The sequence below is a fragment of the Empedobacter sp. UBA5987 genome (assembly GCF_002429865.1).
GTDB lineage: Bacteria > Bacteroidota > Bacteroidia > Flavobacteriales > Weeksellaceae > Empedobacter > Empedobacter falsenii_B.
The window spans coordinates 1-57,671 of the sequence record NZ_DJBB01000022.1 but is presented as its reverse complement, the minus strand read 5'-3'; the positions used below and the strand labels follow the sequence as shown (position 1 = coordinate 57,671).

The window sequence follows — 57,671 nt, the reverse complement described above, 5'->3', positions numbered from 1 at the left end:
TGAGGTCAATCAAATTAATTTCGGGTAATTTTATACTCCCAAAACGTTCAGTTAATTCGACATAACCATATTTTTTATTTTTCGCATTATAATAACTTTCAGCCGAAGGTGTCGCTGAACCTAACAAAACCTTCGCATTCATCATTCCTCCAAGCAACATCGCCATATCGCGCGCATGAAAAAATGGTTTTACATCCATTTGTTTATAAGAAGATTCGTGCTCTTCATCCACGATAATCATTCCCAAATTATCAAAAGGCAAATACAACGCTGTTCGTGGACCAATGATAATATCAAAATCGCCATTCAAGGTTTTCTGCCACAATTCTACACGTTCATTTTGATTGAATTTCGAATGATAAACTCCTACTCTTTCTCCAAAATGTTTTTTGATTCGATGAACAATTTGCGTTGTCACAGAAATTTCTGGTAATAAGTACAACACTTTATTTCCTTTCGCAATTACTTGCTCCATCAATTTTAGATAAATTTCTGTCTTTCCGCTTGACGTTACGCCATGTAACAAAACAGTCGATTTATCTTTAAAATCTTCTTTAATTAGATTCAAAGCTTCAGTTTGTTTCAAGGTCAATTCAGCAATTTCAGCAACTTCTTTCTCATCTTCATCTACACGAGAAGTTTGATGTTGATAAATTTCAACTGCTCCTTTTTCTGCTAAAGATTTAAGTACAGCATTTGTCGCACCTTGTTTTATAAAATCTGCAACTTTTAGCGGTTTTTCTTGTGATTGCGTTTCTAACGTAATCAATTGCAACAAGGTTTCGCGCTGTTTTGGTGCTTTATTTAATTGATTTAAAATCTCGATAAAGGCAGTTTCATTTCCTTTTAAATCTGGATGTAATCGGACATAATTATCAATTTTTGGCGTATATTTTTCGTTCAGTTTTTCATCTAACCGAATAATTCCTTTATCAATTAATAATTTAAGTGTTGGAATTGCTGATTTCTCGTCTACAATTAAAGCTGCTTCTTCAACTGAAATGATTTCACGCAATTTCAACGCTTCAAAAACTAAGAATTCATAATCATTTAGCTCTTCAATTGTTTCATAATTTGGATTAATTAATCGAACAAAAGTTTGAGATTCTAATTTTAATGCAGAAGGAAAAGCATTTCGAAAAACATCGCCCAGTGAACACATATAATAATTCGCCATCCATTCCCAAAAATTAATTTGCGTTTGCGTCACCAAAGGTTCATCATCCAAAAAAGCATGAATCGCCTTTGTTTTGTATAATTCTGGCGCATTTTGATGAATAGAATGTACAATTCCTGTATATAATTTTTGCGTTCCGAAAGGCACGGAAACACGCTGACCAACTTTAATTTGCTGTAAATCAATTTCAGAAAGATGGTATGTAAATGTTCCATTTAATGAAAGTGGTAAAATAATTTCGGCAAAATAATTCGTTGTCATTTTATATGATTAAAAACGCAAGTTAAACATTTTTTTGTGTTAAGAATGAAGATTACAATTGCTTAAAATTTCACAAATTATTAATATTTCATTTTCAGATAGTTTGAAGAATTAATACTAATTTTAAGAGAATTCAAAAACTATCATTATGTTACATGCCATTTTAGATCAGATTTCGGAATCGGAAAAACCAATTATAAAAATCATTTTCAGAAATGATGATACGCGTGTTGTTGCTTTTGGACTAAAAAAAAGTTTGAAATTAATCGATCATCAATTACCTGTAAATGCAAAAATTTTAATGCTGAAAGGTGAAATAGAAATTGATTCAAAAATTGAGATTGTCAATTTAAAAGAATTTGACGAATATATTCTTCCTCCAAAAGTTATTCATCAAGTGACTTCCTTACAAGATTCGATGATGTTGGTTATTCTAAATTTTAATAAAAAAAGTTTTTAAAATATAGTTAAACTCTATTTATTTACACTATAAAAAACTTTATATTTATGATTATTAATTTATCAAAATATGAAACTACTTTTCTCATTAACTACTCTCCTTACCTTAGCCCTATCTTCTTGCAGTACAAGTATTAAACACGATCGATTATTTACTGGAACGATTGTGAGAGATTGTACAGGAACTTACATTCGTGTTGATGACAAAGAGGATTATTTGGTTTGTAACAATGAAATATTTTCAGACAAAAAAGAAGGTGAAACCGTGAGTGTTATTTATGATTTTGAAAAAACATGCAAAGAGTTAGAAAATAAAGCAACTTGTATGATGTATCATGAACATAAAGGCAAGATTAGAATCAAGAAAAATAATAATTAATCAAAAAATCCACTCAAATTGAGTGGATTTTTGCTTTATATAAAATACGATTATTTCGATTTTTTACGACGCTCTAATTCTTTTTCAATCAGCATCAATTCGCGTCCTGTTTGTCCTGCAACAGAAGTGTTTTCTTGTGCTCGACGAACCAAGTAAGGCATTACTTCTTTGATTGGCCCGTAAGGTAAATATTTTGCAATATTGTATCCTAAATGCGCCAAGTTGAATGAAATATTATCACTCATTCCAAATAATTGTCCAAACCAGAAATTTGGATTATTTTTCTCAATTCCGTTTTCGTTCATCAATTTGATTAACAATTCGCAACTTTCTTCGTTGTGCGAACCTGCGAATAAACCAAAACGCTCGTGATGAGAAGCAATAAATTCTAACGCTAGATTATAATCTCTATCCGAAGCTTCTTTGTTTGGTTGAATTGGAGATGGATAACCTTCGGCTTGCGCACGTGCACGCTCTTTCTCCATATATGCTCCACGCACAATTTTGAATCCTAAGAAATATCCTTCGCGCTCTGCTTTTGCATGCATTTCTTTCAAATAAGCCAAACGATCATGACGATACATTTGCAACGTATTCCAAACTAATGCACGTTTTGTGTTATATTTCACCATCATTTCGTCAGTCAAATCATCTGCAGAACCTTGCATCCAAGTTTCTTCTGCATCTACCATGATATTAACATCCAAATCATATCCTTTTTGACATACTGCCTCGAAACGTTGACGAATATTAGCCCAAGATTTTTCTTCTTCTGCAGTTAACGTTTGTTTCTTCCCTACTTTTTCAAATAATTCGATTCGACCAAATGCAGTTGGTTTAAATACTACAAATGGAATTGATTGATTAGATTTTGCTAAATCAACCAAGTGTAACATAACGTCACGAACTTCGTCAAATTGTTTTTCTTCTGTTAATCCTTCGATAGAATAATCTAAAATAGAACTTACGTGATATTTAAATAATTCATTTGCGACAACCACACCTTGTTCTGCCGTTTCTCCTCCTACAAATTGTTTGTAGATTGTTTCACGAATTACAGGTTTTACGAATGGGATATCTACCGCAAATGGTAAATTAAAAAACTTAGTTCCAAAACTTGTCAATGCGGGGCTTCCGATTAACTTGTATAAGTAATACGCTTTCTTTAAATCTTTATCTGATTTCGATTCGAAAGCAAACTGTGTATTGTCGAATAAAGACATGTGAGTTAACTATTTTTTGTGTTAATATAACGTTACAAATTTATAATTAAAACCTGATTAAACTAAAAAAAACCTACAAGAAATTCTTGTAGGTTTTTGATATATTTTAAAGATTGCAAATAGTTGCCTATTCTTATCCTTTTTTAGCGTATTTGCTTCTGAATTTGTCGATACGTCCTGCAGTATCAACCAATTTAGTTTTACCTGTGTAAAATGGGTGAGATGTAGAAGAAATCTCCATTTTGATTAATGGGTACTCTACTCCGTCAACAACTAATGTATCTTTAGTATCAGCACAAGATTTTGTGATGAACACATCTTCGTTAGACATATCTTTGAATGCTACCAAACGGTAATTTGTTGGGTGGATATCTTTTTTCATTTTTTTAATCTTCTTTGTTAACTTTATTGGAGTGCAAAGATAATATTATTTACAGAATGTTACAATCAATTTTATTGAAAAAACATTTAAAACAATACATTAAGCAAATTTAATTTCGAGTGTAATGGGCTTCTTAAAATTAAACCTGCACTTCTTGTACACATTTTTCGTGGTGCAAATATAAACATTTTAGTAATTCGTACAAATATTTTTGGTGAATCTATTCATAAAAATCTATTTTTTATCTTTGTCCATCTACAATAAAACCTATTATTTGCTGTTTAAACTTATATAATGAATCATAATTTTATGAACGTAAAAACATTAATCGCCGGACTTGGTATTGCTTCTTTGATTGGTTTTCAATCTTGTCGCGATGATTTTGACTATGATCCAATTAGTTCTGAATTGCGCTTTAGCAAAGATACCGTTTCCGTAGATACCGTATATAATTTCTCTAAATCTGAAACCTATCTGCTTAAAATTTATAATCCTGAGAATGATGATCGCGTGATTCCAAAAATATATTTGACACGTGGAAATAATTCATTTTTCAATATAAATGTAGACGGAAAAGCAGGAACAAGTTTCGAAAATGTGCCGATTCGCAAAAAGGATAGTTTATTTATTTTTGTTGAAGTAAATGCTCAAGAAGCGCCTCTTAATCCGCTTTACGATGACGAAATTAACTTTAAAACAACCAATTCTTCTAAAAAAATCAAGTTACTTTCTTGGATAGAAAAAGCTAAAATTCATACAAAAGATGCTACAATTTCTTCTGCAAATTGGAATATGGACGAAGCCCAAGTAATTGACGGAAATTTAACTATTACAAGTGATTTAACAATTGATAAAGGTGCAAAAGTTTATTTCAAAAAAGGAGCAAGTTTAACAGTTGGAAACAATGCAAAACTTACTGTAAATGGAGCTTTGAATGAAGAAGTGAAATTTCGTTCAGCTCGTCATGATAATAAATACGATTCGATTCCTGATCAATGGAACAAAATCGAACTAGCTCCAAATAGTACATCAAAAATCAATTATGCAAAAATTATTGGTGCAGATACTGGTTTACACGTAAATAATTCGAAATTAGATATTAGTAATGCTAAAATTGTTAATAATCAATCGTATGGAATTTTAGCAACAAACGCTACAATTACAGGTTACAACTTGGTGATGAATAATAGTAATTTGGCAACTTTAGCAATAGAATATGGTGGTTCGTACGAATTTTATCATTCTACTTTTGCCAATTATTACAATTTTGCGACAAGTGCTGGTCCAGCTTATTCGCTTTTCTTGAGTAACGAAAACAATGATAAAAATGTTTCGGCTTTGACAAAAGCAACGTTCGGAAATTGTATTATATATAATGAACGCACGCCAAATGCTATTTTATTGGATAAAAAAGATGGTGCGGCTTTCAATTATTTATTTGACACCAATGTTATTCACAATGCGGATACTTCAGTATTAAATGTGACAACTGCGCCAAATTTCTTGGCAAGTATTACGTTAGATCCGATGTTTGAGAATACAAATTATTTCGCAAATAAATTAGCTGTGAAAAATGAATCACCTGCTAAAGGGAAAGGAAAAATATCTTTTGCGCAACAATATCCGTTAGATTATAACGGACAACCTCGAGGAACAACTCCTACAATTGGAGCATTTCAATAAAATAAATAAGGTCGAGTAAAACTCGACCTTATTTATTTATTATTTAACTGAACAGATACTTTTCCTTTAAAATCATCTCCTTTAAAATTGATTCTATAACTTTTATAAGATTCTAAATGAATAGATTCTTTTTTATTCATTTTTCCTTTCGAAGCACTACCTATTTGAGTTAATTCTTTTCCTGTATAATCTACAATCGAAAAATCCATTAAACCATTTTTTTGTTTCACTTCATAATCTAATTCAAGTTCTATATCTTGATTTGTTTTCAAGAAATAATAAACTTCTCCTTGCATTTGTGTAAAGTCCAAAACGATTTGATTATTATTTCGTCTAATCACTTTTGTTGCTGAATATGTTGTTCCTTCTGTTTTATAAATTCCATCAATACTCAAATATCTTGACGCATTCGTTGACACATTCGAAACAGTTGAAATTGTCACGCAAGATTGCACCAACATCACTGCAAAACACAATAAAATAAATTTTCTCATAACATCATATCTTTACTATTAAGATGCATGTTTTATAAAAAAGTTACAACAAAGATTTAAATTCTATTCGTTATTTCTCGTACCAAAACACCAACAACTCCTAAAATAACCACCTCATCATTTTCGTGTATTTGAACACAATCTTTGTAATTTAGATTTATCGCAATCAGTTTATTGTTTATTTTATCAAAGCGTTTCAACGTATAATCTTCATTATTAACAGAAACAATAATATCATCGTGATGCAACGGAATAAGATCTGTCCGAATCACCAAAATATCATTTTTTTGATAAACAGGATACATCGAATCTCCACCAACGACAATCAAAAAAGTAGATTCGGGATGCGTTAAATAACGTTCGTCCAAACTTATTCTATCGTCCACAAAATCTTCTGCAGGTGAAGGAAATCCAGCATTTACATGACCAAAATTCGGAATATATTTTTTCTCACCATCTGTATTTATAACAAAAAGGTTGAGTTCTTTGTCTAACATTTTTATCTCTCCATTCATTTTTTCTATCGTTTAATACACCACCAACAAATCTTTCCACTTGGTTGTATAACAAGGTGATAAATTATTTTGACGCATTTTCCACGTTTTATTCAAATCTTGCGAAGCTAATTTTATTTTTGCCGCACCAAATTTTTTGTTCAACAAATCGATGACTTTCATCAAATCTGGGTGATTTGGATTTTCTTCTTCAAAAAGCGATAATTGTTTTTGATCTGACGAAACAATTCCAGACACCACTACTCCAGCCTTTTTGTACTCATAACCATCTTTATAAATTTGCTCAAACGCTTTAATTGCAAATTTGGACAACGTTATACTTGAATTCGATTCGTAAGGTAAATGGACCGAAATTGTACGGTAATATTGTGGTTTATTTCTATCAAAATTATTGGTCTGAATAAAAACTGTAACCAAATTGCAAGAAGAATTCTGTTTCCGAAGTTTCTCTGCACACGAAACCGCAAAAGTAGCAACACGCTCTTTTACATATTCAAAATCGTTGGTATATTCTTCAAAACTACGCGTCGTTGCAATACTTTTCTTTGCCGAAATCGCTTCTAAATCTAACACCGCTTCACCTAACAAATCTTTTTTCAAACGCAAACCTACTATCGAAAATTCTTTCCGAAGAAAATCATCTTTTAATTGTACAAAATCCAACGCTTTATTGACACCGATCATTCTCAAACGTCGCGACATTCGTCGACCAATTCCCCAAACATCTTCAATATTTAACCATTTTAACGCTTTATGGATTTGTTCTTGAGTCTGAATAATATAAACCCCTTGATGAACTTCTGGAAATTTTTTCGCAATATGATTCGCTAATTTCGCCAAGGATTTTGTTGGAGCAATTCCTACACAAACTGGCAATTTTGTAAATTGATATATTTTAGATTTGATTTCTAATCCGTAATTTTTCAAATCAAAACGATCAAATCCATTCAATTTTAAGAAACATTCGTCTATCGAATAAATTTCCTGATCAGGCGAATACAACGATAAAATCGACATTACACGATTGCTCATATCCGCATATAATTGATAATTTGACGAAAAAACTTTGATTTTTTTCTGTTCAAAAATACGTTGAAATTGATGCGCAGGCGCACCCATTGGAATTCCAGCTAACTTTGCTTCGGCAGAACGCGAAATTACACAACCATCATTATTAGACAATACTACAATTGGCTGATGAAGAAGCTTCGGTTGAAAAACACGATGGCAACTGGCGTAAAAATTATTACAATCTATCAATGCGAACATAGTACAAAGTTGAGAAGTTAAAACGCCACATTGTGTCATCGAAAATGTTAAATTATTCAAAAATAAAAAACCACTCAAATGAGTGGTTTGTATCCTTATTTAATTTTATATTTTTTATGCAAATCTTTTATTACAACAGCTGGTTCATAAACCGTTTGAAATTTTATTGGTTTACTGTTTTTGAAATATTGTACTTTCAGCCACGTATCATTACTATCTAATTTTGTATAGCTGTTACTTTTTTCCAAGACTTTATCGTTCACCGTACTTAAAATTGCAAAATAATCAAAATTATTACGCTGACCAATTTCTGCTGCTCTCAACAAAGCATAGTCAAACGTTTTGTCTTTTTTATTGTATTCGTTTCCATCAAAACTAACAATATAGGTATCATTGTTCACCTTTTCTTCGGTATAACCGCCTGTACCATTATCTTTTTGGTATGCAACAGCCTTGCTGTTATGACAACTTGCTAAAGCAAAAATGAAAGCTCCAGCACATAAAATTTGAGTTAATTTTTTCATATCATTATAATTGGTTATTGAGCTTTAACAAAAATTGTTCCTTTTAAGATATGTTTTTGATATTTCTAAATATTTTCTTAACAAATTATTTTTGAAGAAAATACTTTTTTATAAACATTTCTGATTAACAGTGTGTTTTTTAAACATTTAAAATCAATTTCGTTACAACATATTTAACATTCTATTAACTCATTGATTCTAATAAAAATCATTTAAGTTTTAATGCTTTATCTGATAAACTCACCTATTTTTGTAAATCAATTATAAGTAATGAGTAAATTAGAAAAATATCTATTTTCTACCAGAACCATGACGGTCTTGCTATTCATCTACGCAATCGCCATGGGTTATGCCACTTTCATTGAAAATGACTACGATACGGCTACTGCAAAAGCTGTTATTTACGAGGCAAAGTGGTTTGAGGTATTAATGATTTGGTTGATCGTTTTGTTCTTAATGAATATCAAACGATACAGATTATGGTCAAAGGAAAAATTGCCTTTATTGGTTTTCCACTTAGCATTTTTGTTTATTTTTATTGGAGGAGGAATTACTCGTTACATCAGTTTCGAGGGTGAAATGCCTATTCCAGAAGGAGGAACAAGTAACGAAATTACATCGTACAAATCTTATTTCAAAATGATGGTTGATGATGGTACACAACGTTTAGCGTACGACAATCATCAATACAACATGACGTATTTTGACAGAAAAGATAGTACAAGTTCTCTGTTCCGTAGACACTTTGAAGGTGAATATCAGTTCAAAGATAAAGTCATTAAATTAAAAACTTTTGATTACGTACCTCACGCTTTAGATACAGTTGTAAGAAAAAAAGAAGGAATTAATGTTTTAGAAATTGTGACAGTTGGACAAACTGGACGTAATTCTGTTTTCATCAGAAATGGTGAAATCAAAAGTGTTAATGGAACTTTAGTTTCGTACAATAGACCGCAAGATGGTGCGGTACAAATTACTGGAGAAGGAGAAAATTTGGTTATCAAATCACCTTTCGAAGGAGAATATGTACAAATGGCTGGACAACAAGTTGGACAAATTACAGACATGCAGAAATTGCAAGAAGGTGCTGGAAAAGTTGAATTTAATGTTCCTGCTCCATTAAAATTACGCTCGTTGTATACAATAAACGGAGCGCAATTTGTAGTTCCAAATCCGGCTTTCAAAGGTGAAGTTTTATATCGACAAGGTTCTAAATTTAAAGCAGAAGAAAAAAATCTACCTGGTGCAATTAGAGCCGAAGTTATTGTTGGTGATAAACGCGATACAGTGACGATTGTTGGTGGAAAAGGTGTCACAAATTATTCTGCTGACGTACAAATTGACGGAATGAATATTTCGTTAGGTTACGGTTCTAAATTAGTAAAAGTTCCATTTAGCATTCGTTTAGATGACTTTATTTTAGATCGTTATCCTGGTTCTACAAATCCTTCTTCTTTCGAATCTAACATTACAGTTATCGACGAGGGAAAAGAAACAAAACATCACATTTATATGAACAATGTAATGGATTATAAAGGTTACCGTTTCTTCCAATCGAGTTATTTCCCAACAGAAGACGGAACTATTTTACAAGTTAACCAAGACTGGTGGGGAACTAACATTACCTATTTAGGATACTTCTTATTATTTGGGGGAATGTTTGTTTCATTATTCTGGAAAGGAACTCGTTTTACACAATTAAACTCTTTATTAAAAAGTTTACATACCAAAAAAGTAAATATTTTACTTCCATTATTTTTACTTTCTGGATTAGCATTTGCTCAAAATCCAAGTACTACTGATGGAGAAAAAAATGGACATCAAAAAATTCAGACTGATTCGGAAAAAGGTAATGTTCATTCATCAGAACATATTGGTAGTTTTTCTACAAAAATGGCTGATGGTGATGAATTAGCGAAGAACGTAAAAATTCCGGACGAGCACGCTGATAAATTTGGTCATTTACTTACACAAGATATCGAAGGACGTATAAAACCTGTTAATACGCAAGCTTTAGAAATCCTTAGAAAAGTTTACAAAAAAGATAAATTCCACGGATTATCTGCCAATAAATGGTTTATTTCTTTGCAATTAGATCCTGCTTATTGGGTAAATGCTCCGATGATTGAAGTTGGAGATAAAGGAGGAGATCGTTTAAAGAAAATTACAAGCGCAAACGAAGATGGTTACACATCTTTAATGAATTTGATCGATCCAAAAACGACTCGTTTTAAATTAGATAAAGCCTATAACGAGGCATTCTCAAGAAAACCTTCAGAGCGTTCTAAATTTGATGAGGAAGTAATTAAGGTTACAGAGCGTTTCAATATTTTAGATCAAACTGCAAAAGGATATCAATTAAAAATAATTCCAGTTCAGAATGATCCTTCAGAGCGTTGGACTTCTTGGATTTATCAAACACAAGAAAATCCTGTAGAAATCGATACAATGGCACTTGGAATGATTAGTGTTTATTTTAACATGGTTTCGAAAGGATTAGAAAATGGTAATTGGACGCCTGCAGATAATGCGGTAGATTATATCGATAAATACCAACAAAAATGGGGTAAAAATGTTGTGCCTTCTCCAACAAAAGTTGAGATAGAAGTGTTATACAACAAATACAACGTTTTCTTTTGGGTGATGATTGCTTATTGTATGGTTGGTGGAGTTTTAATGATTTTATCATTCATTCAGTTATTTTCAGAAAGCAAAGCACTGCATCGAATTATCAATGTTTGTTTGGGATTAATATTTATTGTCTTTATCATACAAGCCGCAGGACTTGGTGTTCGTTGGTATTTAACGGGACACGCACCTTGGTCTAACGGTTACGAAGCCATTGTATTTATTTCATGGATTAGTGTTTTAGCTGGATTGTTATTATACAAAAACCGAAACGCATTTATTCCTACAACAGGAGCTATGGTTGCTGTAATTATGATGGGATTTGCGCATGGAGGTTCTATGTTAGATCCACAAATTACACCATTAGTACCAGTTCTAAAATCATATTGGTTAATTGTACACGTTGCGATTATCGTTTCATCTTATGGTTTCTTTGGATTAAGTGCTATTTTAGGGGTTTTCTCATTAATTATCATGATGATTAAACCAAATAAAAAGATTGAAATTTCTCTAAAAGAAATGACTTACGTTTCAGAAATGTCGTTAACAATCGGTATTTATTTGCTTACTGTCGGTACATTCTTAGGCGGTATGTGGGCAAACGAATCTTGGGGACGTTACTGGTCTTGGGATCCAAAAGAAACTTGGGCATTCGTTTCAGTAATTGTTTATGCAGTTGTTTTACACATGCGTTTAGTTCCAGGTTTAAGAGGAAAATTTGCATTCAACGTTGCTGCAATGTGGGCAGTTTGGACAGTAATTATGACGTATTTTGGCGTTAACTATTACTTATCTGGATTACACTCTTACGCAGCCGGAGATCCAATTCCAATCCCATTCTGGGTTCCTGCAACAGCAGTAGCAATGTTAGCCTTAACATTAGCGGCTTGGTATTTACAAAACAAAGTTTACCATGTAAAATCAAAAGATTAATTTCTTTGAATATTATAAATGTTAAAAGCTCATCGAAAGGTGAGCTTTTTTTATTTTGGTTTTAATAATCATTAAATATAATTTTTAAAACCTAGACGTTAGAGAAATCTATATTATTAATGATACAAAATAGATTCTTAGAAGAAGCTTATATTTTATAAAACTAAAAAAAGGTAATCCAAAAACTCGGATTACCTTTTTAATTTGAAAAATATTTAAAAGAATTGTTTTATTTAAAATCAGCTTCAGTTACATTTTTGTTAATCTCTCCTGAATCGATAACAATTTTGATCACTTGCGGACCTGTTTCTGTAATTGATTCTGAAGGAAACAATATTCCATCAAAAGCTTTGTAATTTTTTATTTTTGTATTAACAATTACATCTCCTTGAGGTGTTTTCTGAACTTCATCTGTCTTTTTTAATAGACCTGTTTTCACATCATAATAATCTGTACGAGAGATTTCCGGTGCAGAAACTTTATAATACTCTACTCCATCTTCGCTAACAACCCCTTCAACTTTTGCCGTTTTATACCCTTCTGATAAAGGAAAGAATAATGGATTTGTTTTCTTTAAAGGCGTTATCATTTCAGTTGGTAAATCCATTTTTTGACCTGCTTGAGACATATAACCATTTTGCCCATCAAAAACTTGTTTAAACGTCATTCCCATAATCGTAAATGAAGTTGCAATTTTATTTGAAGTTGCTTTTACAATATAATCTCCACTCTGTCCCATTGTCTCTATTTTTCCTTTCTGAACAATAGATTTTACAGCTTTTACTTTATCCGCACCACCAATTGCTTTTAAATAATTATCTGTAATTTGAGCAACTGAAACAGTTGTAGTTTTTGCACCAGAAGTTGGTTTATCAGTTTTATTTCCGAAAGAATCGTAGTAATTAACTGAGTAACCTAGCTTTTCTAAAGCTGGAGCAATTTGCTCTAATTTCCCTGTTACATTGATTTTTGCTTGATCTGGACGGAAATATTTTTTCGAAACGCGTAATACATCATCAATTGTTACAGCATTAATATTTTTGATGTAATCTGCATAAAAACTATCTGATAATTGATTTGTCTTTTTCATTAAAGCTTGGTTAGCAACCGTAGAAGGACTTTCTAAAGTCAAGATAAAGTTTCCTAAGAATTTTGCTTTTACATCATTCAACGTTTGTTGATCAATTTTGTTTAACGTCATTCCTTTAATTTCTTTCATCGTCTCAACGATAGCAGAATCCGTCACTTCGTTACGAACAGTTGCATTAGTATTGAAACGTCCAATGTAACGAGAATCAGAAACTCCACCACGTGCACCATATGTCCAACCATGCGCTTCACGAAGATTCATATTCAATTTCGAATTAAAATCGCCTCCCAAAATAGACGACGCAATTAACGCTGCATAATAATCTGGATCTTTCTTTGTCAACTGAACTGGATACGAAACTGAGACCACAGATTGCACTGCGTTAGGCATATTAATCGCATTTAATTCCGTTTTTGTAACTTCTTCTACTTTTGGAAATGCTGGAATATTTAATTTTCCTGTTTGCCAAGAATCAAAGTTTTTCTCCGCCAATGCTTTTACATCTTTTGTCGAAATATCTCCAACAACAATCAAATAAGCATTGTTTGGTTTGTAGTAGGTATTGTAGTAATCCTTCACATCTTGCAATGTAATTTTCTCAATTTGGGCTGGTGTATCAAATTCTGAGAAAGGATTATTTTTTCCATAAACTAATATATTCGAAACGCGAGATGCTGCTGCTTCTACAGATTTTTCATTCGACTTTAAACCTTCGATGTAACGTTTTTTAACATCAGCAAATTCACTTTCAGTAAAGTTTGGATTCATAGCTCCATCTGCCATATAACCAAAAATCTCGTTGAAATACTTAGTTAAAGAACTTGCAGAAGCTCCTTCTTCCCAAAAATTAACGCGAGCTCCTAAAAACTCAATACGTTTATTGAAATCATCTTTAGATTTTGTTTTTGTTCCTGTTCCCAACATTTCGCCCAACAAAGACTCTGCTCCTTTTTTTGCACCTAATGCAAATGGAGGATTATCGATTGTTAATGTAGCAGAAACTCGTGGTAATTTATGATTTTCAACAACGATAACTGTTAAACCATTTTTTAATTTGAATTCGTTCGATTTTCCTAAATTAACCGTCGGTGCTGGACCTGGTTTTGGCATTGGAATCGCCACTTGCGCATTTAAGCTAACTGCCATAAAAGCGATTGCAAGAGATAATATTTTTGTTTTCATAATTCGGTTGTTTTTTATTTTGCAGCTTTTTTAGATTCTGGTAAATAATGAATAATTACACGTTGGTTTTTGTTTAGATACTTTTTAGCAACATTGCGAATATCTTCTCTTGTTACAGATTGATAAACCTTCAATTCTTCGTTGATTTTATTTGTATCTCCGCCCAACATATAAGCATCCGCTAAAGCATGTGCAATGTTTTGAACACCCGATTTTGAAGCCACAAAACTATTTTCAATTCCATTTAAGATTTTTTGGTAATCTTCTTCAGAAATCAAATTTGTTTGAACTTTTTCTATATCTTGTTGTAAATCTCCTTCTAATTTATCCAAAGAAACTTCTCCTTGAGGTAAAATTCCGATTGAATAAATTCCGTAATCTTCCATTTGACGATTGAAAGCAAATATTTGTAATGCTTCTTTTTTCTCGTCAACATATTTTTTATATAAAACTGATGATTTTCCACCTGTTAAATAGCTTGATAACATTTCTAATGCATAAGCATCTTTTGATTTGTTATCTGGCGTACGATAATTAATCGCCAATAAAGGAATCTGAATATTTGCATCATATTCTGTTGCACGAATTTCTGATGTAATTGGATCTTCCTTCACAACAGTTTTCACAACATCTTTTCCTCTTGGAATTACACCAAAATATTTCTCAATTAATTTCTTTGCTTCGTCTTTATTAAAATCACCCGCAACAACTAATACAGCATTATTTGGCACATAAAAAGTTTGACTAAAGTGTTTGAAATCGTCTAATTTTGCATTACTCAAATCCTCAAAAGAACCAATTACACTCCAACGGTAAGGATGTTTTTTGAAAACATGAGGATTAACCGCTTCTCCGTACGAAAATTTACCATAAGGTTGATTGTCTAAACGAGAACGTTTTTCTTCTTTTACAACTTCTTTTTGTGTATCGACGCCAATTTGATTGATGATTGGTTGACGCAAACGATCAGATTCCATCCATAATCCTAATTCTAAATTATTTGATGGAAAAGTTTCGTAATAATATGTTCTGTCCGTTGTTGTATTCGCATTGTTAGAACCTCCATGAGAAGAAACAATTTTGAACCATTCACCTCTCTTAATATTCTCTGTTCCTTCAAATAATAAATGCTCAAAAAAGTGTGCAAAACCTGTTTTACCAACTTGCTCATCTTTCGAACCTACGTGATACATAACACCTGTTGTAATAACTGGAGCAGAATTATCTTGATGAAGGATAACATGCAATCCGTTTGCTAGAGTATACTCATCAAATTTTATTTGCTGACCAAATAATGCTGATCCTGCAAATAAGATAGACATAAAAATTTTCTTCATTTAGTATTTTTTAAGTTTTTATCTATTATGCTTATGTAACATTAGTAGCAGTTTTTTTGAAAATGTTACACCAAATTTGCATAATAATTAAAAAAAGTAAAATAATATACGTCTATTGATTTAGTAGGCATTTGTATTAATTTACAACAATATTTCATAATATACCTATAGTAATTGTTGTTGTATTTGCTATAGATTTGTATAAATCGAGAGAAAAAAAATGGATTTTATAGAGTTTTTTGGTTTTGTAGGCGCCTTCTTCATCGGTCTAATTATGGGAGTTCTTGGTGGTGGTGGATCTATTTTAGCCGTTCCTATTTTAGCGTATATTTTTCATTTCGACGAAAAAATTGCTACTGCTTATTCATTATGCATTGTTGGATCGACAGGATTGATTGGAGGAATAAAGCAAGCTTCGCAAAAAATGGTTGATTGGAAAGTTGTTTTTCAATTTGGTTTACCAGCTGTTGTTGGAATTACATTGGTTCGCGCATTTTTAATTCCTGCCTTACCAACTAATTTATTTGCTATAGGCGATTTTATCGTCACACGCCGAATGGCAATGTTTGGTTTATTCGCTATTCTGATGGTTTTCGCCGCTATTTCTATGTTAAAAGGTAAGAAAGATGTAGAAGTTGATCAGAAAAATAATAAGTTAAATCCTGTTTTATTTATTCAAGGATTTTTAATCGGAGGATTAACAGGAATGGTTGGTGCTGGTGGTGGTTTTTTGATTGTTCCAGCATTGATGATGGTTGCAAAATTAGATATGAAAAGAGCTTCGGCAACTTCATTGGTAATTATTGCCATCAATTCACTTATCGGATTTTTTATTGGTGATGCTTTACACATCAAAATTGATTGGAGTTTCTTGAGTGTTTTCATTGGAATTTCTATGGTTGGAATTCTTATCGGAACCTACATCAACAAATTTTTACCAGTACAATTTCTAAAGCGAACATTTGCTATCTTTATTATTTTAATGGCAATTTTTATGTTCATCGAAGAATTTATAATTCAATAATTTAAAGTATGGAACTGAACGAAAATTTTTGGAACGATAAATACACCACAAATCAAACTGGTTGGGATTTAAAAGCTCCTTCTACTCCGCTAAAAGAGTATATCGATCAATTAGAAGATAAAAATATCCGTATTTTGATTCCTGGTTGTGGAAATGCTTACGAAGCAGAATACCTTTTGGAACAAGGTTTTACAAATATTACATTGATTGATATTTCGGAAATTGTAGTTGAAAAAATCAAAGAAAAATTTAAACATAATCCCAATATCAAAGTTCTTCATCAAGATTTTTTTGAGTTAGATGGTGAGTTTGATTTGATTTTAGAACAAACTTTTTTTTGTGCGTTAGAGCCAAAATTACGTCAAAGTTATAGCATCAAAATGAATGAACTGCTAGCCGAAAACGGAAAATTAGTTGGAGTATTATTCAACAGAGAATTCGGAAATGACACGCCGCCTTTTGGAGGTGATAAAACTGAATATCAGACATATTTCAACGATTATTTTGATTTCAAAGTCATGGAAAATTGTTACAATTCTATTCCGCCAAGAGCAAAAACTGAATTATTTATTAATCTAAAAAAGATTGCCAAATAACCTATGATTTCATTCATAAATTTTAGGCTAACTATCAATCTTATTTGAGTTTAAATAGAAGAAAAGTATCAGAATTCATCCATCAGAGGAAAATTCTAAATTTAAATATTTGTATTTTTACACACTAAATCATTCTTATGAAAATTGAACAAATTTACACCGGATGTCTTGCGCAAGGTGCTTATTATATAGAAAGCAATGGTGAAGTTGCAATTATTGATCCGTTGAGAGAAACACAATCTTACATCGATCAAGCAACAAAAGACATTGCTAAAATCAAATACATTTTCGAGACGCATTTCCATGCAGATTTCGTTTCTGGACATGTAGATTTAGCTCAAAAAACTGGTGCTACAATTATTTATGGTCCAACTGCGGAACCAAATTTTGATGCACATATCGCAACTGATGGCGAAGTTTTTTCTTTAGGAAATATCACCATTACAGCTTTGTACACGCCAGGTCACACGATGGAAAGTACAACGTATTTATTGAAAGATGAAAACGGTAAAGATTATGCAATTTTTACAGGAGATACCTTATTTATTGATGATGTTGGTCGTCCAGATTTAGCTCAAAAATTAAATACAGATTTAACACAAGAAAAATTAGCTGGTTATTTATTTGATTCTTTACGAAACAAAATTATGCCTTTAGCTAATGATATTATCGTATATCCTGCACATGGAGCGGGTTCTGCTTGTGGAAAAAACATGAGTAAAGAAACTTTTGATTCGTTAGGACATCAAAAAGAAGTGAATTATGCTTTGAATCCTACTATGACAAAAGAGGAATTTATTACTGAATTAACGTCAGGATTAATGCCTCCTCCATTCTATTTTCCAGAAAATGTGATGATGAATAAATTGGGTGTCGAATCTTTGGATGTTGTGAAAGAACGTGCCAATAAAGCTTTATCTCCAGACGAATTTATTCAAGTTGCGGAAGATACAAATGCGTTAATTTTAGATGTTCGCGATCCACAAACTTTTGCAGCAGGATTTATTCCAAATTCTATCAATATCGGAATTAGAGGAAATTTTGCACCATGGGTTGGTACATTAATTACAGATATCAAACAACCAATTTTGTTAATTGCCGAAATTGGTGAAGAAGAGGAAGCAGTAACACGTTTGGCTCGTGTTGGATACGACAATGTAATCGGATTTTTGAACAATGGTTTCCAAGCTTGGGTTGAAGCTGAGAAAGATTTTGATGAAATTGTTTCGATTTCTCCAGAAGAATTTGCAGAGTTAATTGACGAAACTGAATTAAAAGTTTTAGACGTTCGTAAACCAGGTGAATACGAAACTTCTCATGTAGAAGGTGCGATTACAGCTCCATTAGATTTCATCAACGAATCAATGAAATTAATCGATCCAGAGGAAACCTATTTAGTACATTGTGCAGGAGGATATCGTTCGATGATTTTCACTTCAATTTTACGCGCTCGTGGTTACGAAAATTTGATTGACGTTGCTGGAGGTTTTGGTAAAATAAAAGAAGTTGAAGGTGTAAAAATTGTAGAAGGAACTTCTCCTTGTCAATCAGGAAATAATTCTTGTTCAACGAAATAAACAATTTATTTTAAATAATAACGTTATAGCCTTGTGATAAACAAGGCTTTTTTTATATTCGTCATCTAAATTCATCCAATGAAAAAATTGTTATTCATCGCCACTCTTTTTACATGTATTACCGCTTTTGCTCAACAGAAAATACATGGAGCTGAATCATTTGCGTTAACTATCCCGAAAGATTTTCAGCGTACAGTTGGGTTAAATGATTATGCAACTATTCAGTTTGAAAGTCTTGCTCCAAAGCCGAATTCGTATGGATTTGTGATTTTTGAACACAAAGATGAATTAAAATTGGCAGATTCTAATTTGGATATGATTGATTATACGCTAAATTCTATCGAGCCATATAAAACACAAAAAGGGTTTAATTATATCAAAAAACCTTATGTTGCCTACGAACAGGGATTCAATTATGCTTATACCGAATTTGAAACAAATGATCCCGAATCTGGACATATTTATTTCTTGCAAACTGTAATCGAAACGAAAGAATTTGTCTATCAGATTTTACAATATTGCAGTTTCGAAAATCAAGAAATAATGAAAAGCGATTTTGTCAAAATTGTAAATAGCTTCAAAGTAGAATAATCAACAAAAACCACCCTATTTCGAAAGGTTTTTGTTTTTCTGTTCAATCCAAAGTGACATATATTTTGTACTTTGATGATGATGATGTTGCAAAATTTGACCAATAAAATTTTGATTTCGATGTTGGATTAAATTTGCTTCAATCGATTTAATTTTCTCTAAAAAATCAGCTTCAAATTTATTTTTATTGTAATTCTCGTTCAGAATTTTGATTCCATTTTGTTGAGCAATTTCCCACTCTTTCTCATTATTGTAAAGCAAAATAGCTTTCTCCACAAACGCTTCAAAATCATCTTCTACAAAACCATTCCAATCAAAATTATCTTTCATTGCTTCTGCTCCAATCGTAGTCGTAACCGAAGGAGTTCCAGTTTGCATTGCATCCACAAACTTTCCTTTTACACCAGCGCCAAAATTAATCGGCGCCAACAAAACTTTGTAATTTGACATCGTTTCTTGCGCATTTTCTGCTCTACTTTTGATCAAAAATCGTTCGGAAGGATTATTTAATTGCAAAACTTTTTGCGTTGCATAAGCACCATAAATATGTAATTCAGCTTTCGGAAGTTTCTTTCTCAAAATTGGCCAAATTTCTTTTTTTAAGGTCTGAACACAATTAAAATTAGGTTCATGAATAAAATTTCCGATAAACATAAAATATTCTCTTTCTTCAAAACTTTTCCAAGAATTAATTTTTTCTTCTGTAATTTCATTTTCTAAAAAAGGCAAATAATACAAGATTTTTTCATCAATTTTAAATTGATTTTGTAGAATTTCCATTTCCTTTTTCGAAATCATCAACGATAAATCACAGCGTAAAATAGAAGCTATTTCTCGTTTTGCTAAATCAGAAAACAATAAATCTTCTGTAAATTCTATTCCTTTTTTAGCTGCTTCTTGTCGCGCATTTCGTAGAAAATGTAAATCTTCTGTGTCCAAAATTTTCAATGCATTTGGACATTCTTTCGAAACTCGCCAACCATATTGTTCTTCAATCATAAAACGATCAAAAAGAATAATTTCAGGATTTAATTGTTTAATAAAATTATCAAAACTATCATCATTTAACTGAATTACAACTTCTTTTATTCCTTTCGAAATCAAATCAAAACTATAATCAGATTTTGAAGCAGCACACGCAAAAGTTATCTCAAATTCAGTTTTTTTGAAACAATCGATTAACTGAATCATTCGAGTTCCTGCCGCAGAAGAAGTTGGTTCTGGCCAAACTTGACCAATGATTAAAAGTTTTTTCATCCCACAAAATTACACTTTCTGTTTCTTAATTGGAAGATTAAATATTATACACACAATTTGGCTTATTTTAATGTAAATTTGCAGCTAAAATTATATAAAATGTCTTATCAAACTGTTTTTGAAGAATTTTTCGAGCAAGTAAAATCAAGTATCAAAGAAGGAACTTTTGCAAAATTGACAATGGCCAAAACTATTGGAGATACTGATCTTAAAAATATTTTTGTTCGTTTACATCTTTTAGAAAATAATGAGTACAATTTTGCCTTCACATTTCGTTATAAAACCGAAGAAGTTGAGCAATTTCATAGTGTTGAACAGACTTTTTTAATTTTGAGTTCTTACATCAAAAATCCATTTACAAACGCTTTATTATTTACAATTGAGAAAGATTTAATTTTTAAAGTCAATAAAAAGAATGCTGCAAGTTTAACAGAGCAAGCTCCAACTTTTAAACATGCTTCGGATGTGATGTTAGAAATGATTGAAAAGAAAACCATTTAGAAAACGATTTTTCACATTCAATCTTTAAACAATATAATTTCGTAAATTTGGACTTAATATTTTTCGAAAAATGCTTGGATTAAAACTTTTGACAGACCCACGTTGGGCTGATATTGCGGAAAGAAATTTAGAAGAAATTTTAACAGACCATGCGTGGTGTGAGCAAAAAGCGGCAACAAATGCGATTACAATGATTGCGTATAATTCTGAACATGACGAATTTATTCAAGAAATGTCAGATATTGCCATCGAAGAAATGCAACATTTCAAAATGGTTGTAGAAATTATCGAGCGTCGTGGATACAAATTAGGTCGCGAGCGCAAAGATGATTACGTTGGTCAGTTGATGAAATTTTGTAAAAAAGATGGTTCTCGTAATATGGCTTTTGTGGATCGTTTGTTATTCGCAGCGATGATTGAAGCTAGAAGTTGTGAACGTTTCAGAACATTATCGCAAAATATTAATGACGAAGAATTAGCAAAATTTTACTATGATTTGATGGTTTCGGAAGCAAATCATTATACCACTTTCTTAAATTTTGCTCGAAAACTTTCAACTGATGTTGATGTGGACAAACGTTGGAAAGAATGGTTGGATTTTGAAGGAAATTTGATTCAATCTTACGGAAATAAAGAAGCGATACACGGATAGTAATTTAGATTATAGAAAAAGTGAAATCAAGATTTGATTTCACTTTTTTATTCGACATAAATCAATCGACAAGGAACGTCCAAATCTTCCGTCAAATAATAACTACAACACAAGCGATGATAACCATCTGCAATGATTAATTCGTTCGCAGATCTTACCAACAAAATTGGAGAAAGCTTTTTATTTGCTTTTATTTTTTTGAAATTCTCTTGAACATGTCTATTTTCCAAAGGAAGCAAACTCAATTTACTCGCTCTAAAAATATCTTTGGATTTCTTGATGATTGTTTCGGCTTTCGATAATTTATTTGTAAGTGAAGTAGCTATTTCAGGCTTAAAAATTAATTCCAAATAATCTTGCGCAGCAGGAAAATCGTGATCTTCCGGTTCATCTAACCAAATATTTTTGTCATCTGTTAGGTTTTTCATGCTAATTAAAATTGATAGGTTTTTATAATTTTATCATCTAATAATTGCTTCATCAACATTTTATGTTGTTTACTTTTACCTCTAACCAACCAAGTTGTAGAAACATTTCCATCTGTAGCATGTTGCTTAGCAACCGAAAATTTTAAATCAAATTTTTTAAATAATGTTTGACAATATTCATATTCCTCTTTCGACTTTGTCAGAATTGTATAATATTTAATTTTATGGTAATCATCAATATAATTTTGAAGATAAGTTAATCCAACCAAAATAATCAAAACGATAACACTTCCCAATAAACCTAAATAAACATACCCCGCTCCAATACACATTCCCAACGATGCAGTCGCCCAAATAGTAGTTGCGGTCGTAATCCCTGCAACTTTATTATCGTCCTTAAAAATTACTCCGGCTCCTAAAAATCCAATTCCCGTAATGATATTTGCAGCCAATCGATCAGGATTTCCTACTCCAATTCGGATCGAAAGAATTGTAAACAAACAGGAACCAAAACTAACTAAAATGAATGTTCGTAAACCGGCAGATTTGTTGCGATATTCTCTTTCCGTACCGATCAAAACGCCAATTATAATCGATATACAAATTAAAATCAATTCATTTTGAATCGATTTCGCTAAAAATTCTTCCATAACAGAATATATAACATTAAATATACAAATTTGATCTTTTATTAACTATCCTATATCAATTTAAATCTAAAATTCTATACGTAAATTTGACTAAATCTAAAATAGTATGGAATTAGGAATAGGAATGTTTGGCGATCTACATATTGATCCTAAAACTGGTTATACACAAACTCCTCAACAACGTATGAGTGAGATTATAGAAGAAGTAAAATTAATGGACGAAATTGGATTAGATTTCTTTGGAATTGGAGAACATCATCGTCCTGATTACGCAGTTTCTTCTCCAGAAATTATTTTGGCTGCTTTGTCTACAGTTACAAAAAATATTAAGTTGGGAAGTGCCGTTTCTGTCATCAGTTCTACAGATCCCGTAAAGTTGTATCAAGATTTTGCTAGTGTTGACAATTTATCGAATGGTCGTGCTGAAATTATGGCTGGACGCGGTTCATTCATCGAATCTTTTCCTCTTTTCGGTTATGATTTAAACGATTACGATGCTCTTTTTGATGAAAAACTTCGTTTACTTTTAGATTTAAATAAAAACGAAGTAATCAATTGGCGCGGAAAATTTAGAATGCCAATTATTAATCAAAGTGTTTATCCAAAGCCTGTGCAAGAAAAACTACCTATTTGGATTGCTGTTGGCGGAACAAAATCATCAATTGTACGTGCTGCAACATTAGGTTTACCTATTATTTTCGCGATTATTGGAGGCAATCCTGCTGATTTTAACTATCTGTTCGAAATTTATAAACAAGTTTATATCGAAAATGGTCATGATATTAAAACGATGCAAATTGGCGTTCACATGCACTCTTTTTTTGGAGAAGATAGCGAAAAAATTGCAGAAGAATATTTTCCAATTTATGGTGCACAAATGAATAGAATTGGAGCAAGTAGAGGTTGGCCAAAATATACAAAACCACAGTTTGACTATGGACGTTCTACAAATGGACATTTGATTGTTGGAGACGCTTCTTTAGCGGTTGATCGTATTTTGAAATATCAGGAAATGTTTGGTTTAACTCGTTTTTCTGCACACATGGACGTGGGAGCGCCAAATCACTTGGATATGATGAAATCTATCGAAATTTTTGGAAAAGATATTCTACCAAAAGTGAAAATGTAACAAAATAAATTTAATTTATAATGACAAAAGACACGATTCGTTTTCGTGTCTTTTTTTATTTTTCGTTAAAATTGAATGAATGAAGAAAATATTAGCCTGTTTTATTGTTTTAGCCAACTTCGGGGTACAAGCGCAAGAAAGTGATTTCAGGACTTGGAATGCCTTAAATATCAATCATAAAATCAATAAAGATTTTAATTTTCAGTCGGATATACAATATCGTTCGTACGAAGATTTAGATCAATTACAACAACTTTTGATTCGAGGAGGAATTGGTTACAACTTAACAGAAAGTAACAATACAATTTTAGCTGGTTACGCCTACATTCAAAACAGAACTCCTACTGCTACAGATGATTATGCTCATAGTCACGAACATCGTTTGTATCAACAATTCAATACAAAACAAGCTTTACAACGTTTTAATTTTGCGCATCGCTTTCGTGTCGAAGAACGCTTTTTAGAAAATAATACACAATTTAGATTTCGTTATCAATTGACTGCAACCGTTCCGCTGAATAATGCCAAATTAATCGAAAATACGTGGTATTTGAAAGCGTATGATGAGATTTTTCTACAAGCTGTAAAAGATAAAACGTTTGATAGAAATCGACTTGGTTTAAGCTTTGGTTACGTTATTTCGCCAACTTTTAGTTTAGAAGCTGGTTATATGCTACAGAGTCAAAAAACATCACACACAGATCAATTGATGATTGGCTTGACAGTTAATAATCTGATAAAATAGAGTCTTATCTTGGTTAGAATAATTTACACTTGATTATATGAAAGTTAAGCTAAATGGAAAAACAAAAGTAAAATGCACTATTTTTATTGATAAATCAATAACTTTATTAAAATAGCTTACTAATTACTCTATAAAATAAGACCAAGGTATATCAAATCTTCCTCGTCTTTCTGCTACTTTAAGCTTTTCTCCTTCAAAACTTGAGTAATACTTTTTATAATCTACTTTTATCTCTTTTTCTATAAATGTATTGTTCCAATCTTCAATTATTAAATAATAACTACTACCTCCTTTACTATTTTTCTTAATTTTTTTCAAAATCTGAGTTTCATAAATTTGAGGAGTAGATTGATCATACTTACAATTAATGAATATAACAGAATAAATAGAAAATACTTCAATTAATATTATGATAAAAACATTATAAACAAAATTTTTCTTGTTGTAAATCAATATTTTAAATTGATTAAAATAATAGATTATTAAGATTAATAACGCTATAACACTCGAAGGAACCCATACATTTTTATAATCTAAGACATTGTAATCCATAGCAGTTCTAATGATTAATCCAAAACAAGATAACATAAAACCTATAGAAATTGTTGGAAGATTTGGTCTAATTTCAGGCTCAATTGAGATCAAACCTCGATAATATCTAACTAAAATGATGCAAAAAATAGGATAAACAAAAGATAAATAAATTAAAATTTCATTAAAAAACTGAAAAACTAATGTACTCAAACCTAAAATGCATCCAATAATATTAATTAATAAAGCCGTTCTTTTCAACGACTTTAAATCAGTAAATTTTTGTTCAATAATAACTAAATCTAAAAAATTCATAAAATCTAAAAATCCGCTCAATGAGCGGATTTTCTATTTGTAATAAAATATATCATTTCCTATTAAGCTTCACAAGAAGAACAAGAAACTAAGTTTGCAACTAATTCCTTAGAAACTGATTGTGAACGCTGATAGTACAATGTTTTTACACCTAATTGCCAAGCTTCGATCATCAAACGGTTAACTTCTTTCACAGGTAAATCTGGTGGAATATTTAGGTTTAATGACTGCGATTGATCTACATATTTTTGACGAATCGCTGCTTGTTGAACAATTTCTAATTGAGAAATTTCTTTGAATGTTTTGAACACATCTTTTTCCTCTTTTGTCAATTGTTCTAAATGTTGCACAGAGCCACCATTCAACATGATTTCGCGCCAAATATCTTCGTTATCGATTCCTTTTTCTTGTAATAATTTAGTCAAATATTTATTCTTACGCATAAAGTTTCCTTTCGATAAACCTGCTTTGTAATAATTTGAAGCAAACGGCTCAATTCCTGGAGAAGTTTGTCCTAAAATCGCAGAAGAAGACGTAGTTGGTGCAATTGCACAAGTTGTTGTATTACGACGTCCGTAGCCTTTTAAAACCTCTGGTTCACCATAAATACGAGCTAATTCTTCCGAAGCTTTATCTGCTTTAGATTGAATATGCTTGAAAATTTCTGTTGTACGTAATTTCGCTTCCATTCCTTCAAAAGGAATCATGTTGCGTTGTAAGTAAGAGTGCCATCCTAATACACCTAAACCTAATGCACGGTGACGTTTTGCAAAACGATTAGCTGATGCTAAATAATGATTTCCTTCTGTTTTTTCGATGAATTCTTGTAAAACTGCATCTAAAAAGAAAATTGCTAAACGTACTGCCTCAGTATCTTTCCATTCATCGTATAGCTCTAAGTTCATAGAAGATAAACAACAAATAAATGATTCATCAGCAGATGAAGGCAACATAATTTCTGAACAAAGATTAGAAGCATTAATTGACATTCCTAAATCTTTGTAAACCTGTGGTTTATTTTTATTTACGTTATCTGTAAAGAATAAATATGGTAATCCTTTTTCTTGACGTGATTCTAAAACTTTCGCCCAAATTTGACGTTTATCCGCATCTCCATCAATCATTTCTTGCATCCAATAATCTGGCACACAAACACCATAAAATAAATTCTGAATTGAACTTCCTATCGATTTAATTTTCAAAAATTCTTCGATATCATCATGATCAATATCCAAATAAGCCGCAAAAGCTCCACGACGTGTAGAACCTTGAGAAACCACATTCATCGCAGAATTGAACAATTCCATAAACGAAACAGCACCACTACTCTTTCCGTTATCTGTAATCGCCGCTCCACGCTCACGCAATTCACCAAAATAACCAGAAGTACCACCACCGATTTTAGTTTGCATAATAACTTCTCCTAATTTATGCGTAATTCCTTCAATACTATCTGGAATATGAACATTGAAACAAGAAATTGGTAAACCACGCTCTGTTCCCATATTTGCCCAAATTGGAGATGATAAACTCATCCAACCTCTTTCTATCATTTCTTTGAAAGATTCTTGCAATTCTGGTTTGTATAAACGTTTTGCAGCCGCAGCCGTGATACGATCTATAGCTCCTTCAACTGTTTCCCCTTTCAATAAATAACCTCTATTCAAAATTTGTTCAGATTCAGAGTTTTTCCACCATAATTTTGGTGCTTCACCGTCAAAAAATATATTTTGAATGTCGTCGTGTGGTATTGGATTGTCCATAGCTTTAGAATTTATAATGATGTGATATTGTTAAATAATTTTATTTATAGTTGTGTTTTTGATAAAAAGTTTTGGCGGTTTAAAATAAATCGTCTGCCGAAATACTTTTGTCATGTTTAGTATAATCTACTGGTCTTTTTGCGAAAAAATCGTCTAAACTACTCGCAAAAACTTCTTCCTCAAACCAAGCCATCGGTTTATACTGTTCTTGGGAAATATGAAATATTTTTTTGTATCCAATTTTAGCAATTGCTTCATCAATACGGTATTTCATATAGTTTAATAAATCTGCTTTTGAGTAATAACCAAATTCTCCTTTCTCGAAAATCCAATCTAACATCATTTTTTCTTGGTCAATATAACCACGAACAGCAGTTTCTACCCAATTTTGATCTAATTCCTCTGGTAATAAACCTTCTTCACGAATTTTATTAATCAAATAAATCCCCGCATTTGCGTGAATTTGCTCATCTGTAGATGTCCAAGCAATGATGTTTGCAGTATTTTTCATTAAACCGTCAAAACGAGTAAATGCCAAAATATTTGCAAATTTCGAGAACAACGAACTATCTTCGATTACCAATGCAAAGAACAATAATTTCTCTACAATTGATTTGCTCTCGTCACGCATAATTTCGCCAACAAACGTATTATAGCTTTTGAAAATTGGATTTTGTAAGGCTACATTAAATTCATCCAAATAACCATTTACCTCCAAAATACGCGAATATGCTTCACTGTGTCTAAACTCACATTCTGCAAAAGTAGCACCTAATCCATTCAATTCTGGTTTTGGAAAATAGTGATACAAATCTCCCCAAAATCCTTTTACTGTAACCTCAACTTGGGCAATTGATAAAATAGAACGTTTGTGAATTTCGCGTTTCGCATCATCTAAATTAGCATGATAATCTTGGATATCTGAAGTAAAATCTACTTCTCCATGTACCCAATATGCTTTTTGGATTGCTTCTGTAAAGGTTAAAATTTCAGGATATTCAAATGGTTTATAATTTACCCTTTTATCAAAAATAGACATAGTTTTTTGGACTTTTTAGATTAATAAACTTTGATAAAAACGATTTTTTCTTCCAAATAAATTAAAGTTGGTTCTTTTATTTTATTTAGAAATTTGAACCTCAATAGGGTTACATTTTCGTTTCAATTACTCATCGATTCTTTCAAAATTAAGATAAGATTTTACAATTAAAAATTTTGTAATCTTAAAAATTAAAAAGGTTATCAACAAGTTGTTAATTATCTGATTATTAATCGATTATTTTCGTATTTTTATTCGTTATAATTTAATAATTTTTATCAAAATAACAACTATAACTTGGATTAATTTTCTATAATTTAACACAAAAAAATAGGCAAGCCTTGTTGTAGACTTGCCTAAAGAATATGATTAAATTCTAAATTTTATCTTGCAATATTTACTGCACGCGTTTCACGAATTACAGTTACACGAACTTGACCTGGATAAGTCATTTCGTTTTGAATTTTATCTGAAATTAAGAACGATAATTCAGCTGCTTTTGTATCATCAACTTTATCACTTTCTACAATCACACGCAACTCACGACCAGCTTGAATCGCGTATGCTTTTTCTACACCATCAAAGTTAAGAGCCGTAGCTTCTAAATCTTTTAAACGTTGCATATACGATTCCACAACTTGACGACGAGCACCTGGACGAGCACCAGAAATCGCATCGGCAACTTGTACAAGTGGTGAAATTAAAGAAGTCATCTCAATTTCGTCGTGGTGAGCTCCAATCGCGTTAATTACATCTGGATGTTCTCCATATTTTTCTGCCCATTGCATACCCAAAATTGCGTGAGGCAATTCAGATTCTTGCTCCGGAACTTTACCAATATCGTGTAATAAACCTGCACGTTTCGCTAACTTAGGATTCAATCCTAATTCCGCAGCCAACGTTCCTGCTAAATTTGCCACCTCACGAGAGTGTTGCAACAAGTTTTGACCATAAGAAGAACGATATTTCATTCGTCCAACGATACGAACCAAATCTTTGTGTAAACCGTGGATTCCTAAATCTAAAATTGTTTTCTTACCAACTTCGATGATTTCGTCCTCGATTTGTTTTGTTGTTTTCGCAACAACTTCCTCAATACGTGCTGGGTGAATACGTCCGTCTGTTACTAAACGATGTAAAGATAAACGAGCAATTTCACGACGAACAGGATCGAAACAAGAAAGGATAATCGCTTCTGGCGTATCATCAACAATGACTTCAACTCCTGTAGCAGCTTCTATTGCACGAATATTACGTCCTTCACGACCAATGATACGTCCTTTGATTTCATCAGATTCAATGTTAAACACAGAAACTGCATTTTCTATCGCTTGCTCTGTTCCGATTCGTTGAATAGAAGAAATTACAATTTTACGCGCTTCATTTTTCGCATCTAATTCAGCCTCTTCCATAATTTCTTGGATATGAGCTTGTGCTTTCGTTCTTGCTTCGTCTTTCAAGACTTCAATCAATTCAGCACGTGCTTCATCAGCAGAATAATTCGAAATTTTTTCAAGTATTTCTACTTGTTTTTTGTGCATCGTATCCACTTCTTTTTGCTTAATATTAAGCTTTTCTGTTCGTGCTTGTATATTTCCTTTCTCAGATTTAATCTGATCTTTTTGTTTCTGAATTTCTACTAAGTCCGTTTTGATTCTCTCTTCACGTTCTTTTACTTTAAGCTCAGCATCAGCTACTTTTCTTTCACGTTGATTAACAACTTCTTCGTGTTTAGATTTTAATTCTAAAAATTTTTCTTTGGCTTGAAAAATTTTCTCTTTTTTAATGGCTTCACCATCTTTCTCAGCATCATTAATCAAATTTTGTGCTTTGCGAGTTGCTTCGTCAATCAGTTCTTGATTCTGTTTATCAACTGATTTTTTTGATAAGAAATATCCCACCGCTGCACCTATGATTAATGTAACAATTGCAATAATTATTGTCATAATTGGGTCCATAGATTATGTAATGTTTATATATAAAAAAACCTACATTAGTAAAGTATGTTTTGAGTTAACTCCTGTAAACAGGATTTGAGTTAGTCCGTCAGTCAAGTATCCGCTGTCAAATAAATGAACCTAAAAGGTTGCGGCCCGCTTTCCGAACGGTGTTCACTCGGTAACAAAACTAGTGTTGAGTTAACCAAAATAGCTAGAACTAATGTAGGAATATTGTTTAGTGGACAGTTTCACAACTGTCAGAACTTCTCTTATTTTGCGATTGACTGATCAATCAATTCTAATAACTTCGAAATGCGCTCTGTTGTCATTTCTTCGTTATCTTTCACTTGCTTTTTCAGCTTTGCTTCGCGTAAAGCTAACTGAATTGTCACCATTGCAAGCGCGTCTTGTTTGTCAGAAACAGCGTACTTTTGTTCAAATTGTTTCAAAATACCATTTATTTCTTCTGCACAAGAAAGTAACATTTCTTCCTCGTCAGAATTAATCGTCATTGGGTAATGACGTGAAGCAATTTTTATCTCAATTCGTTGAGTTGACATTCTTTTATTAATTATTAGTTTTAATTTGAGCGATGCACGTATCGACTTCTTTTATTAATTTGTTCATTCTTTGCTTCATCATTTGTTTGTACTCCTGATTTCCGCTCATTGCATTAACGACTTTTAATCGTTTTACTTCCTCATTTAAATTTAAGTTATTCGCTTGCGAATCTCTCAATTTATTTTTCAATCGGGCATTTTCTTCTTTTAGAGAATTGATTTCATTTTGCAATTTTTCCAATTCTTGTATCGAGTTTTCAGCGCCCTTCAATATATCTTTATAATTCCCAAGTTGGCCTAAAACACTTAAAACTTTGTTTTCAAGTTCATTAAATTTCACCATTTTTTCCATCTCCTGAGAATTTCAATTATTCTAGCTTCTATTGCAAAAATAGTATTTTTTTACTTCTAATCAATACAAAAACCTAAATATTATCAGTTTTTTCTTATTCATTTGACAAATAGAGATTTACTTATATTTTTTGTTTCGTTTCTTTATTCTTCACTACTTTCACAACATACTTGATACTAAAAAACAAAAACAATACCGAAAGAATAGTTGGCAGAAATTGACAGAAAATAATCAAAATTGATTTGAAATGATACATTCCATCTTTCCAACTTTGTTTTAACTCATATCCTAAGTTGATTTCTCTATACGCTTTCAGATCGGTTTGTGGTAAAATATTCGTTACAACTCGTGGTTCTTCTGATAATTGATATGCAATAGTCGCATAAGAAATCGCATCATTTATCAACGCTTTGTTGACTTTATTTTCGATTTGTTGCGAAATTTTAACTGCTTTATTGTTTTCATTTTTCAACTCATTCTCATATTTCTCAAAGGTCATTTCTTCATTATTAATTAAAATATGATCGATAATAATTCCTTTCTCCACTGCAAATTTGACATGCTCGCGCAATTTATTTGACGGAACTTTCAATTCAATCAAATAAGAACGTTGAATTTTGTCTATTTTCTTAACGCTTTCTTCAGATAATTCAACTATATCCAAAGTTTCTTTGCAAAGTGTTGATTTTATTGGGTTAGTTACTCATATTATAACATTTGATACAACATAAGTACAACAATTGGAAAAGTATGTTTTAAGTCTTTGTTGAGCATAGATTTTAAGCCATAAAAAACGAAATTTTAACATTTGATATAGACTTAAAAATGCGAAATTCGAGCATATAAACCGACTTTATTTAACTGAGCAGTACGATTCATCAACTGATATTCTGCTAATTTGGAACAATAATAGTCTCTTGATGCTTTGGCATATCCATTTTGAAGCAACAATTCATTCAAACATTCGCCTGATTCCAGGATGACATAACCTAATTACCTATGATAAAAATCGTAGGCATTTTTTATTTCTGTAAGTATGGTTACTCTATCTCCAACACTCAAAACGTTAGTTAGGTAATTTCTTGCGTCTCATCCTAACTCGATCAACAAACTAGCAGGAAGATGCGTTTTTTCTTCATCTATTTTTAATTTTCTATTCTTTCGGATTTCTGGTGCATCTATTCCGTATAATCGAATTTCTTTTTCTTCTTTCGAAAAAGCGTGTTTAACCACCAAAGTATCTGCATCTTTGATTTCCAATACATTATAAAATGTTTCCAGGTAACAAGGTTCTTTAGCACTGTATTTCATTGTATTGCAATTAGTTACATATTGTCTATACAAATTTAATTATTCAACTTTGTAATAGTATTATTCTCAAATGTTTAACTAATAAATTTAAAGTTATGGCAAGACAAAAAGGACTAATGAAGTACATCGGAACCATTGGAGATGTACGTCATTTTAAAATTAAGGGACAACCAGGTTTTTATGCCGGTATGGTTGGTGGTCCAACTGCTCAGCAGGTAAAATCTGCACCTGAGTTTGAACGTACTCGTGAAAATATGAATGAGTTTGGTGGTTGTGCAAGAACTGGAAAATCGTTGCGTACCGCTCTTTCTCAAGTCATGAGTAAAATGGCAGATAGTCAAGTTACAGGTCGATTAACTTCAGTTATGAAGAAAATCAACTTAGAAGATGGTACAGAAGCCAGAGGTTATCGTAAAGTTGAAGTTTCTACTCAACGCCAATATTTAATTGGTTTTGAGTTTGATAAAAAGCTTTCGATTAATGGTGTTTTTAATGCGCCTTATGATGTGGAACACAACGTTGATAGAAACGAAGCGGAATTTATTGTTGCAGCATTTAATCCTGCTGAATTGATTTCTGCTCCTGCTGGTACTACACACTTTCGTTTAATTAATGCCTTGGCTGTTTTATCGGATTTCTCGTTCAATCCTACAACTGGAAATTATGAGCCTGACGATGCTATTAATAACGAATTAAATGTTGTTGAATACTCGGCTTATATCCCGTTAAATGTTCCGTATGCCGGAAGTACGATTTCGGCAGCTTTACCAGGTGCGCCAACTTTGGCAAACAATGTTACGGTTGTGCAATGTATCGGTATTGAATTTTTTCAAGAAGTCAACGGAAATTATTATCCTTTCGCCTCTGGAAACTGCTTGAAAATCGAAGATGCTTTTTAAGCTGTTGGTTGGTTAAAGAGTCTTTTCGATTTGAAAAGGCTCTTTTTTGTTTCACCTTAATTGAATAAATAATGCATGTAAAAATTGTGCGTGTGGCTCAAGGGAAGCAAAGTACGTTGAGCCATTTATACATTGATGGAATCTTTCAATGTTATTTTTTAGAAGATAAAATACGAGCCGATAAGATACCGAAGCAAACTGCAATACCTACGGGTGATTTTAAATTGATTGTCAATTCTTGGGGCGGTATGAATACCAAGTATAAAAATCTAATGGGTAAAGTTCACGAAGGTATGATTGAAATTGATCAGCTTCCGAATTTTGATTATGTATATATCCATATCGGAAATACGTATTTACAAACTGCAGGATGTCCGTTGACTGGGTTTGGTTTTGAATTGATCAATGGTGATTATCAAGTTACCCATAGTCGTAAAGCTTATGATATGGTATATCCTAAACTTTTGAAGATTGCCAAAAGCAAAGAAAATCAAATTCGAATCGAGAATAATTTTCAATTCTAAAATCAGAAGTTATGGAAAATGAATTGGTTTTAAATGTCCTTTTCGGTTCAGTTTCAAGTTTATTATTGGCAGTGGTTGCCTACTTTATTAAGCAATTACACGCTGATTTTAAAAAAATGGAAAAGGATATTACAGAAGTAAAAACGATGGCTTTATTGATCAAAACTGAATTTAAAAACAGTTATGATTTACTCAGTCAGCGTGTAGAATATTTAGAATCAAGAATTACAACTCTTGAAATGTTGAATCTTAAAAATAAACGTGATGAAAAAGGATAGTTTAAATTTAGTTGAGCGTGTAACCAATGAAACACCAAAATGGTTTAAAATCGTTCGTAATGTTGGATTAGCTTTAACTGCGATTAGCGGTACTATCTTAGCTGCTCCTGTTGTTCTTCCAGCTACTGTCATTACAGTTGCAGGATATTTGGCTTTAGGTGGTGCAATCGCCAGTGCTGTTGCTCAAACTGCTGTAAAGATTGATGAAGCAGATAATGATCCAAATAAAAAATAGTCTAAAAAGACCTTATCAGGACTTTCAGGACTTTTTGAAATCTCATCTTAATAGGTGAGATTTTTTTATGCGTGATAACTGCACCCAATTATTTATAGAGGTGGAATATGTACGCCTTATGTCCGAATCGAAGTCGGAACGTTGTCGAAAAAGTGGAATCGGATTGAGGAAATCGAAGAAGTGGTTTTGGTTCAAATTCAATGTTTTTTGAAAAGAAAAAAAGAGAAAAAAAAGAAAGCCATCAAATCAGGATTGGGGTTTTAAAGGCAAGGTTTTCGAGCAAAATACTACCCGAATGGGTGGAGATTTTGTGAGAAACCCGAAGGGCTTGACCTTGACGTAAAACGACCACTCACTAACTTTGCTATCTTTTTTGTGAATTTTGGTGTGTCTATTTCGGATAAAACGCACTGGGGCAACTCGCGCAGGTGAAGAAAAGCAAATCAACTTTAAAATAAGGTGGCGAGGGAATGTAGCTGAACATCCGATAGGATGTTTTGCTACACCGAGCCAATTGGTGTGGGCTAATAAGCTATCAAGCAGCACAAAAGTGAGGGGTTACGGAACACGTTAGTGTGTAGTACCGAACGATGTGATGCGACTAGCGGTTTAGCGCAATACACCAATGTACCTTACTTAAAAACTTTTGCTTTTTCTGAACCTGCAACCGCTTTCTTGGGTGGCGGGGGTGCGTGGCATTTAAACCCGAAGCTTCTCAAGCTTGATAGGGTCATTTAATATTTCGTAAGTCTTGAATATCTTCTTATTTTAATCTTCGATTTATATTACTACTAATAAACATTTCATTCTTTTCTTCAGAAATAATTTCAATAAATCGTTCATAATGCTTCAGTACATCAGAGATAAGCTCATTTTTAGTAAATAACTGAACATCATAACCTTCTCTATCGTCACCAAAATATGATTTAGGATAAAAAGTCCGGTTATTTTCTATATCTGGCAAATTATCTTCATTAAGCAAATAATCCGATATAATTTTTGAATCACTCATCACACCGTAAATAAAATTATTTACTACATCATATTTTATTTCAATTTCAGCCCTCTCAGGATTTTCATAAAAATTTATTTTCGCAGCAATACCATTTTTAGCAAACTCTTTTTGCAAATCCGAAAATGATTCATATACAGTTGTTTTAATGAAAGCACTAACTGATTCCTTATCATTGAATGAAACAATTTGTTGTAATCTTTCTCGCCAAGAGGCTCCCGACCAAGGAATAGTAGATACTGAAAAATCACGTTCATAATAGCTTTTATCAATGGACAAAGCCTTAACAAGGCTTACAATAAATAATAACATAATAATGGAAAACGGTAAAGCTGTAATTAGTGTCATACTCTGTAAAGCAGCCAGTCCCCCAGCGTTAAGTAATAATAATGCTAGTGCAGAAAGTAAAATCCCCCATCCTACAGTTTGCCATTTAGGAGAATTCTTGGCATTTTTAGTAGCAATACTATTCATTACAAACATTCCAGAGTCTGCGGAAGTTACAAAAAAAATGATGATAATAGCAATAGTAAAAAAACTAGCTATATTTGTTAATGGTAAATATTCTAGAAATCGAAACATCAGGGCGTCTGGGTTGCTGGCTAATTGACTCAACACCCCATCAGCGACATTAACATCAAACCATATCGCACTATTACCAAAAACAGACATCCATATAAAATTGAATAAAGTTGGTATAATCAACACTGCTACAATAAACTCTCTTATTGTTCTTCCTTTTGAAATCTTAGCAATAAACAATCCTACATAAGGAGACCACGAAATCCACCATGCCCAATATAATATTGTCCAATCATAAAACCATGGTTGCATTTCAGGTTCATAAACATGTGTGTTAAAAGTAAGGTTAAAAAAGTTACTGATATAATTTCCAATACCATCTGTAAAACTACCTATCAGATAGATGGTAGGGCCAAGAATCAAGACGAAAAGTAAAAGCATCGCAACACTAATAATATTGATGTTACTTAATATTCTTACACCTTTATCAACTCCACTTATAGCAGAAATGATAGAAATCGAAACTAATACTACTACAATCAATACTTGATAAATAAAACTACTCGTTGGTAAAACTCCCAATATTTCCAAACCAGAATTGATTTGAACCACACCAAATCCCAAAGTAGTAGTAATACCGAAAAAAGTACTGCATAGTGCAAAAACATCAATCGTATTTCCCCATTTACCTTTGATTTTATCTTTTAGTAAAGGATAAAAACAACTTCGTAAAGAAAGTGGTAAACGGTAACGATAAGTAAAATAAGCTAAAGACAATCCAACAATACAATAAATTGCCCAAGCATGGATACCCCAATGAAAAAATGTATATAATTGTGCATCTTTGGTACGCTGTACTACTGAATTTCCAGCAAAAACTTCATTAGAGTAATGTTGCATCGGCTCAGCAACGCTGAAATACATCAGTCCAATACCCATACCTGCAGCAAATAGCATTGAAATCCATGAAAAGAAAGAATAGTCTGGTTTACTATCGTTCCTTCCTAAACGTATATTACCATATTTACTAAAAATTAGATAGATCAAAAAAATCACAAAAATCGTAACCGACCAGATATAAACATAATTGAGATTAATGAAAATAAAATTCTTGACAGTATTTAGTAAGCTTTCAGTAAGTTTTGGATAAATTGCAGATAACAAGCATATTCCAATAATAAAAATTAAACTTGGAATGACTACGCCTTTACTTAATGTGGTTTTTATTTTGGTAATTTTTATCATACAGTTTAGAATTGTTTAATAATAATTTTTTCACGTGTCGTACTTCATCACTTCGTAGACCTTAAATATAATTATTTTAGTTTTGATTTTAGTACTTCATAAGGAGTTTTTGTAATCTTCCCCTTGTTAAGAACACTTAAAAGTAGAGTTTTTATNNCCTTACCATATTTCAATAAAAAGTTTCTAGGAGAAAGATATTGCAAAGAACAATGTGGTCTATTGAAATTATAAAAGTTTTCCCATTATTCTATTTTTGATTTAGATTGACATCATCAGTATAGCTTCTCCTCTTAATCTCAAATGCCTAACGAGCATTTTTGTGTGTAACGAAAAGCCGTTCAAAAATGGGCTTGACTGAAAGGAAAGCTTATTTTAGGCTTGGTTTTGCGGAGTTGGGTGAATGGTATGCTTCGCTTAGATATTAGATACTAGATATTAGCAATTAGATTATTACTGGGCTTGAAAAATGTATGGATAGTGAAATGAACCTAACGGAGTAAATCGTTAGCGCAAAAATGATTGTGGCAATATATTCAGACTTCAACAAGGGCAAAAAACGATTTTTGATACAAGGATTATCGGACAGGTAAGGGAGGGGCTATTTTGCATAATGTGATTATAGCGGGCTTGTCCCCGTTAGCCCGTTCAGGAGGCTATAATGCCACGTTATGTAAACATAGCTTTGGTGGGGCGGCTGGTTGCTCCCTGCTTGGGTATTTAATGGATTAAGTTTTTTTGCTTTTGTTGGCAATTATAGTGATTAGTAGTTAGTAAATAGTAGTTAGTAAATAGTAATTATTGGGTATGATTATAAAACTTATTATTAATGGGTTTTATAATTCATTTTCACCTCTTATTTCTCGATACAATTTTCTTTTGCTAAAGCAACGAAAATCACTCGAAATGACAAAAAAAGCCCCAACTGAATTATTATTGAGTTGGGGAGTTTATTATGTAAGAAGCAAAACTGGAATGGAACCGCAGTTGCTTTTTTGTTGTTGCCCTATACACTTACAAACTTTGCAAATAGGCGTGTACGTTCTACTGATTATCAATAACTACCTGATGTATAATTTTGTTGTGTAAACTTTTAAGCTAATGTCGTCTCTAATTTGTGCTTTATTTTTTGCCAATTAGGAAGGAAGTCTGTTAATAGGTTATAAAATTCCTTTGAGTGATTCGGGTGAATTAAATGACATAATTCGTGAAGAATAACATACTCAATACAAATTTTACTTGCTTTAATTAGTTCTGTGTTCAATAAAATATTTCCATTTGTTGTGCAACTTCCCCAACGTTTTTTTAAAAATTTGTGACTTAATGAAATTTCATATTCTTTAAACCTTGGGAACTCTTCTAATAATTTTTGTAATAATTCCGAGAAAACAACATCAGCTTTTGATTTATAGAATTTTGTAATAATTGGTTCTACATCCTCTTTTGTTGTTTCAATATGCATCAATCCTTTAGCTAATGAAATTGTATTGTAGCCTTTCTCTTTTTTAGTTATTTTCAATTTATATTGACGACCTAAATATCGATGCGTTTCACCAGGTATGTAAATTTTATCAGACGTAAATGGCCTATATAATTCAAATGCTTTTTGTTGTTGAATGACCCATTTTGATTTAGGTTTCACCTTCTCTAAGATAATATCTAAAGGCGTATTTGAAGGAGCTGTAATTTGCACATTACCTTCTGGAAACACTCTTAAATCTAATGTCTTTCTATTTGAATATAAAACCTCTGCTTCAATAGTCTTACTCCCATATCTATATTCAATCTTATCCATCAATCCATCTGTTTTTTTGCAATTTTAATTACTTCTTCTATAAAAGCATCAATTATATCAAAAGGAATGTTTTGCTCTAATTGTAAGGAAATACCATAGAAATAATCGTCTAATTCATTCCAAATTTTCTTTTCTAAATCAGCATTTGATTTCCAATCTACAATTGGTTTGTCACCCTCTAAAACAACCCCTTCAATTAAAGATCTTACCTCTAAAGCAATATCCGCATTTTGATTATTATCTTTTAAATGCTCTGATAATTTATCATTTATGAAATTATAAAATGCAATCGCAATCTTATTATCTGCAATACTTTTCGGTACATTGTCTTGCTTACCATTAATAAACGTATTTTCAATATCCTTGATTCTGTTTAAGTATTCAGCCTCATTAATTCTACTTTGCTTGTATTCTTGAATGGTTTGCTTAATTAAATCTGACAACTTAGTATAGAAAATAGGATCTTCTTGCATTTTAATGCTAATCCCTTTTGATGTACGCGAAGCAATATGATCTGCTTTAGCTGCACTACCAATTAACTTTTCTACTTCATCATCACGTTGTTGTTTATTAAAAATATCTATAGGTTGGGTAATTTTTAATACTTCACCATCTGTAACAATGTGTTTATCAATTAATTTTTGAACTTGCTTTTCATATTCTTTATAATCAATATCATCAAAATATCTTCTCTTAACATCGATGCGCAATTGGATAAAGAACTTGCTTTCTTTTTTGTATTTTTCAATGATTTCATCATTTTTACTATCATTGAACTGTACGGTAGACATCGCTAAATTAAACAAACGAAGAAACTTAGATAATTTTTCGTAAAATGTATGGCGCATTTCTTCATCACCTAATAAAACAGCATAAGCTTCTGTATCAAACTTATTCTTTACTGTTTTAAAAACATCCCATAATTCTGAATATGCTTGAGGCAATTGATTTATTAATTCGTTTACATTGGTAACAGAACCTTTTACGTCTTCTTTATCTAACTCATTATCCCCAGAATAATCTTCGATAGCTTTGTCTAAATTTTCTAAGTTTCCGTAATAGTCGATGATTAACCCATAATCTTTTCCTTCGTGTACACGATTAACCCTTGCTATCGCTTGCAATAAGGTATGATCTTTTAAATTACGTGTTAAGTACAATACACGATTTATAGGCGCATCAAACCCTGTTAATAATTTATCAACCACAATGATAATTTCGGGATGTTCTTGTTTTTTGAATGATTTGATGATATTTTCTTCATAATCTTTATGATTACCGTACTTATCAATCATTGCTTTATAAAACTTCTGCACTACGTCTTCGTTTTCAACATAAGCATCGTCATTATCTTTGCGGCTATCAGGAGCTGAGATTACAACTTCTGAAGTTACTTTACCAATCTCCTTTAAATAATTATGGTACATAATGGCGGTGGTTTTATTTGGAGCTACTAACTGTGCTTTAAAACCAGTACCTTGTATGAATTCAGTAAAATGATCTGAAATATCCCAAGCTCGATCATAAATTACTTGATCAGATTTATTAATCGTGTTTTTAGAACTGAATTTTCTTTTTAAACTTGCTTTACCATATTTGGTTAAAGGTTCAGAAACTTTTTCAAAATAATTATCTAAAGGCTTTTCGTTTACAGTGATGTCGTTGTGACGCCCTTCATAAAACAAAGGCAATACCGCTCCATCTTCAACTGCATCTTTAATGGTGTACTCATCGATAACGCCTCCGAATTTTTTAGCTGTATCCTTTTCAGACTTCATCAAAGGAGTTCCTGTAAACGCAATAAAACAAGCATTAGGAAACGTTTTTTGCATTTTTACGTTGAAGGTACCGTATTGACTACGATGCCCCTCATCAATCAATACAAATATTTCAGAAGAAGTAAAACCTTCAGGTGCTTTTGCAACTGCTGCTTTAAACTTGTTTATGATGGTTGTAATTACAGCATCAGATGAACTGTTTAACAAATCGATTAAATGTTTACCCGTAGAAGCTTCGACTACATCAATTTTACATTTTTTAAACGTATCTGTAATTTGATCGTTTAGGTCGATACGGTCTGTAACTAAAACTATTTTAGGGTTTTTAATCTTTTTATTTAAAGCAATCATTTGAGCAAGCATCGCCATAGTCAATGATTTTCCACTACCTTGTGTATGCCAAATGACACCTCCACGACGCTTACCATCAGTACCCACTTTTTCAATTCTTTTAATTGTTTTTTTAATACCGAAATACTGTTGGTAACGTGCTATTTTTTTAATACCATCATCATATAAAACATATTGATACATTAATTCTAAGAAACGTTCAGGACGACAAATTGAATAGATCATTTTGTCTTGTTCTGTAAGCATTACAACATCTTTTTCTAATTCATTAAAACGTTTAAAAGTAGATGCATATCTTGTTTTAAATATTTCAGTACGCTCATCATTAGGTAATGGAACTTGCTTTATCTTATTTAACTCTTGAAGAAAATCTTGTTCCATATACTTCTTCGTAAATTTTTCAATCCAAACGTTCCAGAATTCTTTTGGCGTACCTGTAGTTGCGTATTTAGCTTCATTAACAGCTAATCCCATCACTAAATTAGAGTACACATACAAATCACGAATGCCATCCTCTTTTTGATTTCTTAAATTCTGAGAAATCGCTTCATCAATAGGAGATTTTATTGCATTGGATTTACATTCAATGATACCTAAAGGCAATCCGTTGACAAACAAAACAATATCTGGTCTATACGTGTCTGAACGATTGGAACGCGTTACTGCAAACTCTTCTGAAACATGAAAAATGTTGTTTTCAGGTTTTTCCCAATCGATATATTTAAATGAAAAACTCTTGCGATCTCCATTAATGGTTTGCTCAAAAGATTTACCTAACGTTATTAAGTCATAAAAATGTTGATTGGCATTAATATATCCTAAATGAATGGGTAAATCTTTCACTTCATTTATAGCCAAGTTTATATTTGCATCAGAAAATGGATGTTTTTCGCCTTTGTAATTAATACTATTGATCTTAGCTAATTGCTCTTTAAGAATCGGAGTTAATAACACATTGCTGGTACGGTTATCTCTTAAAACTAAAGCTTGTTCTGGTGAAATATATTTGTACCCCAGCTTCATCAATAATTGAATGGCTGGGATTTGACTGATGTGATCTTCTTGGTATGATGGTGTCATTTATAATATTCGTTTGGTTGGGTATTTAGTAAAAATTTCTCTTAAGCTTCTCTTAAGTCTTCTCTTAAATTTTAATTTTCAAGGTTATTTGGCTAACATCCATTTGGATTCTTTTGCTGTTCCATTATTTATTATCTTACCAGATTTTCTCAATTCAGTTATCAAATTCCCAACTTTATTCTTCTTTTGTTCCTCGGTCATTACATCCGGAAGTTTTTTCCATAATAACTCGTCTATATCTTTTCTTGTCACCTCTTTATGCTGAGTAATTGATTTGATGATTAAATCTAAATAATATTGCTTATCAAAAGCCTTGTTTTTTGTATAGTCAGCTTTTAAACCAGTTTTCTTAGCTACATTTAAACTAATGTGATAATTCGGTTTTCTACCTTCGATTAATTTTCTTCCTCTTAAATATTTTTCTTCCTCTGAAGAAATAGCTATCTTTTTTTGAACTTTATCTAATAATATAATATCCTCTAAACTCAAGTCCTTATTCTTTGCTAATAATCGAGCGTAGTCCATATCTAAGATTTCCCCAGGAATAGTTACTTTTACTTTATTATCAGAAAAATCGTAATCCGGCATTGGGAAATAACGAACTCGTTGATAATTGAATATTTTCTTAATTCCCCCACCAGCTGTTTCCACCATTTTTAGATTAAACATTGCTGTAGCTAAAAATTTATTACGATAAAACTCCTCTGGTGCATCTTCTATTACCACTTTTTCAACCGAACCAGGAATAAATGTACCATAATTCGTGAATATTAATTTATCATCTGATTCTATGATATTAATTCTTGCACCTTTTGTATAGTCTTGGTGTGCTATACAGTTATTAATAGCCTCGCGAATCGAAAAAGGCTCATATTTGGAAACTTCTTCAGGAAAAATCGTACCTTCCTTCATATATCGATACTTGATATTACGAATTTTAGCAAACACTTTTTCTACAGATAAAATTAAAGGCATGCCATAAATCTCGTGATCAATATCATTATTTTCTTTATCTACTAATTTCCATCTTATTTTCACTTCAGCAGGAGCTAGAAGATGTTCTGACTCATCTTTACCTAAAAGAATAAGCGCAGTACGTGTAATTTTACCCTTGATAGTTAATTTAGCTTTGTTAAGAAAAGTAATGGTATCCCAACTTTCCATCTCTTCCGCCTTGTCTGGAAATTTACTTTTAAAGTTTTTACGCGCAACCGTAATAGCTTCTTCGTCTAAATCAGATAAATCAGCATTAGCCACTATTCCTTGACTCCAATCTTCCAAAACTGCTTGAGCTCTAATACGTTCTAACTTTTCAAGATTCAAAGGACAAAGCTCTTCACCATCACGAGCGTAATAATGTCCATCGAATGCGATTGGTAAACCACGTGGTGCGGCTGGTATTTGAAACATCAATATACGATTACCTTCACGCTCCAGTTCGTAAATATCTATATAAGTAATGCGGTTCGTAGTCTTATTTGCTATTTCACCTTTAAGTTTGTCTAAATCAGTTCTATTTTTTCGATATTGAGTACCAACAACATTATGTTTTTTATCTTCAATACCAAAAACTAGCCAACCAAATGGTTTATTTTTCAAATTAGCTTCATTACTAATAGCCGAAAAATACTTTCCAAGTTTAGTGAAATCATATTGATTTTTAGCTTCTTTAAATTCTACAACTTCATTTTCAGATGATAGTGCTAATAAATCATCCAGTATATTTTCAATATTCATAATTTGTTTTTTGTTAATTCATTTAGTATTATACCGTACGTACTTTACCGGTTAATAATTGCTGCATTAATCCTTTCTTTTGAAGTTTTAATGCCTCTAGTTTTTGTTGGTATTGTTTTACTTCTTGGTTGGCTGTGTTTAGGATTTCAGCAATGGCGTTTTGTTCTTCTAATGAAGGAAATGGAATTTCTAACTCTAAAAAATTAGAAAGATGTACCCTCTTTTTTTCTAATAAAGAACCTATCGCTATACGATCATAAAGATTGATGAATAAATCAGTTTTAAAAAGATTCGTGTAATAATCCAAGTTTACGTTTTCGTCAGTTTTATAAATAGAATTATAATACGCCGAAACAGATACAATCTCATCGATATTTGATTTAGCTATAGCTCCAAATCTTAAATTCATCGGATTGAACAGAATATCATTTGGATAGATCAACTTATATTCATTTGACTCTTGATCTTTCAATAAAAAAGAGCGTTCATATCTATCTGTTTTTTCTGTTAATCCTTTTTCAATCGTCAAACTAAACAAAGGATATTTTGATTGATCATTAGATTTTTCTTTTCTTTCCTTGAATATTGTTTTTACTGTTTTTATTTCCCAATCTATTGGATATTTACTTCCTAAATTCGTTTTATGAAATTTAGAGTTTTCTTTATTTTTTACACGTTTTTTACCCGTCAATAACGAAAACGCCAACGCCTTATTTCTAGCTTCTAGTTTTTTGATGATAGTATCGGTATCTTGGATGGCTTTATCCCACGTGGATAAAACTTCAGCAATTTTTTGTTGCTCTGGGAGTGGGGGAAGTGGGAAAGAGAATTGTTTTAAATCACTTCCGTTAATAGAATTTATAGTTGCTCCTAAATTTTTATTAATATGATTTTGATAAATATCAGATTTAAAGCAATGATATAAATATGAGTTCAATTCACTTCTATAAATAGACATAAATGCACCAAAAGCCATTCCTTTAGCTTCTTCAGTTATTAATGCATTTTTACCAATTAAAGATTTACTTCCATTTCTAACACAAATTAATATATCATTTAATTCTACAGGATTGTATTTTAGATTCGTTGATTTCACAAAGACATTATCATCAAAAACTAAATTGTCATTTTGAATGTTCGAAGATCTTAATACTAATATTCCTTCATTTTCGTCTACGATATCCTTTGGAGAATAAGTTAAACCATTTAAAATTTCTCCTAATTCTCCCAACTTCTTCACTTCCCATTCTGTAGGGATAGGGCCGATGGCTGTATTTTTATATTGTGTTGTTTTTGTCATTTTGTAATATTTTTATGCTAGGTCTTCGTCTGTAATGGTAAACACAGACTTTATTACATCTAGTGCGTCTTCGCTTTTAGCGCCTTTCATCCCCATTGCTTTAAACACATCGGGCGTAGGTAAATCCTCTTTTATCATTTTAAGGAAATCTATCATCAGCTCTTTGATGGGTTGAGGCAATTCAAAGCGCTCTTCTCCAGTAAATAGCAAAGCTAATTTAAGGCAATCGTTTTTATGCTTTTTTAGATGTTTGCTGTCTTCTTTGCTTCCATTAGCAATACGCCCCGTAATATCTAAATATGCTTTTGCCTTTAAAGCAATTAAAGCTTCTGTATTTGCACGATGCACATCTGACACGACCACACTATGTTCTCTAATAAATTGGTAGAAGGTATCATTAAGTAAGATTGCTGACAAACTACTTAAATCATCATCTACCGGAATAGGCGTTAAGTGCATCTCAGGATCTAATTCAATCAAATCTGGTTTACGTGAAAACAATTCTATCTGCTGTGGAAAATCTTCGTTTTCCGGATCCATAAATCGATAGTATTGGCGTTCGTCGCTGCTTATTTCTTTTCGGTTGTAATTGCCCTCTTTTATAAATTGCCAAAATTTTTTTAAGAATTCCGGATTTAAAGCTTCTATCACTAAAATGATGTCAATATCTTTTGTGGCACGAGGTACTAATCCTTCATCTTCTATAATCATATCGCAAGCAGTACCACCGATAATGATATAATTATCTGGAAATGCAGCAAAATATGCTTTAAATTGTTCTATGCCTTTTACCATATAAATCGATTGATTAAGTGTTCTAATTCCATTTGCACACGTTCGTCTTGATCTTCTTTATAGGTTAAGAATAAAGAGATTGGATCGACCTTGTCGTATGCTGATTGACTGATTCTGTTGATGAAACTTGGATCGTATTTCCATATTTGAAATAGATATTCTCCACCAAATTCATTGAATGTATTGGGTTGGTTATTCTTCTTGATTAAGTTAAAGGTTTGATTATCTATAGCAAAAGCCATTTGATTGCATGGGTTTATATTGGTGTACTCCGTTAAGGCAGTATTTCCTGCTTTTAATAATGGTAAATTCCAATTGAAATTATATGCTACGAAATACTCTTTAGCAATGGGATTGATAAAAATGTTGTTTTGTAGTCCTTTTTCCCACAATGTTTTTCTATCGAATTTGAATTGGAACATTTTATAACGACCACGCTGTACGATTTCTATTAATTCTAATTCGACTAAATTTTCGACTGCACGTGAAACGTTGATGGTATTTACCTGAAATTGGTTTGCAATTTCTTTTAATGGAATATCTTCGATTGTATATTGATTATTTGTATTCAGCAAATGTGCAATGACTAATACCTGAGCAAAAGGTTGCAAGGTTTGTGCAGTACGTCCTTTTGTTTGGTATCTGTATTCTGTAAAATCGATGAACAAGTATGGTATATACAGTTGCTTAAACGGTACGATAAATGCCCTATTTTTTTCGATTAATCGTTTACGATTATAGGCTTCCATTTCGTCCACACAAAGAATAATGGGTTGATTAATTCTTTCTTCAATATTTGCTAGTTGCGTGTCTATGGCTGCAATTGTAAACTCGTCATCCGTTTCAGCATAGGCAATGACGAATTTTTTATTTAACATCAACAACTCGTACCATCCATAAGCATTACGCAAATAGATGGGTAATTGATTAAGGATATTCTTGCTTAAAGGGCTTACCTCGCAATGAATTCCTATCGTTTCGTTGATGTAATTTTTTAGCTGAATCATAATACTAACATTGAAATTGCACGATAACAAATATAATGTTATTATGCAGAAAAAGTGTTATTAAATTAAAAATCAATAATTTTATTCCAATCCTTTATTCCTGAAGCCTTATCCAATTGATTGGTAAGTAAGCTCGTGTTCCTTATGTTTATTATCTCATTGGCTGTATGTGTATGACCATAAATCCAATACAGTGGTTGGTATTTAACAATCAACTCCTCTAACGAAGATCCATAAACAGAACTGAAATTTTCTTGTTCCGGAATAGATAAGATTACAGGACAATGATGTGTTACTACGATGGTTTTACTGGGATTTGCAGTTTGAAATTTATGCTCCAAAAAACTCAAGGCATCGATATGAAATGCATTATAATCGAACGCATCTATATAATCCTCTTGGTATTTAATGTATTTAAAATCATTGATGTGATATTGTAAAAACCATCTTTTGTTCAGATCTAAATTAGACCACAAAGTAGAGCAAATCATTTGATAATCTTCTATCAGAACCGATTGGTTATTGATTAAAAATACATTTTCTCGAATGGGAATATTACAGGATTGATATGATTGGTAATCTGAGCCATAAAATTCATGATTTCCAGGAATCCAAAAAACTTTAGTAAACGCCTGACTGATATGATCTAGGAAAAAATTAATTTGATCGATCTGGTTTAATGGTATAATATCGCCAGCAAGAACTAAATAATCGGCACAAGGTTGAACAGGATATTTTTCAAAAAACATCCTGTTGTTATGTGATTCTAAATGAAGATCTGAAATGTATTGTATTTTCATTATTTTTTTGAATTACCGTGTTCTACACCACCACCATGCCATTCGCCAGTTACTAACCAAATAGTTGTTTTTTGGTTTAAGTAGGTTAATTTATATTAGCTTTAATTCCTTTAAAAACGCTTGCATTTTAGCTTCTGTTTCTGTCAAACTGTTTTTAAGTTGGTTGATGTCGTTGTTCACTTCTTTGATGTCTACTTCGGCTTCTTCTTCAAATGTATCGATGTAACGAGGAATATTTAAATTGAACTCGTTTGCTTTGATATCTTCAAAGGTTGCACGGTATGAGAATTTATCGGTTAAAACTTCTCCATTTTCTGTTTCTAAAGCAGGTAAAGCTTTGAATTTTTTAAATTCATCAACAATCTTTTGGATGTGTTTTTCACTTAACTTATTTTGATTTTTACCAGAATCGAATTCAGCACTTGCATCTATAAACAACACATTGGTATTAGAACCTTTTGCTTTATTGAAAATAAGAATAGCCGCAGGAATACCTGTACCAAAGAACAAGTTAGCTGGTAAACCAATTACAGCTTCTAACATGTTTTCTTCAATCAACTTTTGACGGATTTTACCTTCGCTACTTCCTCTAAATAATACACCATGCGGAACAATAACACCAACTTTTCCAGAATCTTGATAAGTTGTTTCTATCATGTGAGAAATGAACGCATAATCACCTTTAGATTTCGGAGGAACCCCACGATGGAAGCGTTTGTATGTATCTGCATCGGCGTTTTCTGCTCCCCATTTGTCTAATGAAAATGGTGGATTAGCAACTACAATATCGAATTTCATTAAACTGTCTTCCTCTTTTAATTGTGGATTGTTTAATGTATCACCCCATTCTATTACTGCATTATCTTCTTCGTGCAAGAACATATTCATACGAGAAAGTGCCCAAGTAGAACCGTTGTTCTCCTGACCATATAAGGCATAATTTTTACCTTCAATTTCTTTGGCAACTTTAATCAATAAAGAACCCGAACCACAAGCCGGATCACAGATACGATTACCTGGTTGTGGATCAACTAATTTAGCTAACAAAGTACTTACCTCTGATGGAGTATAGAATTCACCAGCTTTCTTACCTGCTTCACCAGCAAATAAGGAAATTAAAAATTCATAACTATCACCAATCACATCATTATTCTCTAAGTGAGAAGGTTGCAAGTTTAATTCACTCAAATCTGTAAGTAGATTTTTTAGAATTTGATTGCGTTGTTTTGTAGGACCAAAAGCAGTTTCAGAATTGAACGATATGCTACGGAATACCATAGCTAATTTTGAACGGTTTTCGTCTTCTAATTTGGTTAACGCAATATCTATTAACTCTCCAATGTTATTTTCGTTACGATTCTCAAAAAGATAATCGAATGAACTCTCTTCAGGTAATACGAAACGCTCACGTTTTAATTGACGCTTTACCATTTCTTCATTACCATCGTATTTAGTTCTTAAATCATTTGCTTTTTCGTTCCAAACGTCTGATAAATATTTTACGAATAATAATGTTAAGATATAATCTTTATATGATCCACTTCCCATGACAGGACGTAATGAATCACAAGATTTCCATACTACCTTATTGATTTCTTGTTGCGTTAATTTTGCAGCCATATTTTTATTTTGTTATTTCGTTTATTAATTGGTTAAATCTTACTTGCTTTTTTTCTTTTAGTTGTTCTAATAATTGTATTTCTTTATTATGGAGATCATAAATTTCTACAATTTTATGTTGTACTTGTAATGATGGAAGATTAATTTCGAAATCTGCTAATTCGTTTTTACGAATAGAAGGAATAGAACTACCAGCACCAATACTGTTGAAATAGTTATGACTTTTCGTGTGGTTTAGAATACAAGTTAAATAATCTGGTAAAACTGCCTCTCGATTCGTTTTTATAACATAGAAAATAGATGATGCTACAGCTTCACCCATTTCCTTTTTGTAACAGTGTGCGAAGAATCTCATTCCTTTTCCTACTAATAGAATATCATCATCTTTTAGGATATGATCTTCTTTAGTTTTATCTTTAGCAATGAAGTAATCTACATTGTTTAAGAATCGACCATCTTCATTGAAATTTCTTGCTTGTAAATACATAACTCCTTCCTTTTCAATTTCACTTGTATGGAAACCAAAATTAAATGAAGCGAGATCTTTTAATTTTGTTTTTTGATTATTTGTCATTGTAGAGTTTTTCAAATACCATTTATCAAAGATTAAAATAAAATTCAATAAATCAAAAAATATTGTTAATTTATCTTTGTAGAGTATTTCATTTTTAAAAAGTAACCTAAGTAACCAAATTTCAGTAAAAACATTTTTTTGTTTTTTGAGTTTCTTAAAAAACTGTTTCAAACGAAGATATTAATGCAATAAGGAGAACCAATGGTTCTCCTTTTCTTTGATTTTAGCTTATGTTTCCAGTTTTTTATTTTGAGAATTTTACAATTTTTTCTTTTGGTCAAATTTGGTTACTTTCCTTACTTGGTATAATTCATTGTATATTTGAGTATTACAATGAAATTTTAACGTTTTTTGAGTACTTAAAAAGTAAGGAAAAGTAAGGGGATTTTTGCACCTAGTATTGAGATTTTAGATGTTAGATTTTAGACTTGTTTTATTATATTCATTTTATTCATAGGTTTATTATTTTATACCCGTTGTGCATTATAAAAAAGGTTACTCATAATACGAAAATCTCGTATATTGTATTGACTACCAATCTAATACATTATGAATAACCTAGATGCAATTTACGATTTTATTTTAAAGGAATTAAGAAAATTAACCATCAAAGAAAATTTTTATTTCAAACCAATTAAACCAAAATTATCTGATTTAGAACTCATTGCAATAAATATTTCTGCAGAATATTTATCGATAGATTCAGAATATCAGTTGTTTAGATACCTCTCTAATTCAAAACTAAAGGGAATGATTGAGAGAAGTGTGTTTAATCGCAGAAAAAGAAAGCTTTTCTTACACTTGGAAAATATTAGAAAACTTATGGTTGCTAAATTTAATGAGATGGAAACCACTTTTATTGTAGATTCGATGCCTTTAGAAATCTGCAAAAACGCAAGAGCGAACCGCTCTAAAATTTGTAAGGAAAATGAATTTTCGTTTCCCAGCAAAGGGTATTGCGCTTCTCAATCGAGTTATTATTATGGTTACAAATTACATGCAGTTTGTTCTGTTTCCGGAGTTTTCCAAAGTTTTGATATTTCTACAGCAAGCATTCATGATATTCATTTTTTGCAAGATATCAAGCATCAAATGAACAATTGTACGTTGATTGGAGACAGGGGTTATTTATCCACCCAAGTGCAAACAGATTTGTTCAATTATGCGAATATAAAGCTGGATACACCCATGAGAAACAACCAAAAAAATTATCAAAAACAAAAATATATTTTCAGAAAATCCAGAAAAAGAATTGAGACTTTATTCTCTCAACTTTGCGACCAATTTAAAATCAGAAACAATTACGCAAAATCTTTTAACGGTTTTAAAACAAGGGTATTGAGCAAAATAACAGCATTAACTTTCAATCAGTTTGTAAATGTTTTTGTTTTCAAGAGAAGTTTGAATAAGTTAAAAATTAATTTGTGCTAAATGCACAACAGGTAATAATTTTAATTAAAAAATTAAATGATGGTTTAGTTTTTGATTTTAAGTAAATAATTATTAAAATAAATCTTTTTGTTATGAGTTTCATCGACAATGTAAAATTAACAGCAGAGCTTATTAAAGCAAATTTTTCAGAAGGTATTGATGATGGATATGATCATTCCACAACTTCTGCAGGTAGAAAAGGATTACGATCAGGTCGGGTTTCTGAACTGACTGCAATGGCAGATTTGAAGCCCGGCGGCGCTGATAATCTCCGAAAAATTATGGAGATTGCAAATGGTAATTTGAAAGGTGCTACAAAAGTTGGAACCTTACACGATTTACGAATTGTTCTTTTTGATAATGATACTAAGATTTTGTTCTGTACAGCTTATGATGGGGATTGGGATGCTTATATCGATGATTTTGCAACCAAAATTCCCCAATTGATGGATATTATTTTTGGAAATGTGGAAGGTTGGCCTGGAATTAAAGATCCAACAGTTAAAGATTTTATTCTTAGCAAACAGATTACTGCGACAGGTTGGTATGTGGGAGTACCACATCTTACTGTAAACGACATTAGACGTAACGATAAGATCATTACTGGCTTAAATAAAGCCATTGACGATTCTAATAAAATTGAAAAATAATTTTTAATAAATAAATTATGGCATTTGATTTTATAAAAAGAATTTTCAATCCGGACAAAGTTAATATAGAGTTGAAGGAAATTCAATCTTTAATTTTGAGAAGTAGGCCAATTCCTTATTTTGGAACAGTGGCATTATTAGAAATCACGGATAAAGAAAGTGCGAAAAAGATGTTGAAAGATTTGATTCCATTAATTGATTCTGCAGAGGAATGGAACAAAAACGAAGGAGCATCTGTATTTCTAACTTTTACCTATAAAGGTTTAGAAAAAATTGGTGTACCAAAAGAAAGTTTAGATTCTTTTCCGGAATCTTTTAAAGAAGGAATGGCTAAAAGATCGTCTTATCTTTATGATATTGGCGTGAATGATCCCAAAAATTGGCAGAAAGAATTTAAAAATCCTAACATTCATATTGCTTCTGCAGTGATCTCCAATAATGAAGCCGATTGGAAAAGCAAATTGGAAGAATTTCGTACTAAAATTTCGGAAAACAATGGAGTTGAAGTTTTGGTGAGTGAAGATTTTGGTGCTACAGAAGAGGTGAAAAATGTTTTCGGTTTTCGCGATGGAATCAGTAATCCCGAAGTTGAAGGTAGTGGGATTGATGTACCTCAAGGTTTTGACCGCCCGATTGCAGCTGGCGAATTTATATTAGGTTATCCAGGAGAAGGTGATATTACAAAACCTTTTCCTCAGCCGGACATTTTAGGGAAGAATGGGTCTTTTATGATTTTTAGAAAATATCAAAGCCAGGTTGCAGAGTTTAACCAGTTCATTAAGGATAATAGTTCTTCTCCAGAAGAAGGCGAACTTTTGGCTGCGAAAATGGTAGGCAGATGGAGAAGCGGAGCTCCACTAGTTTTATCGCCAGAAAAAGATGATAAAGTGCTTGGAGAAAATCCTGAAAAAAATAATAATTTTTCATTTAAGAACGATGAGTTTGGAAAAAAATGTCCTTTCAGTTCTCACATCCGCAGGATGAATCCGCGAGATTCCAAAACTTTTGTCTTGGAAGATGAAAGGCTTCACCGCATTATACGTCGCAGCGTAACTTTTGGGGATATTGTTCCGCCGGAAGTGACAAAAAATGACGGTAAAGAACGCGGTCAATATTTTATGGGAATTAGCGCGAATGCAATGGGGACTTTGGAATTTTTGCAAAAACAATGGATTAATGATGGCAATTCACAAAATCTGGGTAGTGAAAAAGATCCTATGGTTGGTTTGCAAGATCAAAATAGTTTGTTCAGTATGCCTGCAGACCCGCTAATAAAAAGATACCGAGGTTTACAAACTTATAATATCGTGAAAGGTGGTGAATATTGCTTTATCCCAAGTCTTTCAGCTCTCAAATGGATCAGTGAATTAAATTAATACTTATAAAAATTTAACTATTTTTTTATTTAAAAATCACTAACAAAAAAATCTAATTGCATGGAATACGTTAAATATGATTATAAATTGGAAGAAATTCCTGAAAATTTCGAAGAGTATATCAATAAAATTAATAAGGATATTGTAGATTATATTCGAAACACGCCGCAACTAAGCCGCGCTCATAATTATACAAGAGATGCGCACGCCAATGGCTATGCTGCATTAAAGGCAGAGGTGGAAATTCTGCCTAATTTGCCTGAAGAATTGGCTCAAGGTATTTATAAAAATGCAGGAAAACACGAAGCGGTGGTTCGTTTTTCAAACGGATCCTCTCGTGTGTTGCCTGATAAACTAAGTGGAAATGCGCAAGGTTTTGCACTTAAAATTTTTGGAATTGAAGGCGAAAAAGTTGCTCCTGGTGAAGAGTCATCACCAAATGTGGATTTCAACCTAATCAATAATCCGGTATTTTTTTGCAATACTGCGGAACATTATGTTTTCATCTCCAAACTGTTTCTTAAAATCACCGATTTTTTTGAAAAAGGTGCATTAGGAAAATTGGAATTTGCTTCAATCTGGGTTACAGAAAATAAAAAAGCTTTCCCAAATTTCGAAGCATTAAAAGAATTAGCCGCACTAAAAACTTTTGAAAAAATCCCATCAATTAACAGTTTTTTATACGAGTATTACAGTATGGGCGCAGTTCGTCACGGAGATTATATGGCAAAAGTAAGAATTGAACCTACTGACGAAACGAAAAACTTAATTATTGATAAGGATATTGATATTGACAGCGAAGATTGGCCTTACAGAAAAGCTATTATTAAAGAGATCGCAAAAAACGATCTTACATTCAATCTACAAATTCAATTATGTAACGATTTGAAAAAAATGCCAATTAATGATCTTACAGAAGAATGGTCTCAAGAACTATCGCCATTTCGCACGGTAGCTAAAATCAAAATATTTAAACAAGAAGTTCCTGAAGATGGTAATTTTAATGTGATGGACAATCTTTCGTTTACGCCGTTTAGAACTCTAGAAGAAAATCGTCCCATAGGTAATTTGCAAAGTACGAGAAGATCGGCCTATGTAACCTCTTCAACGACCCGTCACGAATTAAATAACAAAAAAAGAAAAGAGCCAAACAATTTGCAGGAGGCATTTGATGAGAAATTTTATCAGAAATAGTTTTTATATTTACACCCGTATTGCATTATAAAAAAGGTTACTCATAATACGAAAATTTCGTATATTGTATTGACTACCAATCTAATACATTATGAATAACCTAGATGCAATTTACGATTTTATTTTAAAGGAATTAAGAAAATTAACCATCAAAGAAAATTTTTATTTCAAACCAATTAAACTAAAATTATCTGATTTAGAACTTATTGCAATAATCTTTTCTGCGGAATATTTATAAATAGATTCAGAATATCAGTTATTTAGATACCTCTCCAATTCAAAACTAAATGGAATGATTGAGAGAAGTGTTTTTAATCGCAGAAAAAGAAAGCTTTTCTTGCACTTGGAAAATATTAGGAAACTCATTGTTGCTAAATTTAATGAGATGGAAACCACTTTTATTGTAGATTCGATGCCTTTAGAAATCTGTAAAAACGCAAGAGCGAACCGCTCTAAAATTTGTAAGGAAAATGAATTTTCGTTTCCCAGCAAAGGTAGAAAATCCAGAAAAAGAATTGAGACTTTATTCTCTCAACTTTGCGACCAATTTAAAATCAGAAACAATTACGCAAAATCTTTTAACGGTTTTAAAACAAGGGTATTGAGCAAAATAACAGCATTAACTTTCATTCAGTTTGTAAATGTTTTTGTTTTCAATAGAAAAATGAATAGACTTAAAATTGAATTAATTTAATAGTGCACTACCGGTATATATTGTATTCATGAATCCTATGGATTTGACTTGACACAAAAACGAATCGAAATATCATATATTCATTTTATTCATAGGTTTATTTTTTTATATATATTGTATTCATGAATCCTATGGATTTGGCTTGATCCAAAACGAATCAAAAAATCAAGGCTTCAATTCTCGCCGGTCAATATTCATTTCGCTTCTCTAAAATGTTTAAATCACTCCCGATGGTCGGTAAACATTTTTGCGCTTCTCTCAATGGATTGACACTCGTCTGCAAATTGTTATGCCATTTTGATTTAGATGCCGATACTCTATTTTTTTTAGAGTTTGTTAGCGAATGATTTGTTCTTTGTTTTCATTTTGTCTTGTAATCAGAAAACACTTGAGATATTAGACTTTGTTTTTATATGTTATTTTTTATTCATGGCTTTATTATTTTAAGAATATTGTATTCATGAATCCTATGGATTTGACTTGACACAAAAACGAACCAAAAAAGTCAAGGCCACGATTCTCGACGGTCAATATTCATTTCGCTTCTCTAAAATGTTTAAATCATTCCCTACGGTCAGTAAACATTTTTACGTTTCACTCAATGTATTGACACTCGTCTGCGAATTGTTATGCCAATTTTAATTTATTTCTACCCTAACTCTTTGTTCATTTTTTGTACTTGATCATATTCTAATTCTTTGACTGCATAGACATACGAACCATTTTTTGAAATTCTCATAAAACCGTGTTTCTTTAATGCTTTACCCAATTGGTTTACTGTACCGCTATTGATATTGATGTTACTGAAAAAAGCTAACCTTGTAGCTATTTGTGTTGCGTTTAAAAAGGCATTGGCTGTTTCTTTATCTGCTTTTTCGAACCACGTTAGTAGCAATTCTTCTTCTGGTGATTTGATTTGGTATTGCTCGTTGTTTTGGTTAATGTTTTTGATTTCTTCGTTGTTGAACCAATATCTAAATCCTTGATCTATTAAATGCAATGCATGTTTGTAACAGTTATCGAGATTTACGTTGTGATGGTATTCGATGTGTTCTACTTCAAAGCATAAGAATCTACGAGAACCTGTTGTATCGTTTAGGAATTGAGCGGTATTCACAGAACCTGCAAATGAAGCTCTACGCGGTAAGGTTTCGTTGTTGTGTCCGTATGCTTTTCTCATTCTGATATGGGATTTTGTAATGATTTCTTTTAATGAACCAATCTCCGTTTTATTTAAATTTTCTAACTCGTCTAAGTTGATGAGCATACATTCAGCCAAATGGATTAAGGTGTCTTTGTTGTTGGGATTAATTGTACCTGAAAACAAATAAACCTTTAATGGCTTAGGAACTAACTTTTCCATCCAGGTAGTTTTACCGATTCCTTGTTTCCCACTGAATACAATTACTGTTTGATTGACTACTTTTTCGTTTGTTACACAAGCCACCATTGCAACAAACCATTTTTTGAAACATTCGATCCATAACTCTTGGTTCGTTGTGGTGATGGTATTCGCCAGTTCAGTGATGTAATCTACCTCTTGATATATCACTGGCAACGTAGAAAAATAATCTTTGAATGGATCGAATTGTTCAACATAATCCGACATCAATAAATAGCGTAATCCTTGAATGCTGCATTTGACTTTGGCTTTTAATACTTCTCTAAGAATCGAGTTTTCTACGAAATCTGTAATTGGTTTGTAGATTTGGTTACGAACCTTTTTGTATTCTAACTTTCCTGTTACTATGTTGTACCTAAAGTTGTACCTTTTATTGAGGAACATTTCCAATCGTTCTATGGCAGCAGGTTTTTCTTCGTCGTCATCATATGAGTTTTGAGTTGAGGGTTCTGAGTTATTCACTTGATGAGATCCTGAAACAAGTTCAGGGTGACTGTTAGAGTTAGGTAAAACGTTTTTGAACTTCCCAAATTCTTCTGAATGATTGTACGCACTTTTGACAGCGTTCATTACTTCGATTTCGTTGTAATTGTAATCGGATAAAATGAATCCTAAGGCTTCTGCATAACTAATTCCTTTTCTATTTAAGTTACACGCTAATTGATGTACAAAGTTATTTCGGTTTCCTTCAACGTAATCCATTTTCTGTTTTGTGAATCTGACACAATGTTCAATGAGCGTATTCGTATCTGGTGTAAATGGGTTTTGATACGTTTCTGTAAAACTATTCTGTGGATGGTTTCGATGTGTTTCATTGAAATGAGATTGATTATTTACTTTATGAGATTCTAAAACAAGTTCCTTTAGATTTGAAAATC

At 32.0% G+C, this 57,671-nt stretch carries 52 protein-coding genes and 1 pseudogene (1 of these 53 running past the window's edge); 21 read left to right on the top strand and 32 right to left on the bottom strand.

What is annotated here, in order from left to right; translation table 11 throughout:
• Positions 1-1,438: the 5' portion of a replication restart helicase PriA gene (priA, locus tag B3J26_RS04130; RefSeq protein ID WP_115001207.1), read on the bottom strand. The gene continues 1,022 nt to the left of window position 1, outside the view; the window shows 1,438 of its 2,460 coding nt (coding positions 1-1,438); its start codon is at positions 1,436-1,438; the stop codon falls past the left edge of the window.
• A gap of 148 nt (positions 1,439-1,586) precedes the next feature.
• On the opposite strand from priA, the gene B3J26_RS04125 reads away from it, so the two are divergent.
• Together B3J26_RS04125 and B3J26_RS04120 are read left to right on the top strand one after the other, a co-directional pair.
• Positions 1,587-1,898, top strand: a complete 312-nt coding sequence (locus B3J26_RS04125; RefSeq protein WP_115001209.1) for a hypothetical protein — start codon at positions 1,587-1,589, stop codon at positions 1,896-1,898.
• A 69-nt stretch (positions 1,899-1,967) separates the two neighbouring features.
• Complete coding sequence (locus B3J26_RS04120; RefSeq protein WP_115001211.1) at positions 1,968-2,276, top strand: hypothetical protein; 309 nt, start codon at positions 1,968-1,970, stop codon at positions 2,274-2,276.
• 50 nt (positions 2,277-2,326) lie between these two features.
• Here B3J26_RS04120 and B3J26_RS04115 read toward each other — a convergent pair whose 3' ends face one another.
• Positions 2,327-3,499 (bottom strand): proline dehydrogenase family protein, encoded by a 1,173-nt coding sequence (locus B3J26_RS04115; protein WP_115001213.1) that lies wholly within the window; start codon positions 3,497-3,499, stop codon positions 2,327-2,329.
• A gap of 133 nt (positions 3,500-3,632) precedes the next feature.
• The gene (locus tag B3J26_RS04110) at positions 3,633-3,881 is read right to left on the bottom strand and encodes a type B 50S ribosomal protein L31 (RefSeq protein WP_038335685.1); all 249 of its coding nucleotides are present in this window, start codon (positions 3,879-3,881) and stop codon (positions 3,633-3,635) included.
• A gap of 294 nt (positions 3,882-4,175) precedes the next feature.
• On the opposite strand from B3J26_RS04110, the gene B3J26_RS04105 reads away from it, so the two are divergent.
• Complete coding sequence (locus B3J26_RS04105; protein WP_257468169.1) at positions 4,176-5,564, top strand: hypothetical protein; 1,389 nt, start codon at positions 4,176-4,178, stop codon at positions 5,562-5,564.
• Positions 5,565-5,596: 32 nt separating this feature from the next.
• Here B3J26_RS04105 and B3J26_RS04100 read toward each other — a convergent pair whose 3' ends face one another.
• The 4 genes from B3J26_RS04100 to B3J26_RS04085 are packed head-to-tail and all read right to left on the bottom strand — an operon-like array spanning position 5,597 to position 8,366.
• The gene (locus B3J26_RS04100; protein ID WP_147280014.1) at positions 5,597-6,058 is read right to left on the bottom strand and encodes a hypothetical protein; all 462 of its coding nucleotides are present in this window, start codon (positions 6,056-6,058) and stop codon (positions 5,597-5,599) included.
• A gap of 56 nt (positions 6,059-6,114) precedes the next feature.
• Positions 6,115-6,573 (bottom strand): LexA family protein, encoded by a 459-nt coding sequence (locus tag B3J26_RS04095; protein WP_115001214.1) that lies wholly within the window; start codon positions 6,571-6,573, stop codon positions 6,115-6,117.
• 12 nt (positions 6,574-6,585) lie between these two features.
• Positions 6,586-7,920 carry a Y-family DNA polymerase gene (locus B3J26_RS04090; protein WP_349679507.1) on the bottom strand — a complete coding sequence of 445 codons (1,335 nt, stop codon included), beginning with the start codon at positions 7,918-7,920 and terminating at the stop codon, positions 6,586-6,588.
• Positions 7,921-7,937: 17 nt separating this feature from the next.
• Complete coding sequence (locus B3J26_RS04085; protein ID WP_038335681.1) at positions 7,938-8,366, bottom strand: CC0125/CC1285 family lipoprotein; 429 nt, start codon at positions 8,364-8,366, stop codon at positions 7,938-7,940.
• A 270-nt stretch (positions 8,367-8,636) separates the two neighbouring features.
• Here B3J26_RS04085 and ccsA point away from each other — a divergent pair, with 270 nt between their 5' ends.
• Positions 8,637-11,927, top strand: a complete 3,291-nt coding sequence (gene ccsA, locus B3J26_RS04080; protein ID WP_291073396.1) for a cytochrome c biogenesis protein — start codon at positions 8,637-8,639, stop codon at positions 11,925-11,927.
• Positions 11,928-12,156: 229 nt separating this feature from the next.
• Here the strand turns inward: ccsA and B3J26_RS04075 are convergent, their stop codons facing one another.
• Entirely contained in the window at positions 12,157-14,199 is a 2,043-nt protein-coding gene (locus B3J26_RS04075; protein WP_291073394.1) for a M16 family metallopeptidase, read from the bottom strand.
• A 14-nt stretch (positions 14,200-14,213) separates the two neighbouring features.
• Positions 14,214-15,536 carry a M16 family metallopeptidase gene (locus tag B3J26_RS04070; RefSeq protein WP_291067150.1) on the bottom strand — a complete coding sequence of 441 codons (1,323 nt, stop codon included), beginning with the start codon at positions 15,534-15,536 and terminating at the stop codon, positions 14,214-14,216.
• A 220-nt stretch (positions 15,537-15,756) separates the two neighbouring features.
• On the opposite strand from B3J26_RS04070, the gene B3J26_RS04065 reads away from it, so the two are divergent.
• The 4 genes from B3J26_RS04065 (at position 15,757) to B3J26_RS04050 (ending at position 19,324) form a co-directional block, all read left to right on the top strand.
• A complete protein-coding gene (locus B3J26_RS04065; RefSeq protein WP_291067148.1) occupies positions 15,757-16,560 on the top strand; it encodes a sulfite exporter TauE/SafE family protein in 804 nt (267 codons plus the stop codon).
• A gap of 8 nt (positions 16,561-16,568) precedes the next feature.
• Positions 16,569-17,156 (top strand): methyltransferase domain-containing protein, encoded by a 588-nt coding sequence (locus B3J26_RS04060; RefSeq protein ID WP_291073393.1) that lies wholly within the window; start codon positions 16,569-16,571, stop codon positions 17,154-17,156.
• Positions 17,157-17,293: 137 nt separating this feature from the next.
• The gene (locus B3J26_RS04055) at positions 17,294-18,733 is read left to right on the top strand and encodes an MBL fold metallo-hydrolase (RefSeq protein ID WP_291073391.1); all 1,440 of its coding nucleotides are present in this window, start codon (positions 17,294-17,296) and stop codon (positions 18,731-18,733) included.
• A gap of 78 nt (positions 18,734-18,811) precedes the next feature.
• Positions 18,812-19,324, top strand: a complete 513-nt coding sequence (locus B3J26_RS04050; protein WP_291073389.1) for a hypothetical protein — start codon at positions 18,812-18,814, stop codon at positions 19,322-19,324.
• A 15-nt stretch (positions 19,325-19,339) separates the two neighbouring features.
• Here B3J26_RS04050 and B3J26_RS04045 read toward each other — a convergent pair whose 3' ends face one another.
• Positions 19,340-20,581: a glycosyltransferase gene (locus B3J26_RS04045; protein WP_291073387.1), complete on the bottom strand. Its 1,242-nt coding sequence runs from the start codon at positions 20,579-20,581 to the stop codon at positions 19,340-19,342.
• Positions 20,582-20,680: 99 nt separating this feature from the next.
• On the opposite strand from B3J26_RS04045, the gene B3J26_RS04040 reads away from it, so the two are divergent.
• Positions 20,681-21,082 carry a hypothetical protein gene (locus tag B3J26_RS04040; protein ID WP_280051750.1) on the top strand — a complete coding sequence of 134 codons (402 nt, stop codon included), beginning with the start codon at positions 20,681-20,683 and terminating at the stop codon, positions 21,080-21,082.
• Between the two features lie 70 nt (positions 21,083-21,152).
• Positions 21,153-21,734, top strand: coding sequence for a tRNA-(ms[2]io[6]A)-hydroxylase (locus B3J26_RS04035; protein ID WP_115001228.1), 582 nt, complete (start codon positions 21,153-21,155; stop codon positions 21,732-21,734).
• Between the two features lie 47 nt (positions 21,735-21,781).
• Here B3J26_RS04035 and B3J26_RS04030 read toward each other — a convergent pair whose 3' ends face one another.
• Positions 21,782-22,162, bottom strand: coding sequence for a hypothetical protein (locus tag B3J26_RS04030; RefSeq protein ID WP_286496269.1), 381 nt, complete (start codon positions 22,160-22,162; stop codon positions 21,782-21,784).
• Between the two features lie 5 nt (positions 22,163-22,167).
• Positions 22,168-22,812, bottom strand: a complete 645-nt coding sequence (locus B3J26_RS04025; protein WP_280037384.1) for an MgtC/SapB family protein — start codon at positions 22,810-22,812, stop codon at positions 22,168-22,170.
• A 106-nt stretch (positions 22,813-22,918) separates the two neighbouring features.
• On the opposite strand from B3J26_RS04025, the gene B3J26_RS04020 reads away from it, so the two are divergent.
• A complete protein-coding gene (locus B3J26_RS04020) occupies positions 22,919-23,941 on the top strand; it encodes an LLM class flavin-dependent oxidoreductase (RefSeq protein ID WP_219035004.1) in 1,023 nt (340 codons plus the stop codon).
• Positions 23,942-24,020: 79 nt separating this feature from the next.
• Complete coding sequence (locus B3J26_RS04015; protein ID WP_291073385.1) at positions 24,021-24,686, top strand: DUF2490 domain-containing protein; 666 nt, start codon at positions 24,021-24,023, stop codon at positions 24,684-24,686.
• A 123-nt stretch (positions 24,687-24,809) separates the two neighbouring features.
• Here the strand turns inward: B3J26_RS04015 and B3J26_RS04010 are convergent, their stop codons facing one another.
• The 9 genes from B3J26_RS04010 to B3J26_RS03975 form a co-directional block, all read right to left on the bottom strand.
• Complete coding sequence (locus tag B3J26_RS04010) at positions 24,810-25,553, bottom strand: hypothetical protein (protein ID WP_291064672.1); 744 nt, start codon at positions 25,551-25,553, stop codon at positions 24,810-24,812.
• A gap of 41 nt (positions 25,554-25,594) precedes the next feature.
• Positions 25,595-27,295 carry a ribonucleoside-diphosphate reductase subunit alpha gene (locus B3J26_RS04005; protein WP_115001235.1) on the bottom strand — a complete coding sequence of 567 codons (1,701 nt, stop codon included), beginning with the start codon at positions 27,293-27,295 and terminating at the stop codon, positions 25,595-25,597.
• Positions 27,296-27,374: 79 nt separating this feature from the next.
• On the bottom strand, positions 27,375-28,334 hold the full coding sequence (locus B3J26_RS04000) for a ribonucleotide-diphosphate reductase subunit beta (RefSeq protein WP_280062989.1): 960 nt from the start codon (positions 28,332-28,334) through the stop codon (positions 27,375-27,377).
• Between the two features lie 383 nt (positions 28,335-28,717).
• Positions 28,718-30,280 carry a ribonuclease Y gene (rny, locus tag B3J26_RS03995; RefSeq protein WP_414646895.1) on the bottom strand — a complete coding sequence of 521 codons (1,563 nt, stop codon included), beginning with the start codon at positions 30,278-30,280 and terminating at the stop codon, positions 28,718-28,720.
• A 263-nt stretch (positions 30,281-30,543) separates the two neighbouring features.
• The gene (locus tag B3J26_RS03990) at positions 30,544-30,834 is read right to left on the bottom strand and encodes a cell division protein ZapA (protein ID WP_038335658.1); all 291 of its coding nucleotides are present in this window, start codon (positions 30,832-30,834) and stop codon (positions 30,544-30,546) included.
• A gap of 7 nt (positions 30,835-30,841) precedes the next feature.
• Positions 30,842-31,186: a hypothetical protein gene (locus tag B3J26_RS03985; RefSeq protein ID WP_019975371.1), complete on the bottom strand. Its 345-nt coding sequence runs from the start codon at positions 31,184-31,186 to the stop codon at positions 30,842-30,844.
• Positions 31,187-31,307: 121 nt separating this feature from the next.
• Positions 31,308-31,850 carry a hypothetical protein gene (locus B3J26_RS03980; RefSeq protein WP_291073381.1) on the bottom strand — a complete coding sequence of 181 codons (543 nt, stop codon included), beginning with the start codon at positions 31,848-31,850 and terminating at the stop codon, positions 31,308-31,310.
• Between the two features lie 155 nt (positions 31,851-32,005).
• Positions 32,006-32,167, bottom strand: coding sequence for a hypothetical protein (locus B3J26_RS14880; RefSeq protein WP_414646896.1), 162 nt, complete (start codon positions 32,165-32,167; stop codon positions 32,006-32,008).
• A 108-nt stretch (positions 32,168-32,275) separates the two neighbouring features.
• Positions 32,276-32,497, bottom strand: a complete 222-nt coding sequence (locus tag B3J26_RS03975) for a hypothetical protein (RefSeq protein ID WP_291073380.1) — start codon at positions 32,495-32,497, stop codon at positions 32,276-32,278.
• Between the two features lie 116 nt (positions 32,498-32,613).
• Between B3J26_RS03975 and B3J26_RS03970 the strand changes: the two genes are divergently transcribed.
• From B3J26_RS03970 to B3J26_RS03955, 4 genes are all read left to right on the top strand, one after another.
• Positions 32,614-33,396, top strand: a complete 783-nt coding sequence (locus tag B3J26_RS03970; RefSeq protein WP_291073379.1) for a hypothetical protein — start codon at positions 32,614-32,616, stop codon at positions 33,394-33,396.
• Between the two features lie 92 nt (positions 33,397-33,488).
• Complete coding sequence (locus B3J26_RS03965; RefSeq protein WP_280037638.1) at positions 33,489-33,920, top strand: DUF5675 family protein; 432 nt, start codon at positions 33,489-33,491, stop codon at positions 33,918-33,920.
• An 11-nt stretch (positions 33,921-33,931) separates the two neighbouring features.
• Positions 33,932-34,198, top strand: a complete 267-nt coding sequence (locus B3J26_RS03960; RefSeq protein WP_038335652.1) for a hypothetical protein — start codon at positions 33,932-33,934, stop codon at positions 34,196-34,198.
• Positions 34,185-34,433, top strand: a complete 249-nt coding sequence (locus tag B3J26_RS03955) for a hypothetical protein (protein WP_038335651.1) — start codon at positions 34,185-34,187, stop codon at positions 34,431-34,433. Before B3J26_RS03960 ends, B3J26_RS03955 begins: the two co-directional genes overlap by 14 nt.
• A 763-nt stretch (positions 34,434-35,196) precedes the next feature.
• Here the strand turns inward: B3J26_RS03955 and B3J26_RS03950 are convergent.
• The 10 genes from B3J26_RS03950 to B3J26_RS03905 all read right to left on the bottom strand — a co-directional run bounded on the left by B3J26_RS03950 (position 35,197) and on the right by B3J26_RS03905 (position 50,046).
• Positions 35,197-37,212: a BCCT family transporter gene (locus B3J26_RS03950; protein ID WP_291073377.1), complete on the bottom strand. Its 2,016-nt coding sequence runs from the start codon at positions 37,210-37,212 to the stop codon at positions 35,197-35,199.
• Positions 37,213-38,302: 1,090 nt separating this feature from the next.
• A complete protein-coding gene (locus tag B3J26_RS03945; protein ID WP_291073375.1) occupies positions 38,303-39,004 on the bottom strand; it encodes a M48 family metallopeptidase in 702 nt (233 codons plus the stop codon).
• Positions 39,004-42,213, bottom strand: coding sequence for a type I restriction endonuclease subunit R (locus tag B3J26_RS03940; RefSeq protein ID WP_291073374.1), 3,210 nt, complete (start codon positions 42,211-42,213; stop codon positions 39,004-39,006). The genes B3J26_RS03945 and B3J26_RS03940 overlap by 1 nt, the downstream gene beginning before the upstream one ends.
• 84 nt (positions 42,214-42,297) lie before the next feature.
• Positions 42,298-43,950 (bottom strand): RNA-binding domain-containing protein, encoded by a 1,653-nt coding sequence (locus B3J26_RS03935; protein WP_291073372.1) that lies wholly within the window; start codon positions 43,948-43,950, stop codon positions 42,298-42,300.
• A gap of 28 nt (positions 43,951-43,978) precedes the next feature.
• On the bottom strand, positions 43,979-45,250 hold the full coding sequence (locus B3J26_RS03930; protein WP_291073370.1) for a restriction endonuclease subunit S: 1,272 nt from the start codon (positions 45,248-45,250) through the stop codon (positions 43,979-43,981).
• A gap of 12 nt (positions 45,251-45,262) precedes the next feature.
• On the bottom strand, positions 45,263-46,045 hold the full coding sequence (locus B3J26_RS03925) for a hypothetical protein (protein WP_291073368.1): 783 nt from the start codon (positions 46,043-46,045) through the stop codon (positions 45,263-45,265).
• Positions 46,039-47,052: a hypothetical protein gene (locus B3J26_RS03920; RefSeq protein WP_291073366.1), complete on the bottom strand. Its 1,014-nt coding sequence runs from the start codon at positions 47,050-47,052 to the stop codon at positions 46,039-46,041. Before B3J26_RS03920 ends, B3J26_RS03925 begins: the two co-directional genes overlap by 7 nt.
• A gap of 65 nt (positions 47,053-47,117) precedes the next feature.
• Positions 47,118-47,852 (bottom strand): metallophosphoesterase, encoded by a 735-nt coding sequence (locus B3J26_RS03915; protein ID WP_291073364.1) that lies wholly within the window; start codon positions 47,850-47,852, stop codon positions 47,118-47,120.
• A gap of 90 nt (positions 47,853-47,942) precedes the next feature.
• The gene (locus tag B3J26_RS03910; RefSeq protein WP_291073362.1) at positions 47,943-49,472 is read right to left on the bottom strand and encodes a type I restriction-modification system subunit M; all 1,530 of its coding nucleotides are present in this window, start codon (positions 49,470-49,472) and stop codon (positions 47,943-47,945) included.
• Between the two features lie 4 nt (positions 49,473-49,476).
• Positions 49,477-50,046, bottom strand: a complete 570-nt coding sequence (locus B3J26_RS03905) for a restriction endonuclease subunit S (RefSeq protein WP_291073360.1) — start codon at positions 50,044-50,046, stop codon at positions 49,477-49,479.
• Positions 50,047-50,595: 549 nt separating this feature from the next.
• Here B3J26_RS03905 and B3J26_RS03900 point away from each other — a divergent pair.
• The 5 genes and pseudogenes from B3J26_RS03900 (at position 50,596) to B3J26_RS03880 (ending at position 55,391) form a co-directional block, all read left to right on the top strand.
• Complete coding sequence (locus tag B3J26_RS03900) at positions 50,596-51,477, top strand: IS982 family transposase (protein WP_291073359.1); 882 nt, start codon at positions 50,596-50,598, stop codon at positions 51,475-51,477.
• A 92-nt stretch (positions 51,478-51,569) separates the two neighbouring features.
• Positions 51,570-52,127, top strand: coding sequence for a hypothetical protein (locus B3J26_RS03895; RefSeq protein ID WP_076549609.1), 558 nt, complete (start codon positions 51,570-51,572; stop codon positions 52,125-52,127).
• 17 nt (positions 52,128-52,144) lie between these two features.
• Positions 52,145-53,503, top strand: coding sequence for a Dyp-type peroxidase (locus B3J26_RS03890; protein WP_076549608.1), 1,359 nt, complete (start codon positions 52,145-52,147; stop codon positions 53,501-53,503).
• Positions 53,504-53,563: 60 nt separating this feature from the next.
• Positions 53,564-54,697 carry a catalase family protein gene (locus B3J26_RS03885; RefSeq protein ID WP_076549606.1) on the top strand — a complete coding sequence of 378 codons (1,134 nt, stop codon included), beginning with the start codon at positions 53,564-53,566 and terminating at the stop codon, positions 54,695-54,697.
• 91 nt (positions 54,698-54,788) lie between these two features.
• Positions 54,789-55,391, top strand: a pseudogene (locus tag B3J26_RS03880) (hypothetical protein).
• A 649-nt stretch (positions 55,392-56,040) separates the two neighbouring features.
• On the opposite strand, the gene B3J26_RS03875 reads toward B3J26_RS03880, so the two are convergent.
• Positions 56,041-57,671, bottom strand: a 1,631-nt coding sequence (locus B3J26_RS03875) for a VapE domain-containing protein (RefSeq protein ID WP_291073353.1), incomplete at its 5' end; no start/stop codon positions are given.

Bases quoted from the DNA above. Each gene is read 5' to 3' on its own strand.
- B3J26_RS04125 (WP_115001209.1), top strand. From the start codon at position 1,587: ATGTTACATGCCATTTTAGATCAGATTTCGGAATCGGAAAAACCAATT.
- B3J26_RS04120 (WP_115001211.1), top strand. From the start codon at position 1,968: ATGAAACTACTTTTCTCATTAACTACTCTCCTTACCTTAGCCCTATCT.
- B3J26_RS04115 (WP_115001213.1), bottom strand. From the start codon at position 3,499: ATGTCTTTATTCGACAATACACAGTTTGCTTTCGAATCGAAATCAGAT.
- B3J26_RS04110 (WP_038335685.1), bottom strand. From the start codon at position 3,881: ATGAAAAAAGATATCCACCCAACAAATTACCGTTTGGTAGCATTCAAA.
- B3J26_RS04105 (WP_257468169.1), top strand. From the start codon at position 4,176: ATGAATCATAATTTTATGAACGTAAAAACATTAATCGCCGGACTTGGT.
- B3J26_RS04100 (WP_147280014.1), bottom strand. From the start codon at position 6,058: ATGAGAAAATTTATTTTATTGTGTTTTGCAGTGATGTTGGTGCAATCT.
- B3J26_RS04095 (WP_115001214.1), bottom strand. From the start codon at position 6,573: ATGAATGGAGAGATAAAAATGTTAGACAAAGAACTCAACCTTTTTGTT.
- B3J26_RS04085 (WP_038335681.1), bottom strand. From the start codon at position 8,366: ATGAAAAAATTAACTCAAATTTTATGTGCTGGAGCTTTCATTTTTGCT.
- ccsA (WP_291073396.1), top strand. From the start codon at position 8,637: ATGAGTAAATTAGAAAAATATCTATTTTCTACCAGAACCATGACGGTC.
- B3J26_RS04075 (WP_291073394.1), bottom strand. From the start codon at position 14,199: ATGAAAACAAAAATATTATCTCTTGCAATCGCTTTTATGGCAGTTAGC.
- B3J26_RS04070 (WP_291067150.1), bottom strand. From the start codon at position 15,536: ATGAAGAAAATTTTTATGTCTATCTTATTTGCAGGATCAGCATTATTT.
- B3J26_RS04065 (WP_291067148.1), top strand. From the start codon at position 15,757: ATGGATTTTATAGAGTTTTTTGGTTTTGTAGGCGCCTTCTTCATCGGT.
- B3J26_RS04060 (WP_291073393.1), top strand. From the start codon at position 16,569: ATGGAACTGAACGAAAATTTTTGGAACGATAAATACACCACAAATCAA.
- B3J26_RS04055 (WP_291073391.1), top strand. From the start codon at position 17,294: ATGAAAATTGAACAAATTTACACCGGATGTCTTGCGCAAGGTGCTTAT.
- B3J26_RS04050 (WP_291073389.1), top strand. From the start codon at position 18,812: ATGAAAAAATTGTTATTCATCGCCACTCTTTTTACATGTATTACCGCT.
- B3J26_RS04045 (WP_291073387.1), bottom strand. From the start codon at position 20,581: ATGAAAAAACTTTTAATCATTGGTCAAGTTTGGCCAGAACCAACTTCT.
- B3J26_RS04040 (WP_280051750.1), top strand. From the start codon at position 20,681: ATGTCTTATCAAACTGTTTTTGAAGAATTTTTCGAGCAAGTAAAATCA.
- B3J26_RS04035 (WP_115001228.1), top strand. From the start codon at position 21,153: ATGCTTGGATTAAAACTTTTGACAGACCCACGTTGGGCTGATATTGCG.
- B3J26_RS04030 (WP_286496269.1), bottom strand. From the start codon at position 22,162: ATGAAAAACCTAACAGATGACAAAAATATTTGGTTAGATGAACCGGAA.
- B3J26_RS04025 (WP_280037384.1), bottom strand. From the start codon at position 22,812: ATGGAAGAATTTTTAGCGAAATCGATTCAAAATGAATTGATTTTAATT.
- B3J26_RS04020 (WP_219035004.1), top strand. From the start codon at position 22,919: ATGGAATTAGGAATAGGAATGTTTGGCGATCTACATATTGATCCTAAA.
- B3J26_RS04015 (WP_291073385.1), top strand. From the start codon at position 24,021: ATGAAGAAAATATTAGCCTGTTTTATTGTTTTAGCCAACTTCGGGGTA.
- B3J26_RS04005 (WP_115001235.1), bottom strand. From the start codon at position 27,295: ATGGACAATCCAATACCACACGACGACATTCAAAATATATTTTTTGAC.
- B3J26_RS04000 (WP_280062989.1), bottom strand. From the start codon at position 28,334: ATGTCTATTTTTGATAAAAGGGTAAATTATAAACCATTTGAATATCCT.
- rny (WP_414646895.1), bottom strand. From the start codon at position 30,280: ATGACAATAATTATTGCAATTGTTACATTAATCATAGGTGCAGCGGTG.
- B3J26_RS03990 (WP_038335658.1), bottom strand. From the start codon at position 30,834: ATGTCAACTCAACGAATTGAGATAAAAATTGCTTCACGTCATTACCCA.
- B3J26_RS03985 (WP_019975371.1), bottom strand. From the start codon at position 31,186: ATGGAAAAAATGGTGAAATTTAATGAACTTGAAAACAAAGTTTTAAGT.
- B3J26_RS03975 (WP_291073380.1), bottom strand. From the start codon at position 32,497: ATGAAATACAGTGCTAAAGAACCTTGTTACCTGGAAACATTTTATAAT.
- B3J26_RS03970 (WP_291073379.1), top strand. From the start codon at position 32,614: ATGAAGTACATCGGAACCATTGGAGATGTACGTCATTTTAAAATTAAG.
- B3J26_RS03960 (WP_038335652.1), top strand. From the start codon at position 33,932: ATGGAAAATGAATTGGTTTTAAATGTCCTTTTCGGTTCAGTTTCAAGT.
- B3J26_RS03955 (WP_038335651.1), top strand. From the start codon at position 34,185: ATGAAAAAGGATAGTTTAAATTTAGTTGAGCGTGTAACCAATGAAACA.
- B3J26_RS03950 (WP_291073377.1), bottom strand. From the start codon at position 37,212: ATGATAAAAATTACCAAAATAAAAACCACATTAAGTAAAGGCGTAGTC.
- B3J26_RS03945 (WP_291073375.1), bottom strand. From the start codon at position 39,004: ATGGATAAGATTGAATATAGATATGGGAGTAAGACTATTGAAGCAGAG.
- B3J26_RS03940 (WP_291073374.1), bottom strand. From the start codon at position 42,213: ATGACACCATCATACCAAGAAGATCACATCAGTCAAATCCCAGCCATT.
- B3J26_RS03935 (WP_291073372.1), bottom strand. From the start codon at position 43,950: ATGAATATTGAAAATATACTGGATGATTTATTAGCACTATCATCTGAA.
- B3J26_RS03930 (WP_291073370.1), bottom strand. From the start codon at position 45,250: ATGACAAAAACAACACAATATAAAAATACAGCCATCGGCCCTATCCCT.
- B3J26_RS03925 (WP_291073368.1), bottom strand. From the start codon at position 46,045: ATGGTAAAAGGCATAGAACAATTTAAAGCATATTTTGCTGCATTTCCA.
- B3J26_RS03920 (WP_291073366.1), bottom strand. From the start codon at position 47,052: ATGATTCAGCTAAAAAATTACATCAACGAAACGATAGGAATTCATTGC.
- B3J26_RS03915 (WP_291073364.1), bottom strand. From the start codon at position 47,852: ATGAAAATACAATACATTTCAGATCTTCATTTAGAATCACATAACAAC.
- B3J26_RS03910 (WP_291073362.1), bottom strand. From the start codon at position 49,472: ATGGCTGCAAAATTAACGCAACAAGAAATCAATAAGGTAGTATGGAAA.
- B3J26_RS03905 (WP_291073360.1), bottom strand. From the start codon at position 50,046: ATGACAAATAATCAAAAAACAAAATTAAAAGATCTCGCTTCATTTAAT.
- B3J26_RS03900 (WP_291073359.1), top strand. From the start codon at position 50,596: ATGAATAACCTAGATGCAATTTACGATTTTATTTTAAAGGAATTAAGA.
- B3J26_RS03895 (WP_076549609.1), top strand. From the start codon at position 51,570: ATGAGTTTCATCGACAATGTAAAATTAACAGCAGAGCTTATTAAAGCA.
- B3J26_RS03890 (WP_076549608.1), top strand. From the start codon at position 52,145: ATGGCATTTGATTTTATAAAAAGAATTTTCAATCCGGACAAAGTTAAT.
- B3J26_RS03885 (WP_076549606.1), top strand. From the start codon at position 53,564: ATGGAATACGTTAAATATGATTATAAATTGGAAGAAATTCCTGAAAAT.